Annotated in this window: 55 protein-coding genes (1 of these 55 running past the window's edge); 24 read left to right on the top strand and 31 right to left on the bottom strand. The window is 58.2% G+C overall.

Annotated features, from left to right (window positions below):
• On the top strand, positions 1-856 hold the 3' portion of the coding sequence (locus JQM68_RS05525) for an endonuclease/exonuclease/phosphatase family protein (protein WP_235221996.1). 182 nt of this gene lie to the left of the window's left edge; only the last 856 of its 1,038 coding nucleotides appear in the window; its start codon lies beyond the left edge, outside the window; its stop codon occupies positions 854-856.
• A gap of 22 nt (positions 857-878) precedes the next feature.
• The gene (locus JQM68_RS05520) at positions 879-1,652 is read left to right on the top strand and encodes an HAD family hydrolase (protein WP_235221995.1); all 774 of its coding nucleotides are present in this window, start codon (positions 879-881) and stop codon (positions 1,650-1,652) included.
• A gap of 43 nt (positions 1,653-1,695) precedes the next feature.
• On the opposite strand, the gene JQM68_RS05515 is transcribed toward JQM68_RS05520, so the two are convergent.
• Complete coding sequence (locus JQM68_RS05515; protein ID WP_235221994.1) at positions 1,696-2,448, bottom strand: glycerophosphodiester phosphodiesterase; 753 nt, start codon at positions 2,446-2,448, stop codon at positions 1,696-1,698.
• A 301-nt stretch (positions 2,449-2,749) separates the two neighbouring features.
• On the opposite strand from JQM68_RS05515, the gene JQM68_RS05510 reads away from it, so the two are divergent.
• Genes JQM68_RS05510 through JQM68_RS05490 form a run of 5 tightly spaced genes read left to right on the top strand, consistent with a single transcriptional unit; the run spans position 2,750 to position 12,060 of the window.
• Positions 2,750-3,559: an MBL fold metallo-hydrolase gene (locus JQM68_RS05510; RefSeq protein WP_235221993.1), complete on the top strand. Its 810-nt coding sequence runs from the start codon at positions 2,750-2,752 to the stop codon at positions 3,557-3,559.
• Positions 3,556-5,007, top strand: a complete 1,452-nt coding sequence (locus JQM68_RS05505) for a GAF and HD-GYP domain-containing protein (RefSeq protein WP_235221992.1) — start codon at positions 3,556-3,558, stop codon at positions 5,005-5,007. Before JQM68_RS05510 ends, JQM68_RS05505 begins: the two co-directional genes overlap by 4 nt.
• Positions 5,004-8,678 carry a FecR domain-containing protein gene (locus JQM68_RS05500; RefSeq protein WP_235221991.1) on the top strand — a complete coding sequence of 1,225 codons (3,675 nt, stop codon included), beginning with the start codon at positions 5,004-5,006 and terminating at the stop codon, positions 8,676-8,678. Before JQM68_RS05505 ends, JQM68_RS05500 begins: the two co-directional genes overlap by 4 nt.
• Positions 8,679-8,689: 11 nt before the next feature.
• Positions 8,690-10,507, top strand: coding sequence for a CHASE2 domain-containing protein (locus JQM68_RS05495; protein WP_235221990.1), 1,818 nt, complete (start codon positions 8,690-8,692; stop codon positions 10,505-10,507).
• Between the two features lie 38 nt (positions 10,508-10,545).
• Positions 10,546-12,060 (top strand): S-layer homology domain-containing protein, encoded by a 1,515-nt coding sequence (locus tag JQM68_RS05490; RefSeq protein ID WP_235221989.1) that lies wholly within the window; start codon positions 10,546-10,548, stop codon positions 12,058-12,060.
• 85 nt (positions 12,061-12,145) lie between these two features.
• Here JQM68_RS05490 and JQM68_RS05485 read toward each other — a convergent pair whose 3' ends face one another.
• Positions 12,146-13,165: a Gfo/Idh/MocA family protein gene (locus JQM68_RS05485; protein ID WP_235221988.1), complete on the bottom strand. Its 1,020-nt coding sequence runs from the start codon at positions 13,163-13,165 to the stop codon at positions 12,146-12,148.
• A 12-nt stretch (positions 13,166-13,177) separates the two neighbouring features.
• On the opposite strand from JQM68_RS05485, the gene JQM68_RS05480 reads away from it, so the two are divergent.
• Genes JQM68_RS05480 through JQM68_RS05460 form a run of 5 tightly spaced genes read left to right on the top strand, consistent with a single transcriptional unit; the run spans position 13,178 to position 17,056 of the window.
• Positions 13,178-13,423: a hypothetical protein gene (locus JQM68_RS05480; protein WP_235221987.1), complete on the top strand. Its 246-nt coding sequence runs from the start codon at positions 13,178-13,180 to the stop codon at positions 13,421-13,423.
• 27 nt (positions 13,424-13,450) lie between these two features.
• Complete coding sequence (locus JQM68_RS05475; RefSeq protein WP_235221986.1) at positions 13,451-14,140, top strand: efflux RND transporter periplasmic adaptor subunit; 690 nt, start codon at positions 13,451-13,453, stop codon at positions 14,138-14,140.
• Between the two features lie 5 nt (positions 14,141-14,145).
• Positions 14,146-15,129, top strand: coding sequence for an efflux RND transporter periplasmic adaptor subunit (locus tag JQM68_RS05470; protein ID WP_235221985.1), 984 nt, complete (start codon positions 14,146-14,148; stop codon positions 15,127-15,129).
• Positions 15,126-15,863: an ABC transporter ATP-binding protein gene (locus JQM68_RS05465; RefSeq protein ID WP_328283720.1), complete on the top strand. Its 738-nt coding sequence runs from the start codon at positions 15,126-15,128 to the stop codon at positions 15,861-15,863. Before JQM68_RS05470 ends, JQM68_RS05465 begins: the two co-directional genes overlap by 4 nt.
• Positions 15,860-17,056 (top strand): ABC transporter permease, encoded by a 1,197-nt coding sequence (locus JQM68_RS05460; RefSeq protein ID WP_235221984.1) that lies wholly within the window; start codon positions 15,860-15,862, stop codon positions 17,054-17,056. The genes JQM68_RS05465 and JQM68_RS05460 overlap by 4 nt, the downstream gene beginning before the upstream one ends.
• 84 nt (positions 17,057-17,140) lie before the next feature.
• Here JQM68_RS05460 and JQM68_RS05455 read toward each other — a convergent pair whose 3' ends face one another.
• The 5 genes from JQM68_RS05455 to JQM68_RS05435 form a co-directional block, all read right to left on the bottom strand.
• Positions 17,141-17,392 (bottom strand): glutaredoxin, encoded by a 252-nt coding sequence (locus tag JQM68_RS05455; protein ID WP_235221982.1) that lies wholly within the window; start codon positions 17,390-17,392, stop codon positions 17,141-17,143.
• A 34-nt stretch (positions 17,393-17,426) separates the two neighbouring features.
• Positions 17,427-17,795, bottom strand: a complete 369-nt coding sequence (locus JQM68_RS05450) for a RidA family protein (protein WP_235221981.1) — start codon at positions 17,793-17,795, stop codon at positions 17,427-17,429.
• Between the two features lie 32 nt (positions 17,796-17,827).
• Positions 17,828-19,075, bottom strand: a complete 1,248-nt coding sequence (locus tag JQM68_RS05445; RefSeq protein ID WP_235221979.1) for a dicarboxylate/amino acid:cation symporter — start codon at positions 19,073-19,075, stop codon at positions 17,828-17,830.
• A 60-nt stretch (positions 19,076-19,135) separates the two neighbouring features.
• Entirely contained in the window at positions 19,136-20,305 is a 1,170-nt protein-coding gene (locus tag JQM68_RS05440; RefSeq protein WP_235221978.1) for a MalY/PatB family protein, read from the bottom strand.
• A 261-nt stretch (positions 20,306-20,566) separates the two neighbouring features.
• Entirely contained in the window at positions 20,567-22,630 is a 2,064-nt protein-coding gene (locus tag JQM68_RS05435) for a sigma-54 interaction domain-containing protein (RefSeq protein ID WP_235221977.1), read from the bottom strand.
• A gap of 168 nt (positions 22,631-22,798) precedes the next feature.
• On the opposite strand from JQM68_RS05435, the gene JQM68_RS05430 reads away from it, so the two are divergent.
• Positions 22,799-24,091, top strand: coding sequence for an L-cysteine desulfidase family protein (locus JQM68_RS05430; protein WP_235221976.1), 1,293 nt, complete (start codon positions 22,799-22,801; stop codon positions 24,089-24,091).
• A gap of 3 nt (positions 24,092-24,094) precedes the next feature.
• Positions 24,095-24,541: a C-GCAxxG-C-C family protein gene (locus JQM68_RS05425; protein WP_235221975.1), complete on the top strand. Its 447-nt coding sequence runs from the start codon at positions 24,095-24,097 to the stop codon at positions 24,539-24,541.
• 325 nt (positions 24,542-24,866) lie between these two features.
• Here the strand turns inward: JQM68_RS05425 and JQM68_RS13940 are convergent, their stop codons facing one another.
• From JQM68_RS13940 to larE, 9 genes are all read right to left on the bottom strand, one after another.
• Entirely contained in the window at positions 24,867-25,040 is a 174-nt protein-coding gene (locus JQM68_RS13940; protein WP_412758456.1) for a rhodanese-like domain-containing protein, read from the bottom strand.
• A gap of 141 nt (positions 25,041-25,181) precedes the next feature.
• Positions 25,182-25,571, bottom strand: a complete 390-nt coding sequence (locus JQM68_RS05415) for a rhodanese-like domain-containing protein (protein ID WP_412758455.1) — start codon at positions 25,569-25,571, stop codon at positions 25,182-25,184.
• Positions 25,572-25,682: 111 nt separating this feature from the next.
• On the bottom strand, positions 25,683-26,468 hold the full coding sequence (locus tag JQM68_RS05410) for an ABC transporter ATP-binding protein (RefSeq protein WP_235221972.1): 786 nt from the start codon (positions 26,466-26,468) through the stop codon (positions 25,683-25,685).
• Positions 26,465-27,544, bottom strand: a complete 1,080-nt coding sequence (locus JQM68_RS05405) for a FecCD family ABC transporter permease (protein WP_412758457.1) — start codon at positions 27,542-27,544, stop codon at positions 26,465-26,467. Before JQM68_RS05405 ends, JQM68_RS05410 begins: the two co-directional genes overlap by 4 nt.
• Complete coding sequence (locus JQM68_RS05400; RefSeq protein ID WP_235221970.1) at positions 27,534-28,664, bottom strand: iron ABC transporter substrate-binding protein; 1,131 nt, start codon at positions 28,662-28,664, stop codon at positions 27,534-27,536. The genes JQM68_RS05405 and JQM68_RS05400 overlap by 11 nt, the downstream gene beginning before the upstream one ends.
• Before the next feature lie 19 nt (positions 28,665-28,683).
• Positions 28,684-29,202: an FmdE family protein gene (locus JQM68_RS05395; protein WP_235221969.1), complete on the bottom strand. Its 519-nt coding sequence runs from the start codon at positions 29,200-29,202 to the stop codon at positions 28,684-28,686.
• Positions 29,195-30,574, bottom strand: a complete 1,380-nt coding sequence (gene larC, locus JQM68_RS05390) for a nickel pincer cofactor biosynthesis protein LarC (protein ID WP_235221968.1) — start codon at positions 30,572-30,574, stop codon at positions 29,195-29,197. Before larC ends, JQM68_RS05395 begins: the two co-directional genes overlap by 8 nt.
• On the bottom strand, positions 30,571-31,332 hold the full coding sequence (larB, locus tag JQM68_RS05385; RefSeq protein WP_235221966.1) for a nickel pincer cofactor biosynthesis protein LarB: 762 nt from the start codon (positions 31,330-31,332) through the stop codon (positions 30,571-30,573). Before larB ends, larC begins: the two co-directional genes overlap by 4 nt.
• Before the next feature lie 14 nt (positions 31,333-31,346).
• On the bottom strand, positions 31,347-32,102 hold the full coding sequence (gene larE / locus JQM68_RS05380; protein ID WP_235221965.1) for an ATP-dependent sacrificial sulfur transferase LarE: 756 nt from the start codon (positions 32,100-32,102) through the stop codon (positions 31,347-31,349).
• A gap of 382 nt (positions 32,103-32,484) precedes the next feature.
• Between larE and JQM68_RS05375 the strand changes: the two genes are divergently transcribed.
• Together JQM68_RS05375 and JQM68_RS05370 are read left to right on the top strand one after the other, a co-directional pair.
• Complete coding sequence (locus tag JQM68_RS05375; RefSeq protein WP_459558687.1) at positions 32,485-32,916, top strand: DUF3842 family protein; 432 nt, start codon at positions 32,485-32,487, stop codon at positions 32,914-32,916.
• 36 nt (positions 32,917-32,952) lie between these two features.
• Positions 32,953-33,723, top strand: coding sequence for an IclR family transcriptional regulator (locus JQM68_RS05370; protein WP_235221964.1), 771 nt, complete (start codon positions 32,953-32,955; stop codon positions 33,721-33,723).
• A 326-nt stretch (positions 33,724-34,049) separates the two neighbouring features.
• Here the strand turns inward: JQM68_RS05370 and JQM68_RS05365 are convergent, their stop codons facing one another.
• The 3 genes from JQM68_RS05365 to JQM68_RS05355 all read right to left on the bottom strand — a co-directional run bounded on the left by JQM68_RS05365 (position 34,050) and on the right by JQM68_RS05355 (position 37,550).
• Complete coding sequence (locus JQM68_RS05365) at positions 34,050-35,438, bottom strand: hypothetical protein (RefSeq protein WP_235221963.1); 1,389 nt, start codon at positions 35,436-35,438, stop codon at positions 34,050-34,052.
• Between the two features lie 402 nt (positions 35,439-35,840).
• Positions 35,841-36,137 (bottom strand): hypothetical protein, encoded by a 297-nt coding sequence (locus JQM68_RS05360; RefSeq protein ID WP_235221962.1) that lies wholly within the window; start codon positions 36,135-36,137, stop codon positions 35,841-35,843.
• A 12-nt stretch (positions 36,138-36,149) separates the two neighbouring features.
• A complete protein-coding gene (locus JQM68_RS05355; protein WP_235221961.1) occupies positions 36,150-37,550 on the bottom strand; it encodes a hypothetical protein in 1,401 nt (466 codons plus the stop codon).
• A gap of 514 nt (positions 37,551-38,064) precedes the next feature.
• Here JQM68_RS05355 and JQM68_RS05350 point away from each other — a divergent pair.
• Positions 38,065-38,781 carry a hypothetical protein gene (locus JQM68_RS05350; protein ID WP_235221960.1) on the top strand — a complete coding sequence of 239 codons (717 nt, stop codon included), beginning with the start codon at positions 38,065-38,067 and terminating at the stop codon, positions 38,779-38,781.
• A 124-nt stretch (positions 38,782-38,905) separates the two neighbouring features.
• Here JQM68_RS05350 and JQM68_RS05345 read toward each other — a convergent pair whose 3' ends face one another.
• The 7 genes from JQM68_RS05345 to JQM68_RS05315 form a co-directional block, all read right to left on the bottom strand.
• The gene (locus tag JQM68_RS05345) at positions 38,906-39,100 is read right to left on the bottom strand and encodes a hypothetical protein (protein ID WP_235221959.1); all 195 of its coding nucleotides are present in this window, start codon (positions 39,098-39,100) and stop codon (positions 38,906-38,908) included.
• Positions 39,101-39,176: 76 nt separating this feature from the next.
• On the bottom strand, positions 39,177-39,419 hold the full coding sequence (locus JQM68_RS05340; RefSeq protein WP_235221958.1) for a type II toxin-antitoxin system Phd/YefM family antitoxin: 243 nt from the start codon (positions 39,417-39,419) through the stop codon (positions 39,177-39,179).
• Between the two features lie 658 nt (positions 39,420-40,077).
• Positions 40,078-41,007 (bottom strand): 3-hydroxyacyl-CoA dehydrogenase family protein, encoded by a 930-nt coding sequence (locus JQM68_RS05335; RefSeq protein ID WP_235221957.1) that lies wholly within the window; start codon positions 41,005-41,007, stop codon positions 40,078-40,080.
• Between the two features lie 8 nt (positions 41,008-41,015).
• Entirely contained in the window at positions 41,016-41,783 is a 768-nt protein-coding gene (locus JQM68_RS05330) for a 3-hydroxybutyrate dehydrogenase (RefSeq protein ID WP_235221956.1), read from the bottom strand.
• Between the two features lie 206 nt (positions 41,784-41,989).
• The gene (locus JQM68_RS05325) at positions 41,990-42,898 is read right to left on the bottom strand and encodes a LysR family transcriptional regulator (RefSeq protein WP_235221955.1); all 909 of its coding nucleotides are present in this window, start codon (positions 42,896-42,898) and stop codon (positions 41,990-41,992) included.
• A 93-nt stretch (positions 42,899-42,991) separates the two neighbouring features.
• Positions 42,992-44,143: an amidohydrolase gene (locus JQM68_RS05320; RefSeq protein ID WP_235221953.1), complete on the bottom strand. Its 1,152-nt coding sequence runs from the start codon at positions 44,141-44,143 to the stop codon at positions 42,992-42,994.
• Positions 44,144-44,161: 18 nt separating this feature from the next.
• Entirely contained in the window at positions 44,162-45,397 is a 1,236-nt protein-coding gene (locus JQM68_RS05315) for a Zn-dependent hydrolase (protein ID WP_235221952.1), read from the bottom strand.
• 461 nt (positions 45,398-45,858) lie between these two features.
• Here JQM68_RS05315 and JQM68_RS05310 point away from each other — a divergent pair, with 461 nt between their 5' ends.
• The 3 genes from JQM68_RS05310 (at position 45,859) to JQM68_RS05300 (ending at position 51,744) form a co-directional block, all read left to right on the top strand.
• Entirely contained in the window at positions 45,859-46,458 is a 600-nt protein-coding gene (locus tag JQM68_RS05310) for a TetR/AcrR family transcriptional regulator (RefSeq protein ID WP_235221951.1), read from the top strand.
• Positions 46,459-46,462: 4 nt separating this feature from the next.
• Positions 46,463-50,800 carry an InlB B-repeat-containing protein gene (locus JQM68_RS05305; RefSeq protein WP_235221950.1) on the top strand — a complete coding sequence of 1,446 codons (4,338 nt, stop codon included), beginning with the start codon at positions 46,463-46,465 and terminating at the stop codon, positions 50,798-50,800.
• Positions 50,801-51,018: 218 nt separating this feature from the next.
• Positions 51,019-51,744 carry a LytR/AlgR family response regulator transcription factor gene (locus tag JQM68_RS05300; protein WP_235221949.1) on the top strand — a complete coding sequence of 242 codons (726 nt, stop codon included), beginning with the start codon at positions 51,019-51,021 and terminating at the stop codon, positions 51,742-51,744.
• Here the strand turns inward: JQM68_RS05300 and JQM68_RS05295 are convergent.
• Positions 51,729-52,169: a GHKL domain-containing protein gene (locus tag JQM68_RS05295; RefSeq protein WP_235221948.1), complete on the bottom strand. Its 441-nt coding sequence runs from the start codon at positions 52,167-52,169 to the stop codon at positions 51,729-51,731. The two genes, JQM68_RS05300 and JQM68_RS05295, sit on opposite strands and share 16 nt — an antisense overlap.
• An 87-nt stretch (positions 52,170-52,256) precedes the next feature.
• Between JQM68_RS05295 and JQM68_RS05290 the strand changes: the two genes are divergently transcribed.
• The 4 genes from JQM68_RS05290 to JQM68_RS05275 all read left to right on the top strand — a co-directional run bounded on the left by JQM68_RS05290 (position 52,257) and on the right by JQM68_RS05275 (position 55,285).
• Positions 52,257-53,306, top strand: coding sequence for a hypothetical protein (locus tag JQM68_RS05290; RefSeq protein WP_235221947.1), 1,050 nt, complete (start codon positions 52,257-52,259; stop codon positions 53,304-53,306).
• A 2-nt stretch (positions 53,307-53,308) separates the two neighbouring features.
• Positions 53,309-53,887: a type II CRISPR-associated endonuclease Cas1 gene (cas1, locus tag JQM68_RS05285; protein WP_235221946.1), complete on the top strand. Its 579-nt coding sequence runs from the start codon at positions 53,309-53,311 to the stop codon at positions 53,885-53,887.
• Positions 53,888-54,281: 394 nt separating this feature from the next.
• Entirely contained in the window at positions 54,282-54,518 is a 237-nt protein-coding gene (locus JQM68_RS05280; RefSeq protein WP_235221945.1) for a helix-turn-helix domain-containing protein, read from the top strand.
• The gene (locus JQM68_RS05275; protein WP_235221944.1) at positions 54,518-55,285 is read left to right on the top strand and encodes an AAA family ATPase; all 768 of its coding nucleotides are present in this window, start codon (positions 54,518-54,520) and stop codon (positions 55,283-55,285) included. The genes JQM68_RS05280 and JQM68_RS05275 overlap by 1 nt, the downstream gene beginning before the upstream one ends.
• Before the next feature lie 251 nt (positions 55,286-55,536).
• On the opposite strand, the gene JQM68_RS05270 is transcribed toward JQM68_RS05275, so the two are convergent.
• The 4 genes from JQM68_RS05270 to JQM68_RS05255 all read right to left on the bottom strand — a co-directional run.
• Positions 55,537-55,827, bottom strand: coding sequence for a DUF2442 domain-containing protein (locus JQM68_RS05270; RefSeq protein WP_235221942.1), 291 nt, complete (start codon positions 55,825-55,827; stop codon positions 55,537-55,539).
• Positions 55,828-55,846: 19 nt separating this feature from the next.
• Positions 55,847-56,107 carry a DUF4160 domain-containing protein gene (locus JQM68_RS05265; RefSeq protein ID WP_235221941.1) on the bottom strand — a complete coding sequence of 87 codons (261 nt, stop codon included), beginning with the start codon at positions 56,105-56,107 and terminating at the stop codon, positions 55,847-55,849.
• A 316-nt stretch (positions 56,108-56,423) separates the two neighbouring features.
• Positions 56,424-57,047: a YczE/YyaS/YitT family protein gene (locus JQM68_RS05260; protein ID WP_235221940.1), complete on the bottom strand. Its 624-nt coding sequence runs from the start codon at positions 57,045-57,047 to the stop codon at positions 56,424-56,426.
• Between the two features lie 7 nt (positions 57,048-57,054).
• Positions 57,055-57,671, bottom strand: a 617-nt coding sequence (locus JQM68_RS05255; RefSeq protein ID WP_235221939.1) for a YgjV family protein, incomplete at its 5' end; no start/stop codon positions are given.

Here is a 57,671-nt window from a genome sequence, read left to right as displayed (position 1 = left end):
CCACCTGGCGGAGCTGGGCGACTTTCTGGAGACCTGCCCGGAGGCAATGCCTTACGATGTCATCCTGGCTAATGAGCTGGACGACGGCTGCGTCCGCTCCGGCCAGAAGGACACCACGAAGGAGCTGGCGGAGCGGCTGGGCATGAACTACGTGTTCGGCCTGGAGTTCATCGAGCTGGTGAACGGCCAGGACGCCAAGGGCTTCCACGGCAACGCCATCTTCTCCCGCTGGCCCATCAAGCGGGCGCAGGTCGTCCGCCTGCCGGAGGAGTACAACTGGTACTTTGACCGCCAGCGCCGCATCGGTGGCCGCCTGGCTATCCTGGCGGAGCTGGACGTGAACGGCAAAAGTGTGGGCGTGGGCACGATCCACCTGGAGAACCGCACCCACGGCCCCGGCCGCCAGGAGCAGCTGGAGACCATCCTGAAGGCCGCCGACGAGATGTTCCCCGGAATGCCGGTGGCGCTGGGCGGTGACCTGAACACCAACACCTTCGACGGCCGGGACAAGGACGCCATCCAGGAGATCGCGGGCAGCCCCGCGCTGCAGCGCCGCTGCCTGGAGGACGTGGCCACCTGGGAGGGCTGCCTCGGCGCCGCGGAAAAGGCCGGCTACAAGGCCATGCCGGACCAGCCGATCCTCACCCGCCGCAAGCCCCTGCCCGGCGGCGGACACCTGGACCTCCGCCTGGACTGGCTGCTGCTGCGGGATCTGGAGCCCACGGACAGCCGCACCATTTCCACCTGCCGGGAGGTCTGGCCCTTCGCCGTTCCCGGTTCCGCGCTGGAGGCATTCGGCGGCCGGGAGCTCTCCGACCACAATGCCGTGTGGGCATCCTGCACCCTCTCGAAATAACAGACAGATAGGAGATCATGCGATGCTGAATACAGTCCTGTTCGATATGGGCGGTACGCTGGAGGACATCTGGTACAACGAGGAGACCACCGCCGACGTGATGAAAAAGCTGCGGGAGACCCTGCGGGGCAACGGCCTGGAGCCCGGCTGCACGGATCAGGAATTCCGGGAGCGGGTGCTGGCCGGCCTCAAGGAATATAAGCGCTGGAGCGAGGGCAACATGCTGGAGGCCAAGCCGGAGGAGATCTGGCCGGAGTACTACCTGAAGTCCTTTGGCTTTGACCGTGAAAAGCTGCTGCCCATCACCGAGGAGCTGGCCAACCTCTGGGAGGTCACCTACTACCACCGGGAGCTGCGCCCCGGCGTCAAGGAGATGCTGGACGGCCTGAAAGCCCGGGGCTACCGCATCGGCGTCATCTCCAACAACGCCTCCCTCTACAACGTGTTCAACGTGCTGGAGCAGTACGGCATCCGGGACTACATGGAGGACGTCACCGTCTCCAGCATCACCGGCTACCGCAAGCCCCACCCGGAGCTGTTCCGCATCTCCATGCGGCAGATGCGCTGCAAGCCGGAGAACTGCGTCTACGTGGGCGACACCGTCTCCCGGGACATCATCGGCGCCAAGCGGGCCGGTTTCGGCAAGGCGGTGCAGATCTACTCCTTCCTGACCGCCCAGAAGGACGAGGGCATCCCCATCGCGGAGGCGGAAAAGCCCGACGTGGTCATTCAGAACTTCGAGGAGTTTCTGGCCTGGCTGGACCAGGAGAACCCGGAAATGGCCCTGCATGCATGATTACAAAAACTGCCGGAGAGCTTGCTCTCCGGCAGTTTGTTTTTCAGCCGCAGACCTCGTCCGCCACGCGGCACAGCAGGTCCGGGTGGTTGGAGATGATGCAGTCCACGCCCCGCCGCATCATGTCCGCCATGTTCTCCGCGTCGTTGACCGTCCAGGTGTTCACCTTCATGCCCCGGCTGTGGAACAAGTCCACCAGCTCCGGCTGGTACTGCAGGAGCATGTACCGGGGATGCATGTTGTCGGCGCTGGAACGCCGGATGTAATGCTCCATGTCGAGAAGAGGCTTGTCGTACAGGAGCCCGGTCTCAATATCGGGGCACAGCTCCTTGAAACGCTGCATGGAGATGTGGTTGAAGGAGGATACGAATACCCGGTCCTGCATGTTCCGGGCGCGGACCTCGTCAATGACCCGCTGCTCCAGCCCGCTGTAAAAGACCTCGTAGTTTTTCAGCTCCAGATTCAAAAGCAGGCGGGTCTCTTTGCAGAAATCCAGAAGCTGGCCCAGGGTCCAGATGTGCTGCCCTGCGAAAGCCGGGGACTTCCACGCGCCGATGTCCAGCGCCAGCAGCTCGTCATAGGTCATGTCCTTGATAAAGCCGGTGCCGTTGGAGGTGCGCTCCACGGAGGCATCGTGGAAAATGACCAGTTTTCCGTCTTTTGAAATGTGGACGTCGCTTTCAATGCCATCCGCACAGGTCTTTTCCACCGCCATTTGAAAAGCCAGGGGACTGTTTTCCGGGTATTCACCGGAAAAACCGCGGTGCGCAAACAACAACGGGCGTTTCATATCCATGCCGGCCGCCTTTCTTACAAACAGGAAAATACGCCGTGGATGACGCTTTCGGATCGACATGCGGCCCGCTGTGAAAGCGTTTTCCGGCACAGAGTACTATACCACACAGGCCGTGGAAAGGAAAGCACCTTTCCGGAAAAGAAATCCTTATGAGCAGAAGGCGCTTCTGTATGAAAAATTTGGCCTAAAATGGTATGGTTTGTCTAAAATAATTGCAAGTATGACTGATTTATGATATGATGTGATAAAAAATGGGGGAATCTGAGCAAATCCCTGCCCTGAACGGAAGGATGATGGGAAAATGAAGAACGGCGCGTCGGTCACGGTCCTGGGAGCCAGAGGCTCCGTTCCCGTCAGCGGCCCGGATTTTATGGGTTACGGCGGCGCCACCGTCTGCGTTTTGGCCCGGCTGGCGGGGCAGGCCGTGGTGCTGGACGCTGGCACCGGCCTGCTGGAGCTGCCGCGTCTGCTGGAGGACGAAGAGCGCCGGATCCCCCTGCTGCTGAGCCATCCCCACGCGGATCACCTGCTGGGCCTGCCCCTGTGTCCGCTTTTGCTCCAGCCGGGATTTCGGGTGGACATCTATGCCGCCCGGCGTCATGGACTGGACGCGGAAGGCCAGGTGCGGGCGCTGCTGTCTCCGCCCCTGTGGCCCGTGGGACCGCATCAACTGCCCTTTCCGCCGGCCTTTCACGACCTGCCGCCCCGGCTGGAACTGGGGCCTGTCACGGTGGAGAGCATGGAGGGCGTCCACCCCGGCGGCGTGTCGCTGCTGCGGCTGACCGGCGGAGGACGGCGGGTGGTGTTTGTCACGGACTGCACCATCACAGACAGCCTGCTGCCCGCGCTGAAGGAGTTTGCCCGGGACTGCGACCTGCTCCTGGTCGACGGGCAGTACAGTGACGATGAGTGGCCCACCCGGGCCGGTTTCGGCCACAACACATGGACCGCCGCCGCCCGGCTGGGCCGGGACTGCGGCGCGAAACGGGTCCTGGTGATCCATCACGACCCTGCCCACACGGACTGCCAACTGGACGCGGCGGCGGAGGAGCTGCGCCGCATCCACCCAGACTGCGCGTTTGCCCGCGCCGGAGAGGAGGTCCTCTTATGACCACACAGCATATGCAGACCCTTCTGGACATCTGCGCCGCCCTGTCCGCGGAGCGGGACCGGGAAGCCCTGCTCTCCCGGATTCTGGACGCGGCGATGGACCTGACCGCCTGCGACGGCGGTACACTGTACCTGCTGGAGGAGGACGGCCTCCATTTCTGCCGCATGGTGACCCGCTCCTTCGGCCTGCGGCAGGGGGGACACGACGATCCCATCACGCTGCCGCCGGTGCCGCTGAAGCCGTCCCACGTCTGCGCCAGGGCGGTGCTGGAGGACCGGCTCATCAACGTGCCGGACGTCCATCAGGACCAGGAATTTGATTTCTCCGGCGCCCGCCGGTACGACGCCATGACCGGCTACTGCACCCGCTCTATGCTGGTGGTGCCCCTGACCAATGACCGGGGCGAGCTCATCGGCGTGCTGCAGCTCATCAACGCGCTGACAGAGGATGGAAAGCCCACCGACTTTACCTCCGACATGGAGCCGCTGGTGACAGCCTTGGCTTCCCAGGCCGCCATCAGCCTGACGAATATGCAGTACGCCGAGCAGGTCACCGGGCTGCTGGACTCCCTGGTGGGTGCGCTTTCCACGGCCATTGACCAGCGCACGCCGTATAACGCCAACCACACCCGCAACATGGTGAAGTACGCCGCCCGCTTTCTGGACTGGCTGGAGCGCACCGGAAACGACTGGAGCTTTGACGCCGACCGCCGCCGTGCCTTCCTGCTGAGCGTGTGGCTGCACGACGTGGGCAAGCTGGTGGTCCCGCTGGAGGTCATGGACAAATCCACCCGTCTTGGCCCCGCGCTGGAGCGGGTGGAAAGCCGCTTTGCGGCCATGGCCCTGCTGGACCGCATCGCCATGCTGAAAGGGCGCCTGGATGAGGAGGCGTTTTCCGCCAGAACAGCAGAGCGGGAAGAGGCCCTGGAATTTATCCGCAAGGCCAATACCGCCGGCTTTATGCCAGACGAGAACCTTGCCCGGGTAGAGGAGATCGCAAAGCGGACCTACACCGACGAAAACGGCGAAGTCCGCCCCTGGCTGACGGAGACCGAGCGCGTCTGCCTGACTGTCCGCAAGGGAACGCTCACCGCCGCCGAGCGGGGCGTGATGGAGAGCCACGTCACCGCCACCGCCCGCATCCTGGAGCAGGTGGTGTTTCCCCGGCAGTACGCCCAGGTGCCGGAGTGGGCCGCCGCCCACCATGAGCTGCTCAACGGCACGGGCTACCCGGACCACCGGACGGCGGAGTCCCTGCCCCGGGAGGTGCGGCTGCTGACCATCCTGGATGTGTTTGACGCGCTGACCGCCCGGGACCGGCCCTACAAGCCGCCGATGCCGGTGGAAAAGGCCCTCGCCATCCTGCACAGCATGGTGCGGGAGGGAAGCTTGGATGAAACCATTTTGGCCCTGTTTGAAGAGAGCCAGGCATGGGAGGAGACAACATGAAAAAGACGCTATCGATCCTGATGGCCCTGCTGCTTTTGTGGAGCATGGCGCTCCCGGCGGCGGCCGCGGAGACCGCCGCAGCTGCCACGCTGCGCCTGGAGAAGGCGGAGGGCACCGTCAAGGTGAGCAACGCCTCCGGAAAGAGCGTGACGGTCACCGACGGAATGCGGCTGTACAGCGGCTATACCATCGCCACGGAGAAAAACAGCTATGCCTATGTGAGCCTGGACAGCACCAAGGCCGTGAAGCTGGACGCCTCCAGCAAGGCCGAGGTGCGGAAGTCCGGCAAAAAGCTGGAGCTGAACGCTGTCTCCGGCAGCCTGTTTTTCAATGTCACCGCTCCCGTGGATAAGGACGAGAGCCTGAACATCCGCACCTCCACCATGGTCACCGGCGTGCGGGGTACCAGCGGCTGGGTGGTTGTGATAGACCGTTTCACCTCCCGCGTCCATTTGCTGGAGGGCACGCTGACGGTCACCAGCTCGGAGCCCGCTACCGGGCAAATGCGGCAGGCGACCATCACCAGCGGCCAGACCGCCACGGCGACCCTGAAGGGGCTTGCCCAGGCCGGCAGGCAGATGTCGCTGACCGTAACGAACTTGCAGGAGAAGCAGGTTCCCGGCTTTGTGGCCGTTGAGGTGGAAAAGGACCCTGCTTTGCAGCAGAAAATTGCAGCAAAGTCTCGGCTCTCCATCCCGGCGATCATCGGGAACGCCGGGGCTCGCCTGAAAAATGAGCAGGCGTCCGCCAACGCGGCGGATCAAAAGATCCAGAAGGATCTGAACAATATCGCGGCCGATGAAGTGGATCAGGTATTCCAGAACACGGCGGAGGACGATGACGACGATGATGCGCCCTCTGTGCCGCCTCAGCCGGACCCCACTCCCACTCCTGACCCGACGCCGTCCGATATGGATCTGGACGGCCCTACGGCCGCCGCGCTGAAAGCCGCGCTGGAGACGCCCGGTGTGACCAACGTGACTGTGACGAACGCGGGGGCCAATGACCTGAGTACCGAGAGCTATACCGTGTCCAGCGGCCAGACGCTGGACATCCGGTCCGGCACCTTCACCGTGGGAAGCGGCCAGACTCTGGACGTGGCGGGCACGCTGACCAACAGCGGCACCCTCGATGTGGCGGGTACCGCGAATATCACCGGAACCGCCGAAAACAGCGGCACCATCACGATCACCAGCGCCAACAGCCTCCATGTGGCGGGCACTCTGACCAACAACGGTACGATCCAGGTTGGCGGCACAGCCGCTCTCGGCCTGCTGGACATCCAGGCGGGCGGCACGCTGAATAACAGCCAGAGCGGCAGCATTTCGGTGGCGGCGAACAGTACTGTTACCAACAACGGAAGTATTGCCAATGCCGGAAGCCTGACCAACGCCGGAAACTTCTCCGTGGACGGCGCGGGAGCGTTTACCTGCACCGGCACCTATACCGAAGGACGCACCGACCAGCTCTACGCCCTGTCAAAGAGCACTGACGGCACCGTGTATTACCTGGGGTCTGCCTCGCAGATGTCGGGCTGGTACACCGGCGCCACCGTGACCCTGTTGGGCGCGTCCAGCGGCACGCTGAGCGGCGGCACTGTCTCCGCTTCCGGCGCGGTGCTGGACCTGAACGGCCATACCGCTGACCTGAGCAGTACGCTGACCATTGCGGGCGAACTGAAGGTTCGGGGCGGTGCGGGAAGCGGGCTTACCGCCACCACGCTGACCGCCGCCGGCTTGAGCAATGACGGAACTCTCACGATGCTGGACGTGTCTGCTGCCTGCCAACTGTACAATACAGGCACGATGGATCTGACAGACTGCAGCGTGACTGTTTCGGATGGTTATGCCATTTACAGCAGTGGAAAGCTGACGCTGAACGGCGGCACCGCCGCTGGTTCCAAGGGATGCGGCCTTAAAGTGGGCGGCGGGACTGCCGAAATCTCCGGCAGCACGGTTACCAGTTCCGGCGGCAACGGCATTGAGTTGGCGGCTGGAACGCTCAACTTCTCCGACGGCGCGGTTACCAGCAATACAGCCGGTATTTTGGTGTCCGGCGGCACATTGAATATGAAAAAAGGCACGGTCACCACCTCCGGCGGCGCCGGTATTGAGATGACAGGCGGAACTGTCGAAATCTCCGGCGGCACAGTTTCCTCCGAAATTGGCCAAGGTGCGAGTATATCCGGCGGCACGTTGACCATGACCGGCGGCACGGTTTCCAGTGTCAGCGGCAGCGGCATGAATGTGTATAGCAGTGCTGCCAGTGATAGCGATACTGTTGATGGAACTGTTATCATTTCGGGCGGCACGGTCACCAGCGCCAGCGGCGATGGTATTTATATAATGAGTAGCGGCAAGGTGACGGTAAACGGCGGCGCGGTTACCAGCAATAGCACCGGTTACGATGCTATTGCAGTGACGGGTCAAGGCACGCTGGCCATAAACGGCGGCACGGTCACGCTGACGGCAGAAAAGCCTTCCGGTTATGCCGTGTCCGGCCCCTTCACCTACACCGGCGGTACGGTGCAGGCCAAAACGGCTAATAACGTTTGTTCCGCACTGCCGGAGGGCTATGTTGAGGCACAGAACGGAGACTGGTATGTGCTCTCCCGGAGGATACCCAGCACCGATGCCCTGGAGAGTGCTTTCCAAACCTCGGATTTCGTTACGCTTTATTCTCCTGAAACGAGTATTCTGATAAATCAAGCGCTTACGATCCCGAAGGGCAAGACGGTCATCATACCGGCGGGAACAACCGTAAATCTTTACAACGTTCTCTCCGGCCCGGGAACCCTGGTCAATTACGGCACGCTTGCACTCAAGAATGGCACAGTGTCTGTCGCCCCGGAGTCCCAGGCACCTCTGACCTTGATCAACCACGGAAAATTGATGAGCGATTCCGTGTCGACAGTTGCCGTGATGGATAATACCTCAAAAACCGTAACGTATATCGGCCCGGCGGGCGACAGCACTATGCCATGGAGCGACAACACCACCATACAGCTGATGGCTGATTGCACGAAACAGCTCACCTCCGGCGGTAAGAATGTAACGCTGGACCTGTCGGGGCATTATTACGATGCGCCTAAGACCCTGACAGACCCGGTGCTCACCGTAGGCGAAGGAGCCTCCTTGACCATCACGGACAGCATAAGCATTCAAACCAGGATCTCCGGCTCCGGCAGCAGTGTGGTCACCGTGGAACAGGGCGCGAAACTTACCGTAACAGGCGGCGTATCCATTAGCAATATGGGTATTGGTGCGGCTATCTCCTCCAACGGCACAGTCACGTTGGAAAACTGCTCTGTTGAGACAAAGAAACTCGGAACTGCCATTATCATAAGCGGCGGAGAACTGAATATCAACGGTGGACGAGTCGAATCCATTGGCGATGGTGTACAACTGAACGGCGGCGTGCTGAATATCTCGGATGGCGCTGTTGCCACGACCGCTGTTGAGCCTGACATGCCTGATTCCTATGTTTATGCCGTACGGTTTGCCAATGATCTGATAGGGATCGCTTCCGACATTTTCCACCTTTCCGGAAACGGCCATCTGGAGGCTTCCTCCAAAAGCCTTCTAACCAATGTTGAGACCGGCTATACAATAATCGAAGAAGTCGAGGACGCATACGGCAAGCTCATTAGCATTCTGCAGGCAGCTAACTGAGGTACCCGCCTATGAAACGCTCTATTCGTACCCTTGCGGCGTCCCTTGCCGTCGCCGCCCTGTTTACCGCCGTGGCCGGGTTCGGGCTGCTGGACAGCCCGGATGGCGCGGTGAGTGACGCGCTGTACCAGCGCCCCGCCGCGTCTGACGGTGAGATCGTGGTCATCGGCATGGACCAGCGGGCGCTGGACGCCCTGGGCCCCATGCCCTGGCCCCGCTCCTACATGGCGGACGCCATCAATTACCTGAACGCCGACCCGGAGCAGGCCCCCGCCGTCATCGGCATCGACGTGCTGTATGTGGGTGAGAGCGCCGACCCTGACGGCGACGCGGCCCTGGCCGACGCCGCCGAGGCGGGCGGCAACGTGGTCACCGCCGCCGCTGCTACCTTCGGCAGTGGTCTGGTGGAGGGCACCGACGGCTTCTACATGGACACCCGGGCGGTGCTGGCCTGGGACGAGCCCTTTGACGCCCTGGCAGCCGTCACGGACACCGGCCACATCAATGCCATGGCGGACAACGACGGCATCATCCGCCACGCCCTGCTCTACGTGGACACCCCGGCGGGGGAGCGGGTGAACTCCTTTGCCCGCACCATTTACGAGCGCTACGCCACGTACCACGAGCTGGACGTGACGTCCCTGCCGGAGACGGAGGACGGCTTCTTCTACCTGCCCTACTCCACCGCCCCCGGCGGCTACTACGACGGCGTGTCCTTCCTGGACGTGCTGGACGGCGCGGTGGACCCGTCTTACTTCGCGGGGAAGATCGTGCTCATCGGCCCCTACGCCGCCGGGCTCCAGGACGAGTACCGCACGGCCATCGACCACGCCGCCCCCATGTACGGCATTGAAATTCAGGCCAATCAGATCGACGCCTACCGCTCCGGTTTCCTGCCCCGGGAGGTCTCCCGGGCGCTCCAGCTGGCGCTGCTGTTCCTCATCAGCGCCCTGGCGCTCATCTGGTTCCACGACCGGCGGGTCGGCCCCGCCCTGCTGGGTTGGCTGGCGGTGTCCGCCGGATGGGTGGGCCTGTGCGCGGCACTGTACCGGGCGGGCTGGGTGCTCCATGTGCTGTGGGTGCCCCTGGCGGTGACGGTGCTGTTCATTGGCTCCGTGGCGGTCAACTACATTCGGGCCCAAAAGGAAAAGCGCCGTGTCACGGACACCTTCGGCCGCTATGTGGACCCGGCCATTCTGAAAGAACTGCTGGTCCAGGGCGGCTCCGCCGAGGACCTGGGTGGCAAGATGTTTGACATCGCGGTGCTGTTCGTGGACATCCGGGGCTTCACCACCATGAGCGAGGCCCTGCCTCCCACAACCATCGTGGAAATTCTGAACCGCTACCTGACCCTGACCACCGAGTGTATCATGCGCTACCACGGCACGCTGGACAAGTTCGTGGGTGACTGCACCATGGCCTTCTGGAACGCCCCCCTGCCCCAGGAGGACGCAGTCTATTTGGCCTGCTGCGCCGCCATGGACATGGTGGAGGGCTCTAAGGCCCTGGGCGAGGAGCTGGAGGCCAAGTACGGCCGCACTGTCAGCTTCGGCGTGGGCGTCCATGTGGGCCCCGCGGTCGTGGGCAACATCGGCGCCCCCCAGCGGATGGACTACACTGCCATCGGCGACACGGTGAACACCTCCGCCCGGCTGGAGGCCAACGCCCCCGGCGGCAAGGTGCTCATCTCCCGGGCCGTGGCGGACGCCCTGGGCGACCGGGCGGAGACCACCTCCCTCGGCGGCTCCATCAAGCTCAAGGGCAAGGCCGAGGGCTTTGAGACCCTGACCCTGGATTCCCTGAAGCGAAACTGCCGTCGAAGCGGCTGACCCCGGCAAACTTCAACCTGATAAAGGGGAGAGAAACTATGAAACGGAAAATCATTTCCCTGCTGCTGGCGGCGGCCATGGCGCTGACGGTTTCGGCGGCTGCCCTGACGCCCGCGGACTTTTCCGGCGGCGCCCTCTCCGGCGTTGCGGCGGACGGCGGCGCCCTGCTGGTCACGGACACCTTCAACAAGGTGGTCTGGCGGGTGGAGGACGGAGAAGTCTCCCGTTTTGCCGGGCAGATCAGCGTGTCCGGCCTGGACGGGGAGCCCATCGGAAAATACGATGACGGTACGCTGTCCACGGCCCTGTTTATGGAGCCCTGGGCCATCGCGCCCTTCCTGGATGGCTGGGCCGTGTCCGACGCGGCGGCCAATGTCATTCGCTATATCGACAGCAGCGGCGTCCGCACCGCCGCGGGCAGCGGCAAGGCCGGAGGAGCCGACGGAGTTGCGGAACGGGTCTCCTTTGACTATCCCACCGGCTTGACGGCGGGGGATAACGGAGAACTGTATATCGCCGACACCGGCAACGGCTCCATCCGCAGAATGGACGCCAAGGGCAAGGTGACGACGATCCTCACCGGCCTGTCCGACCCCACCGGCCTGTGCTGGGCCGACGGGTCTCTGTACGTGGCGGAGACGGGCCGCAGCCGCATCCTGCGCGTCACGAATGGCAGGATGGAGGTGCTGGCGGGCGAGAGCACATCACTGGGCGGCGGCGAGTACGAGGGCGGCTATACGGACGGCCCCGCGGCGAAGGCCCGGTTTGACCATCCCCAGGGCGTGGCCGTCGGGGAGGACGGCACGGTGTACATTGCCGACACCGGGAATCACGCCGTGCGCCGGCTGGCAAATGGACGGGTGACCACCATGGCCTCCGCCAAGCAGACTCCGGAGGCCCCTGTACAGCCCAGAGGGATGCTGGTGCAGGGGAATACCCTGGTGGTGACCGACCTGTTCGCCCAGAACCTGCTGACCCTCAGCACCGTGCCGGTGAGCTACCGGGATGTGCCTGCGGGCGCATGGTGCGAGGACGCGGTGCGGCAGGCGACGGAGCGGGGACTTACCTCCGGGACCGGAAACGGTTATTTCACGCCCAACGCCCCGGTGACCCGGGCCATGTTCGTGGTGATGCTGTCCCGCCTCCACCAGGGGACGGACGGCGGTACTGTGATCGACGGCGTTTCCGCCTTTGCCGATGTCCCGGCTGACGCGTGGTATGACTCCGCGGCACGGTGGGCCGCCGATCAGCAGATCGTTCTGGGGGATAACGGCAGCTTCCGGCCCTCCGCCGGCATAACGCGGGAGGCGCTGGCCGCGCTGCTGTACCGCTATGCCGGATCCGTGGGCCTCGACACCTCCGCCCGGGCTGACCTGAGCCGCTTCCCCGATGCCTCCGGTGTGTCCGCCTATGCCGCGGACGCCATGAGCTGGGCGGTGGCGGAGGGCATCCTCGGCGGCAAGACCGACGGCACGCTGGCGCCCAAAGGGACCGCCACCCGCGCCCAGACCGCTAAGATGCTGGTGAGCTTTATGGATGCCTTCGGTATCTGATGGCCTTAAACGAGACATGATATTAAGAAAAAGTTCCTGATTTCTTACGAAATCAGGAACTTTTTTCTGCTGTATTGGGCGCGGCTTAGTACTCGACCTTGACGGCCTTGCCGCTGTGGAAGGAATCGGTGATGGCGTAGGTGACGATGGTGGCCTTGGTGCCGTCGTAGACCGTCAGCTCCGGCTTGCGGTCCTTCTGGATGCAGTCGATGAAATCCACCATCTCCAGCAGGTAGGCTTCCGCGAAGCGCTGGGGGAAGTTCTCGATGATCTCCTGCCGCGCGCCGTACTGGTCATAGATCATGGTGCGGTCCTTCCAGGGCACACCGGCGATGCGGAGGTGGCCCTCGGTGCCGACAATTTCCGTCTCGGTGTGGTAGCCGTGGGGCGCGGTGCGGCCCACGTGCAGGAAGGCGACGGTGCCGTTGTCCAGCTTCAGCATGGCCATGCCGGTCTCGGTGTCGCCGTTTTCGGCAAATTCGGGATGCTTGAAGGTGGTGCCGGCCGCGTAGACCTCGGTGATCTCACCGCCCAGGAACCAACGCATCAGGTCGATGTCGTGGGATGCGGCGTCGATGAAAATGCCGCCGGAGGTCTTGGAGAACTTGATGCAGCTCTCCACCAGCGCCTCGGGGTCCAGGCCGGTGGCCTTGACCAGGTAGGGCTTGCCGATCTTGCCCGCGTCGATCTGCTCCTTGGCGTGGGCGTAGGAGGGGTCATAGCGGCGCATGAAGCCCAGGAAGAACAGCTTGTCCGGATGGCGCTCCACAGCGGCCTCCGCCCGCTTGCACTCCTCCAGGGAGCAGCCCAGGGGCTTGTCGCAGAATACGTGCTTGCCGGCGTCCAGGGCGTACTCGATCATCCAGCAGTGCTCGGGGGAGGAGGAGACGATGACGACGGCTTCAATATCTGCCTCATCGACCATCTTCTTGTAGTCGGTGGTGACGAACTCGACCTTGAGGGAGTCCTTCGCCCATTCCAGCTCCTTTTCCACCAGGGAGCAGGCGGCGACCAGCTTACAGCCGGGAATTTTGAACGCCAGATTTTCAGCATGGACGGAGCCCAGCCGACCCAGGCCGACAATGCCAACTTTTACTTCTTTCATAGAAACTCTCCTTTGCTTTTTATCGCACCCGCCGCGGTGGGGCCGCTTTTCGCGGATCGCTTGCATTTATATTATAAAAGCCCGGAGGGAAAAAAGCTATTCACGGGCTGCACGAAATCACCTGAAAAGATTGGTGCATCGGATACACAAAAGGAAAACCGACATGAAATTTTTCCTGAAAATGAAATTGTGCCGCCGCTTTTCAGAAAGATTTCAGTATTGGGCGCTATTCTGCATACAATGGCTCCCCGTGCATGAGGAGTCCGGAAAGGAACGGCAGAGCTTATGGAAGAATTGCAAAAGGAAGTACAGTCGCCGCCGAAGAAAAAGCGGCTCGGCAGAAAAGGAAAATGGCTGCTGCTTGCGCTGGTTTTGGCGGCGGGCATCGGCTTTCTGGCCCTGCGGCACCTGGGCGGGCAGCAGGCGGCGGCCGCCGTCAGCTATCAGGAGGCCGCGGTGGAGGCCCGGGACATCACACGGTCCCTGACTGCCAGCGGCACGCTGGAACCCGCGGACTCCTACACCGTCAGCACCCTGGTGGACGGGGAGATCCTCAGCGATACCTTCGAGGAGGGCGACCTGGTGGAAAAGGGCCAGCTGTTGTACACGCTGGATTCCTCCGACGCCAGCAGCGCCCTGACGCAGTCCCGGAACAGCTACACCCAGGCCCAGAACAATTACGACCAGGCGGTGAAGCATAAGTATCCCACCGCGGATATGTCCGGCACGGTCAGTGAGGTCTACGTCCGGAACGGAGACACGGTGAACGCGGGAACGGCGCTCCTGAAGATCGTGGGGGACAACAGCATCTACATCGACTTCATGTTCTCCTATGCCGACAGCGGCGATTTCTATGTGGGCCAGAGCGCCACCATCTTCATCAACGGCTTCGCCGGTACGCTCCAGGGCACGGTCCAGCAGGTCTCCCAGTCCTCCACCGCCTCCGGAAACGCCGCGGCAGCGGCCGGGAACTGACCACCGTGCGGGTGAAGGCCGCGAATCCGGGCCTGGTGACGGAGGACTACACCGCCAGCGCTGTGATCGGCAGCTACTCCAGCTATGGCAGCGCCTCCGTCAAGGTCAGCGAATCCAGCACCGTCACGGCGGAGACCTCCGGCAAGGTGTCCGGATTGAATCTGCTGGCGGGCGACACCGTTTCCAAGGGGGACCGCGTCTGCACCATCACCGGCGACAGTGTGGACAACGCCATTGAAAACGCCCGCATCAGCGTCAGCAATGCCGGCAGCTCTCTGGAAAACGCCCAGGACCGGCTCAGCGACTATGAGGTCACGGCGCCTATCTCCGGCACGGTGGTCACCAAGAGCGCCAAGGCCGGCGACAAGATCGAAGGCGGCTCCTCCGGCACCCTCTGCACCATTTACGACCTGACCTATCTGGAGATGACCATGAATATCGACGAGCTGGACATCTCCGACGTGGCGGTGGGGCAGACCGTGGAGGTCACCGCCGACGCGGTGGAAAGCAAAACGTATACCGGGGTGGTGACCAGGGTGTCCGTGGCCGGCGTTACCAGCGGCGGCATCACCGCGTATCCCGTTACCGTCCGCATCGACGAGACCGATGGGCTCCTGCCCGGCATGAATGTGGACGCCGAGATCGTCATCGAGGAGAGCCGGGACACTCTGGCCATCCCCTGCGGGGCACTGAACCGGGGGGATACCGTTCTCATCACCGCCGGTTCTCCCAGCGCGGTCAACGCGCTGGACCAGGAGGCCCCGGAGGGCTACGTCTACGTGGAGGTAGAGACCGGCGTCAGCGACGGCAGCTATATTGAGGTCACCTCCGGCTTGCAGGAGGGGGACACCGTGGCCTATATCCGGGTCAGCTCCTCGGGCGACAGCGGCATGATGATGGGCGGGATGCCCGGCGGCATGCCCGGCAGCGGGATGCCCTCCGGAGGAATGCCCAGCGGCGGACGCGGCGGCGGAGGGCCCATGGGATGAGCGCACTGATCAAATTCCGGGACGTCTGCAAGACATATTACATGGGCGATGCCGTGGTCCGGGCGGCGGATCATATCACCATGAAAATCGAAAAGGGGGAGTTCGTGGCCATCGTGGGCCAGTCCGGTTCCGGCAAGTCCACCTGCATGAATATCATCGGCTGCCTGGACGTCCCCACCTCCGGCACGTACCTGCTGAACGGGCAGGATGTGGGCGCCATGGACAAAGACGAGCTGGCGGCCATCCGCAACAAAATGCTGGGCTTCATCTTCCAGCAGTACAATTTGCTGCCCAAGCTGACGCTGCTGGAGAACGTGGAGGTCCCCCTGATGTACGCCGGCGTGCCCAAAAGCGAGCGCCATGAGCGGGCAAAGCTGGCCCTGGAGCTGGTGGGGCTGGGGGACAAGGTCAGGAACAAGCCGAATCAGCTCTCCGGCGGCCAGCAGCAGCGGGCCTCCATCGCCCGGGCCCTAGTGGGGGAGCCCGCCGTCATCCTGGCCGACGAGCCCACCGGCGCCCTGGACTCCCACACCAGCCGGGAGGTCCTCAACATGCTGCAGATGCTCCATGAGGCGGGCAACACCGTGGTGCTCATCACCCACGACAATTCCATCGCCGTCCAGGCCCAGCGGATCATCCGCCTGGAGGACGGCCGGGTGGTCTACGACGGCGACGCCCACGCGCCGGAGGCGGTGGTGCGGCCCACACTGGCCGGAAACGGAGGCGGACAATGAGCCTGCTTGAAACCTTTCAGCTGTCCCTGCGGAATATCTGGGGCAGCAAGATGCGCTCCTTCCTCACCATGCTGGGCATCATTATCGGCGTGTGCGCGGTCATCGTCATCGTGGGCCTGGGAAACGGCATGCAGGGCTACATCGAGGACAGCTTTGACGAACTGGGCACCGACTCCCTGACGGTGATGATCATGGGCCGGGGCTCATCCCGGAGCGTCTCCGAGGACGAGATGTACCAGATGGTGGAGGACAACAGCGACGTTCTGAAGCAGCTGTCCCCCAGCGTGACGGTGAGCTTTCCTCTGAAAATCGGCAGCGACACCGTTACCTCCACCAGCGTCACCGGCGTCAGCGAGGACTATTTTTCCATGAAGGGCTACGACATCACCCAGGGCCGGGGGCTTCAGTACACGGATATGCGCAACCGGGAGAAGGTCTGCGTCGTGGGCCAGTACCTGAACATGGCCTATTACGGCGGCAGCGCCGTGGGGCAGACTTTGAAGGTGGGACAGAATACCCTGACCATCGTGGGCGTCCTGGCGGCGGAAGGCAGCGATCTGGAGGAGGGCGGCGCCGACGACTGCGTGTATCTGCCCTACTCCACCGCGTCCCGCATCAGCTCCGCCGGGACCATCAGCAGCTACGTGGTCACGGTGTGGGACAAGGACCGGATCAGCGAGGCAAAGCTGCTGGTGGAGAACCAGCTGTACAGCATTTTTGAGGATGACGACGCCTATAACGTCATCAGCATGTCGGAGATGCTGGACACTATGAACGCCATGGTGAATGTCATCATTTACATTCTGGCGGCTATCGCGGCCATCTCCCTGGTGGTGGGCGGCATCGGCATTATGAACATCATGCTGGTGTCCGTCACGGAACGCACGAAGGAGATCGGCATCCGGAAGGCCCTGGGGGCGAAGGAGGGGGCCATTATGCGGCAGTTCGTGATCGAGGCGGCCACCACCTCCGCGTTGGGCGGCGTGCTGGGCATCCTGGCGGGCTTCGGCCTGTCCTCCGTCGCCACAGTGGTCATTGACAATGTGCTGGGCGAGGCCCTGACCGTCAGCCCCAGCGCGGGGGCCGTGCTGCTGGCTTTCGGCGTGTCCACCGGCATCGGCATTGCGTTCGGCTACCTCCCGGCCCAAAAAGCCGCAAACCTGAATCCCATCGACGCGCTGCGGTACGATTGAAACGACTGCCTGAAAAGCAGCGAATACGGTAAAAGGCACGGTTCAAATGAACCGTGCCTTTTACCGTAGTGGGAGAGTGCGGACTTATTTCAAAACAGCGTCCAGGTTCCGGGTGACGGTGCCGTCCTCCAGGACGAAGCAGGGGATGCCGATGCCGCCGTTTGCCCGGATGTCGGCGTAGACGGGACTGTCCTGCCGCAGGGCCAGGTAGACCTTCAGGTCGGAGAGGCTGGCGGACATATTCTTGAAATCGATCTCCGCCTTGGCCTCGCTGAGGCGGTTCAGGGCGTACAGGGTGTCGGGGCACAGGTGGCTGCCGATAACGGTGACTTTCATGGTAAAAACTCCTTTTATAATGAAATTTGGCGGTTTATTTGACGGCGATGGCTTCGATCTCGCACAGGACGCCCTTGGGCAGGTCCTTTACCGCCACGCAGGAGCGGGCGGGCTTGGAGGTGAAGTAACGGGCGTAGACCTCGTTAAAAGCAGTGAAGTTGCCCATGTCGGCCAGGAAGCAGGTGGTCTTGACGACCTTGCCAAAGCCGGTGTCGGCGGCCTCCAGGATGGCGCCCACGTTCTTGCAGCTCTGCTCCGCCTGGGCGGAAATACCCTGGGGCACAGTGCCGTCGGCGGGGTTGACGGGAATCTGGCCGGAGGTGATGACGAGGCCGTTTGCCTCATAGCCCTGGGAATAGGGGCCGATAGCGCCGGGTGCGTTTTTGGTTTCCAGTACGTTCATGATAAAAACTCCTTTTTCAGATGATGTTGGACTTATTTCAGCTCGCCGGCGGCCATCTTCCGGGACAGCCAGTCCTTGCCCTCCACCAGGCGGGAGACCATCATGGAGGCAATCGTATCGCCGGAGGCGTTCAGGCAGGTGGCCGGGGGATCGAACAGGAAGCCCAGGGTGGCGATCAGGGGAAAGGCCTCGGCTGGGAAGCCGAACATGCTGACAATGAGCATCTCACCCACCAGACCGCCGCCGGGGGCGCCGGAGAGCACAAAGGCGCTGAGAATGGCCACGGCGATAGACATGGCGTAGGTGCCCACGCCGGTGAAGTCCATGCCGAACACGCCGAACAGGAACGCGATCTTCACGATGGAGCTGAGGACGGAGCCGTCCATGTGCATAGTGCAGCCCATGGGCAGCACCAGGTCGCTGACGTCCTTGGGCACGCCGATGTTGTCACAGGCCTCCTTGTTGACAGGCAGGGTGGCGGCGGAGCTCTGGGTTGCGAAGGCGGTGACGGCGGGGGTGAGGATGTACTTCAGCATCCGCCGGAAGCCCAGCTTGCCGCCGGCGAACAGGGCGTACAGGGGGAAGAAGATGACCACATACAGCAGGCACAGGGGATAGTAGACCACCATGGCCCGGCCGTAGTCGCCCAGCAGCTGGGGGCCGTACTCGCCGATGAGGTTGGCGAAGTAAGCGCCCAGGCCCAGGGGGGCGATGGTCATGATGACGCCCACGAACTTCATAATGATGTTGTTCAGGTTGGCCAGCAGCTTGCCAACAGGACTCTCCTCACCGCCGCAGAGGGCGGTGCAGAAGCCGAAGATGATGGAGAAGATGATGAGGGGCAGCATGTGGGACTTGCTCAGCAGCTGGTTGAAGTCACTGACGGTCAGGGACTCCACGATCAGCTCCGCGGCGGTCTTGGCCTCGCCCATCTCGGCGGCGCCCAGCTGGATGTTGGTGCCGGCGGAGGGGCTGAAGATGTTGACCCAGGTCAGGACGCACACGCCGGCGATGGCGCCGGTGATGAGGAACACGGCGATGGTGCTGCCCAGGATCTTGCCCAGGCGCTTCATGTTCACCATGCTGCCCACGGCGGAGGCGATGGACACGAACACCAGGGGCACCACGATGGTGAACAGCAGGTTCAGGAAGATGTCGCCGATGGGCTTGAGCTTCTGACCGAAGGCGGGAGAGATGATACCGATGATGGAACCGATGGCGATACCGCCGAGGAGCAGGATAGGCATCTTGTACTGCTCCCAGAAGGATTTTTTCTGCATAGTGATGTCTCCTTTTCTGTTTTCTCTCTCTTCTATGGATTTATTTGAAACCGCCGGCCCTTACAGGCTGTTGACGGCGGCCTCCAGCTGGCGCATGGCCTGCTCCAGCACGCTGCGGGGGCAGGCGGCGTTGAGGCGCATGTAACCGTTCAGGCTCCGCCCGAAGGCACAGCCGTCGTTCAGGCCCAGCTTGGCCTTCTGGATCATAAAGTCGTGAAGTTCCTCATTGCTCAGGCCCAGGTCCCGGCAGTCCAGCCACATGAGGTAGGTGGCGTCGGGGGCGTAGGTCCTGATCTTCGGGATGTGCTTTTCGCAGTAGTTTACCACGAAGTCAAAGTTATCGCTGATGTAGGGCAGGAGCTGCTCCAGCCACTCCTCGCCCTGGTTGAAGGCCACCTCCATGGCGGTGACGGAGAAGGCGTTGTTCCGGTGGATGTCCATGTTGGCCCAGAACTTGTCGAACATGGCCTTCATGTGGGCGTTAGGGAAGACTACGGTGCTGGCCTGGAGGCCCGCCAGGTTGAAGGTTTTGGTAGCGGAGATGCCGGTGACCACGTTGGCGGCGATTTCGGGGGACAGGGAGGCGGTGGGGATGTGGCGCTTGCCGTGGAAGATGAGGTCGGAGTGAATCTCATCGCTGACCACCAGAACGTGGTATTTCAGGCACAGCTCCATCATCCGGCGCAGTTCCTCCTCCGTCCACACGATGCCGAGGGGGTTATGGGGATTGCACAGCAGAAAGATGTCCGCGCTGCGGAGCTTCTCCTCGAAGTCGGCCCAGTCCACGGTCCACTGTCCGCCCTGCTCCACCATCTGATTCTCAATGACGTGCCGCCCGGCGAACTCGGCCATGTCGTAGAACTCGCCGTATACCGGGGTCTGGATGAGAACGTTGCCGCCCTGGGGGGTGTAGAGCTGGATCATCACGCTGAGGGTCTGGACCACGCCGGGGCAGAAGCTCATCAGGGCGGTGTCGGTGTCCCAGCCGTTGCGACGCTTCTGCCAGTTCTTCACGGCCTCAAAGTAGCTGGCGGGCCGGGCGGTGTAGCCCCAGATGCCCTCCTCGGCACGGGCTTTCAGGGCGTCGATGATGGGCTGGGCGGTTTTGAAGTCCATGTCCGCGATCCACAGGGGGATCACATCGTCGGTGCCGAACTTCTTCATCCGCTCGTCGTACTTGGCGGAGAGGTTTTTGGACCGGTCCACCACTTGGTCGAAATCGTATCGCATGATCTCGCTTCCTTTCTTGGTATGTCAATGGGTCGTCTGCGTGTTTTCGTCAGACTATTTAAGCAAGAACCGTGCCAAAACAGGGCGAACAGGTGTTTTTCGCGGGAAATCGCCTTGAAATCGGAAAAGCGTATAAAACGCCCGGGAGGGATTTTGGCAAATCGCCAAAGTCCCTCCCGGGCGTTCGTATCCAATCATGGGGTTAAAAATGGCCTCAACTGGTCAGCTTTTGGTTAAAATTGTTTAAATGGTCATAGCTGTTTATCTTTGACCGTTTTCCCAGAGCTCCCGGCCCTTGGGGGTCAGCTGGCTACCTCCCCGGCCCCGGCTGACCCGGGCCAGGCCCCGGTCCGCCATATCGGATAGGATGGCCCGGACCTCCTGCTGGGAGAGGGGCACGTGGGACTCCCGGGCCTTTTGCAGCAGCTTGTCCCGGCCCATGGGCGTCCCCGTCTCGGAGGCCTCGTACAGCCGGGAGAGAACGAATTGGAAAGCGTCAGACATGGCGGGGGACCGCGCCTCCGGCGCAGCCGGGGCGGGAGCCGGACGGGAGACCGTCTCCCCGGAGAGGAACAGCGTGGGAGGCAGGTCCTCCATGGTGATGTCCCGGTGGCCCGTATAAATAAAGTATTCCACCACGTTCCGCAGCTCCCGGATGTTGCCGGGCCAGGTGTGGCGGCGGAAGAAGTCCCGCACCGGCTCCGTCAGCCGGAAGTCGCCGTTGAGCTCCCGGCGGAAGTGGTCCATCAGCAGGAACATGTCGTCGCCCCGCTCCGTCAGGGGCGGGATGACCGCCGGGAGGGTGTTGAGGCGGTAATAGAGGTCCCGGCGGAAGGTGCCCTCCCGCACTTTCTGTTCCAGCGCCTCGTTGGTGGCGGCCACGATGCGCACGTCCACGTGGATGATGCGGTTGCCGCCCACCCGCATGACCTCCCGCTCCTGCAACGCCCGCAGCAGCTTGATCTGCAGGGCGGGGCTCATGCCCTCTACCTCGTCCAGAAACAGCGTGCCCTTGTGGGCCAGCTCGAACAGACCGGGACGGCCGCCCTTTTTGGCGCCGGTGAACGCGCCCTCCTCGTAGCCGAACAGCTCGCTCTCCAGCAGGTTTTCCGGGAAGGCAGCCACGTTGATGGCCACAAAGGGGCCGCCGGCCCGGCGGGAGGCCCGGTGGACGGCGTGGGCGAACAGCTCCTTGCCGGTGCCGGTCTCACCTATTAAAAGAATGGGACTTTCGCTGACGGCCATCCGGGCCAGGGTCTCCTTCGTTTTGCGGATGGCCGCCGACTGGCCGATGACGTCGTCAAAGCTGTATTTGGCGTAGTAGCCCTTGTGGAGCAGCTGCCCCCGCAGTTCATTCTGCCGCACCTCCACGTCGTTGAACCGCTGGAGAAGGGCGAAGGCGCCGATGCAGGCATTCTGCCGGATGACCGGCACCACCTCCACGCTGAGGTTGACGCCGTTGACCTTGATGACCCTGGCGGGCAGGGTCTGGCGGGTGCGGAGGCACTCGGCGAAGGGAATGTAAGGGAACACCTCTTCACACCGCTTCCCCTGGATGAGGGCGGCGCTGACGCGGGTCATGTCCTCTGCCCGGCGGCTGCAGGCGAAGATCTCGCCCTTTTCGTTGATGCCGATGACGCCGTCTTCCAGGCTTTCCATTAAAATGTGAAAGCGGCTCTCCAGGCGGATAGAACGGGCAAACATCTGGTCAAAGCTGTAATTGCTGGTGGCCACGCTGCGGGCGTACTCCTGAAAGGCGGGGCCCTCCAGGAGAGACTCCAGCCCCAGCCGCAGGGCGATCTCGATCATCATGCCGGAGGTGCATACCCGCTGGCCCAGGTCGATGACCGTTTCCATTCCCGGCGGGACGTACCGCATTTCGTCCGGCGTCACGGCGATGTGTACATCCTCATCCAGCCGGGCGCCGGGATAGAAGGGGATCCAGTGGACGTGGGTGACGCCGAACTGCTCCAGCTGGGCGATGGCCTCCCGTGCCATGGTCTGGGTCATGTTGACAAACAGCACCTTGCTGCCGGCGGGCAGGGCTTTCAGCTTCCGCAGGTCGCTCCAACGAAAGGAGACCTCTACCGCCATGGTCTGGCTGTCCAGGGGGATGTGCTTCGCCAACTCCTCCGGGGAGCCGTAGGCGTCGGTGGAGGCCACAAATAAATCCGCCCGGTCCAGAACGCCTGCGGCGCTGCCGTCCAGTACGGAAAAAACGGAGACGTCCGCCACGTCCGAAAACAATCCGGCAATGTCCTCTCCGTAGGACTTGCCCGCCCGGGGGTCCAGAGCGATGACAGAGATTTTCTTTTTGGTCGCCACAAGATCACTCCTTTTGACCATTTACTTCAACCATTTAAACATGAGGACCGGCGTTTTGCAAGGGAAAATCCGGAAAATTACCGAAAAAAGAGTTGGCACGGAACTTGCTTTAAAGTTCAGGCAAACAAAAACACAGCGCCGAAAAGAACAAAAAGGAGGAGCTTTCCTATGATCACCAAAGAAGAACTGCTGACACTGCTGCGCCAGGAGGTCGTCCCCGCCCTGGGCTGCACCGAGCCGGTGTGCGTGGCTCTGGCCGCCGCCGACGCCCACCACGCCATCGGCGGCGACATCGTCTCCGTGAAGGTGGAGGTGAACCCCGGCATCTACAAAAACGGCATGAGCGTGGGCATCCCCGGCTTCCCCCGGGTGGGCCTGAAGTACGCCGCCGCCCTGGGCGCCTGCCTGAGCAATCCTGAGAAAAGCCTGCAGCTGCTGGAGGACATCGACGAGACCGTCACCGCCGATTCTATCGGCCTGGTGGAGGACCGCCACGTCATCGTCATGATCAAAAACGACGAGACCCAGCTCTATGCCCACGCGGAGGTCATCACCACCGCCGGCATCGGCATCAGCGAGATCCGGGGCACCCACTCCAACATCATCTTCACCAAGCGGAACAACCAGGTCCTGCTGGAAAAGCCGTACAGCGCCAGCACCCAGGACGACATCCACGCCCGTCTGATGCCCATGACGGTCGCGGAGATCAGGGCCGTGGTGGACCAGTGCTCCGAGGCGGACCTTACCTTCATGCTGGAGGGCATGGAGATGAACGAAAAGCTGGCGGACTTCGGCCTGGAGCACAAGATGGGCATCGGCATCGCCGCCTCATTGCAGAAGCAGGTCACGGAGGGCGCCATGGGCGACAACCTGTTCAGCCGCACCATGATGCGGGTGGCCAGCAGCGCCGAGGGCCGTATGAGCGGCTGCCCCTACGCCGTTATGAGCAGCGCCGGCAGCGGCAACCACGGCATTACCGCCGTCATCCCCGTGGTGGAGATGGCCCATCACCTGGGCGCCTCCAACGAGATGCTGGAAAAGGCCCTGGCCTTCTCCCACACCCTGAATGTGTACATCAAGTCCTTTACAGGCAAGCTCTCCGCCACCTGCGGCTGCGGCGTCTCCGCCGCCACCGCCGCCGCTGCCGCCATGGTGTGGCTCATGGGCGGCACGGATGAGCAGATCGGCAAGGCCATCATCAACATGAGCGGCAACCTCACCGGCATGATCTGCGACGGCGGCAAGATCGGCTGCGCACTGAAGCTGGCCACCGCCACCAACGCCGCCATGATGTGCGCGTACCTCGCCATGAGCGACGTGGTCCTCCAGGCCACCGACGGCATCTGCGGCGCCACGCCGGAGCAGGCCATCCGCAATATGGGCCGGGTCAGCACGCCGGGCATGGTGGAGACCGACAAGACCATCCTGAACATCATGATGGAGAAAGACCAGGAGGGCTGAACGATGGACCGCTGTGCATTGGCCCACCAGTACCACCAGCAGGGATACAGCTGCGCCCAGTCCGTAGCAGGGGCCTTCGCGGACCTGACCGGATGGGAGCCGGAACAGCTGTTTGCCGCCGTCGGGAGCTTTGGCGGTGGGGTAGGCGGCAGCCATGAGGAGCTGTGCGGCGCCGTCAGCGGCGGCCTGCTGGTGCTGGGGCTGCTGTTTCCCCATACGCAGGGAGAGGACCGGGACGGCAAGCGGCAGATTTACGGCCTTGCGAAGCAGTTCCGCCAGCGGTTCTTTGAGACCTTCGGCCATACTCGGTGTGGTGATCTGCTGCGGGCCCGGTGCGGCGTCAGCGAAAAAACGACCGCGGCGGCCCGGCTGGGTTTGACCGCCTACTGTGACATTATGGTGGTGACTGCCGTGGAACTTCTGGAGGCCCTGCTGCGGGAGGCCGCGTAAAGGAAATCCGGTTGACTGCGGCCGCAAAAGATCATACTGTGCGATAAACAACAAAGCGGGGCGGCAAAATTGCCGCCCCGCTGATCCGTTTTCTGGGAGGGGATACTCCATGGAAATCGGGGAAACGCGTCCCGGCCGCTCAGCCAAGGGCCTGTATAAGAACCGCCATCTCTCCTGTTTGCTCACCAATGAACGGCATACCGCCCAGCTCCTCCGCTCCTGATATTTGCCCGGTGAAGTGTCAAAGCCGAAATCCTTTCAGAGGGAGAAGCGGTGGCCGCTGCAGCATTTTGCCGGCGCACGGCGTGCTGGTATTGCTCCTGCGTCACGCCCTTTGCCGTGCCGCCATTATAAACGCCGTATTCCTCGTAGTATCCGCAATCATAGGCGCATCTTTTTCTTTGATGACGGCGGCCGCGTCACCGATGGACTGCAGCGGCACATTTTTGCTGCCGGGGATATGGCGGTACTCCTCCGGCGTGCGGACGTCCGGCCGCATCAGGGCACCCAGAAGTTCAGCAGGACGGGCGGCTTGGGATCTGCGGTTTTCCTTTGTGATATGGACAACAGGTATCGTTTCATCCGCTTTGCTTTCGTTTGCCTGATGATTCCATGATAACCGGCAAGTTCCGTCACATTGTCACGAAGCGCCGCTGACGGTCTCGCCCGTCCAGTCATGGATGCCGCCAAACTCGACAATGTTGGTGTAGCCAAGCTTTACCAGCTTTTCGGCCGCCTGCTTGCTGCGGTTCCCGCTGCGGCAATATACCAGGATCAGCTGTTCTTTGTCCGGCAGCTCCGGGATGTCCTGGTTACCGATGGTTTCGTTGGGGACATTGATGGCCCCGGGGATATGCTTCTCGCTGTATTCCCCGGCAGTCCGGACATCCAGAATGAGATAGCCGCTCTCCTCCTCCATCATGGCGGCGGCTTCCTCTGCTGTGATCTGGCGGTAGGTGCTTTCCTCCGGCTGTGCCCCGCATCCGGCCAAAAGCAGCAGGGCCATCAAAAGGGGCATGATTCTCTTCATGGTCATTCCTCCGTGTTTTGAAAATGGGCGGCCATGCTGTCTTTCAGCGCTTCTCGGGCTTTTCATATAGGTGCCGTATGGCCGGTTTCGGAGATCTGCTCCGCAGTAAAGTCACTCATACATTGCTGAACAAGGCTCATGCCTGTGAAAGAGTGGAATGACCACTGGGACCTCGCGGAATTGCTCCACGCTGGCCTCCATCCCGTAGACGGCCCGGATGTTCTCCGGCGTCACCGCCTCCGCCCCGCCGGAGGCGAAGATAGTGCCGCCCTGCAGGAACAGGAAGCGGTCACAGAACCGCAGGGCCAGATTCAGGTCGTGGATGACCACCAGCACGGCGATATGGTGGTCGTGGGCGCAGTGGCGGATGAGTTCCATGGACTCGTACTGGTTCCGCAGGTCCAGACTGCTTGTGGGCTCATCCAGAAGCAGCAGCTTGGGCTCCTGGGCAATGGCCCGTGCCAGCATCACCTTCTGCTGCTCGCCGCCGGAGAGCTGGTCCACATACCGCAGGCGGCAGTCCTCCATGCCCACGGCCCGCAGGGCGTGCTCCGCCACGTCGTAGTCAACGGCGGAGGGGCCCCACTTCATGTGGGGCTTGCGGCCCAGCAGCACGGCGTCGAACACGGTGGCGTGAGCCAGTTCATTTTTTTGGGACACGTAGGCGATCTGCCGGGCCAGCTGGTTCCGGGAAAGCTGAGAGATGGGGCTGCCGTCAATCAGGACATTTCCCGATGACGGCTTGCGCAGGCGGCTGATGCAGGAGATCAGGGTGGATTTTCCCGCGCCGTTGTTGCCCAGTATCGCCACACATTCGCCCTGCTCCAGAGTGAAGCTCACATTCTGCAAAATGGGGTGGGAGCCATAGGAAAAAGACAGGTTTTCGACTTGGATCATTTCAGCGCCTCCCCCCGGAAGATCAACAGCAGGAACAGCGGTGCCCCCAGAAAGGACGTAATGGCGCCGATGGGCAGAATGGCCGGGGGCAGGATGGCTTTGGCCGCCAGGTCGCCCAGCAGAAGGAGGAGACTGCCCGCCAGGGCGGAGCAGGGCAGCAGAAAACGGTAGTCGCTGCCCACGAACCGGCGGACGATGTGGGGGGCGATGAGGCCCACAAAGCTGACGATGCCCACAAAGGCCACCGCCGTAGCGGAAATCAGGGTGCAGAGTCCCATGCTGACAAAGCTCAGCAGGTCCACGTTCACCCCCAGGCTTTTGGCGGTCTGGACGCCGCTGCTCAATGCATTATAGTTCCAGCAGTTCCAGAGAAAGTAGACCAGCGCCGCCAGGGTGACGGCGTACATCAGCCGGATCTCCGACCAGCCGGGGCGACCCAGGTCGCCGAAGGTCCAGTAGACCACGGCGGACAGCTGTACATCGTCGGCAAAGTACTGCAGCAGGGTAGTGGCCCCGGAAAAGAGGGAACTGAGGGCCACGCCCGCAAGGATCATGGAGGAGGGCGACGCGGACCGCAGGCGGCACAGGCCCAGGATGACCGCCGTGGTCGCCAGTCCCCCCAGAAAGGCGCAGAGGGTCACGGTGCCGGGGGAGCTGATGGTAACGGCAGTGCCTGCGTTGGCGGCGTTCTGAGCGCCGGCGTCCAGGGCAATGATGGCCAATGCCGCGCCGAAGGCGGCGCCCTGGGACACGCCCAGCGTGGAGGCCGAGGCCAGAGGATTCCGCAGGATGTTCTGCATGACACAGCCCGCCAGAGCAAGAGCGGCCCCCACGACCACTGCCACGGCGACGCGGGGCAGACGGACATGGAACACGATGGCCCGGCTCTGGGCCGTGCCGCCGCCTGTCAGGGTGTCCGCCAGCTCCGCAAGGGACAGCCCGGCGGAGCCCGAGGTCAGGGACAGCAGAGCTGCCGTCAATACTGCCGTCAGCAGGACAAGGGTCACCAGCCGCTTCCGCCGGAGAAACAGGCGGTAGCTGTCAGGTGTCGCCGTATGAAGCTGTTCACTGTGCAGATCCAAGTTCGATCACTCCAAAGATGAGGCCGTCGGCCTTCATGTCGTTGTAATAGCGAGTTCCCAGCAAGAACTCCAGAATATCGTCGGCTTTCTCTGCAATATCCACGTCGGTAAAACGCTCTGGATAGATGACGCTGCCGGCGTAGTAGGCGTCCGCCAGGGCGTAGCCTACGTTAGTGGAATAGTTGTTGAAGGAGACACAGGCGTAGAGCTTGCCCTCCCGGACCGCGGTCAGGGAGTCAAAGAAACCGGGGTTGGTCTGATACTCGTCCCGCACCAGGCTCATGTTGCCGGGGTCCAGGAAAATCAGCTCCGGGTCCCAGGCCACCACCCGTTCCGGGTCGGCGTCGAAATAGCCGGTCTCTCCCATCTCGTCGGCCACGTTGTTGGCGTGGATGGCCATGAAGGGGCCGAAGTTGGAGTAGGTCCCGGTAAAGCCGTGGGCGCCGGAGAAGGTCACGGCGCCGGCGTAGACGGCGGGCTTGTCTTCGTCGGGGATGTCCGATGTCCGGGCATCCAGATCGGCCTTGCAGCCGTCGATGTACTGAAGGACTTCCTCGCACCGTTCCTGAACGCCCAGCACCTCGGCGGCCACCCGCATGGCGGTGTAGAAGCTGTCGTCAATGAAGTTAATGCTCTTGGCGCGGATGGACACGCAGGGAATGCCGGTGGACTGCGCCAGGTCCTCCAGCGCCTCCTGGGTATAGCCGGACAGAATCACGTCCGGCTGCAGGCGGATCAGCTCCTCTACATAGGCGGTGTTGGCGGTGCCGCCGCCCTTGCCGATGGAGGGCAGGGCGTCAAAGGTATCGTGATAAGCGTAGGCGTAATCCCGGAGGGTGGAGGTCGCATATTCCTTGTCGCAGTCCTCCACGCCCACCAGACGGTCGGTGCATTGCAGGTAGGTCACCATGCGCAGGGCGCCGGAGCCGGTGCAGACGATGGTTTTCACCTCCGCGGGGATGGTGACCTCTCGCCCAAAGCTGTCGGTGACAGTGCGGGTAACAGGTGCTTCGGATTCAGCAGGTTCCTCCGGGGCGGGCGCTTCCTTTTGACCGCAGGCGGCCAGCGACAGCAGCAGGATACAGACTAACAGGATGGAAAACAGTTTTTTCATAGAGCTAATTCTTTTCTTATCAGCGGTCATAGGGACGGAAGCAATGGAGGCAGACCACCTTGCCGCCCTGCAGACGGGCCATGTGCTCCGCCACGCCCTCGCCGCAGCAGGCGCAGGTGAGGGTGGTGAAGATGCGGGCCTTTTCCGGCAGGGGCTCCTTGGGCTCCGTCACGGTGAACAGCTCCTCCAGCGGCGCAGTGAGAATTTGCTGCTTGCGCTCCTCTCGGCTGAGGGACGTTTGGTTCCGCCTGGCGACCACCCGGAAGCCTTCGCCGGAGGCACGGTCATAAAAGGTGTAGGCGGTCTTGCCGGTGCAGTGGTAGATGAAATTCCCCTTGCCCAGGGTGCAGCCCAGCAGGGACTGAATGGCGTCGCCGGGGCAGGCGTCGGTCTCGGCAATGCAGACCAGCTCCTCGTCAGGGGTGGAGGCATGGCCCAGCCGCGCCTGTACGAATTCGCACAACCGCACGCCCAGGGCCAGACCCGGGCACTCGTGGCCGTGGAAGGCCACTGCTTTTTCCCACATGGCCTTATCCATTCTGGGACACCTCCCCGTGAATAACGGACAGCACGTCCTCCCAGACCTTCTGGAAGGGCAGCCCAGCAGCTCTGGCGGCAGAGGCCACATCCTCGTATTCCGGCTTTTCCCGGTGGATGCCCTCACCGTCGGCACACTTGACGCGGATGGGACCGTAGGCGGTCTCCACGGTTCTGACGGAGGGCGTCAGAATGTACTTCCCGCAGCGGCGGGAGCGGACGCCGTTGGTGTTGGTCTCCCGCAGGATGGCGTGGGCGATGCGCTCCTCGTCCTTGGGCTTGCAGAGCACGGTAAAGCTGACACCGGCCCGGCCCTTCTTCATGGTCAGGGGGGCGCAGGAGATGTCCAGGGCCCCCTGGGCCAGCAACTGCTCCCCGGCAAAAGCCAGGGCCTCCGCCGTCATGTCGTCGATGTGGCAGCACAGCTCCACGATCTCCGCCTGCTGGGGGTCACCGCTCTCGCCCCAGAAGGCCCGGACGCAGTTGGCGGCGGGGAATTCCTTTTTGCCCACGCCGTAGCCGGTCTTCTCCAGGGACATGACGGGCATGGGGCCGAAAGCTTCGGCGAAGTGGGTCAGCAGGGCCGCGCCGGTGGGGGTGCACAGCTCGCCACGGATGTCCCCGGTGTAGCAGGGAACGCCCTCCAGCAGGTGGGCGGTGGCGGGAGCGGGCACCGGTACGATGCCGTGGGCGCAGCGGACCTGTCCGCTGCCCAGATGAACGGGGGACGCCACGATGCGGTCGGGGTGCAGCATGTGGACCGCCAGACAGACGCCGGTGACGTCCGCCACCGCGTCCAGGGCGCCTACCTCATGGAAATGGATCTGCTCCACCGGCATCCCGTGGGCCTTGGCCTCCGCGCCTGCGATGCGGGCATAGATGGCCTTGGCATCGTCCTTTACCTTTGCCGGGGCGTCCAGAGCATCCAGCAGGGCGTAAATGTCCGCCGGGGCGGTGTGGTGGTGGGTGTGGCCGTGGTCATGGTCATGGTGATGGTCATGATCGTGGTCATGGACGTGGCCGTGATCGTGCGCGTGGTCATGCTCATGCTCATGTTCATGCTCATGCTCGTGGTCGTGGTGATGGTCGTGGTCATGGTCATGCACGTGCTCATGGACATGAATATGCTCCTGCCCACAGCCCAGGGCCACATCGTGGCTGTGCTCCTCCTCACCGCGGACGGTGACGTCCATATGGGTGCCGGTGATGCCGCAGGTGACGGCTTGCCGGGAGTGAATTTCCACGCCGGGAAACAGGCGGTTCATGGTCTCCAGAAAATCATGCTTTTCGGATTCGGTCATCAGCTCGTACAGCGCTGCCATCAGCATATCGCCGGCGGCGCCCATGTTGCATTCCAGATATAATGTTTTCATTCTTTCGCACTCTCCATCTGATTGATCCGGCTGGCCAGGAAGCCCGCGCCGAAGCCGTTGTCGATATTCACCACGCTGGTCCCGCTGGCGCAGGAGTTCAGCATGGACAACAGGGCGGAGATCCCGCCTAGGGACGCGCCGTAGCCCACACTGGTAGGGACCGCGATGACGGGGCAGTCCACAAGGCCGCCTACCACACTGGCGAGAGCCCCCTCCATGCCCGCCACGGCGATGACCACCCGGGCGCTCATCAGCGGCTCCAGATTGCCAAGCAGCCTGTGCAGTCCCGCCACGCCCACGTCGTAGAGCCGGGTGACCCGGTTGCCCAGGGTCTCGGCGGTGATGGCGGCCTCCTCTGCCACGCCCATGTCGCTGGTGCCGCCGGTGGCCACCACGATAGAACCATGCCCTTCCACCGGCTCCGGCAGGGCCACTGCCAATTTTGCGAGAGGCTCATATCGCAGCGGGAACTGCTCCGCCAGGTAGTCCGCTACCTCCTGCCCAATGCGGGTCACCAGAATATTGCGGCTTCCCCGCTTCTCCATGGCACCCAGGATGCCGCTGATCTGCTCCTTGGTCTTGGACTGGCCGTAGATCACCTCCGGCACGCCCTGGCGGACGGCCCGGTGGTAATCCACCTTGGCGTAGCCCAGGTCCTCGAAAGGGGCCAGCTTCAGGTGCAGAAGGGCCTCCTCCGGCGTCAGCGCGCCGGACTGCACGTCCTGCAGGACAGAGAGAATATCGTGCTTGCTTGCCACGTCTGTTACTCCTTTCAGTCGCTGTTTTTCCGGGCCGTCAGGTCCAGAGACACCAACGGGAAGATGGGGGCCAGCGCAGAGCGGATCTCATGGCGCATTGCCCAGGCATCGTCCTGCTGGGCGTCCGTTACCTGGATGACTGCCGCGTCTCCTCGGAGCCTGATGCGGAAATCCCGGAGGCCCAGGGAGGCGAGAAGGCCCTCTCCCTGCTCCACCTTCCGCAGGGCTTCCTCCGTGATGGGAGTCCCGGCGGGGATGCGGGTGGCGAGGCAGGCATAGGAGGGCTTGTTCCAGACGAACAGGCCGGCCTCCCGGCACAGCGCACGAACGTCGGACTTGGTCAGACCGCACTCCCGCAGGGGCGAGCGGACCTCCAGTTCCCGCAGGGCCTTCATGCCGGGACGGTCCCCTGCGTCATCGGAGGCGTTGGTCCCGTCGATGACCAGCCGGTATCCATCTTCTGCGGCTCTCTGGAGGATACCGGAGAAGATGCGGCGCTTGCAGTAATAGCAGCGGTCAGGGGGATTGGCGGTCACCTCCGGATACTGAAGAATGTCTCCTTCAATAACGGTAAGGGGCATGCCGCACTGGGCAGCGATCCGTTTGGCGTCCTCCAGCTCAAAAGCGGGCTGGAAGGCGGAATGGACATAGTAGGCGCGCCAATCTTTTCCGTATTGCGCGGACGCCCAGACCAGCAGGGACGAGTCCACTCCGCCGGAAAAGGCCAATGCACCGCTTGGGTTTTGTTCAAAAAAATCTTTCAGTTCCATGTTTGCTCCTCTCAACAAAAAAAGACATACCCAATAGGTATGTCTTCAGACATCTGCGACGACTTCTGTCATAATGGTCCGCGATCTAATACGTGTGCGGAAGGGGGCGCTGGAATGTTCATTGGGAGCCTTCTGGCTTCGCAACAGTCTTCTGACTGTGTACGTTTATTATAGTGAAAAGGGTCTATAAAAGTCAATCGTTGCAATATATAAAAAGGGAATCACAAGGTTGTTTGATATTAACAAACTTTATTTGACATTTACGAAAACTGTTGACAGAAAACTGTTGAATCATTATGATAATGATGTTGGAAATAATATGCAGGATCCTTTATGATATGTAATATAAAGGTGAAGTTTGCCGGGAAAGGCGCGGAGAAAGATGAGGCATCCCATGAAGGTCGCGGTGATCGATGGTCAGGGCGGCGGAGTTGGCAGAGCCCTGGTGGAGCGGGTCAGGGCGGAGTTTCCGGATATTCACATTCGTGCGCTGGGAACCAATGCGCAGGCTACGGCCGCTATGATGAAAGCGGGCGCGAATGACGGAGCCACCGGCGAAAACGCCATCGTTTATAATGCGGGACGGGTGGAGATCATTATGGGGCCCGTGGCAGTGCTGTCGGCAAACGCATTGCTGGGTGAAGTGACGCCTGCCATGGCGGCTGCTGTGGGAGAGAGTGATGCTCTGAAAATACTGCTTCCCTCGCAGCGGTGCAGGATCCGCCTTGCGATCGGGCCTTTGCAGCCGATGCAGAGGTATCTGGATGAAGCTGTTCGTATGCTGCGGGAAGAACTTGACCATCCCGAGGCATGAAGATTTAGAAGAGCATATACAAAAGGGGTCGTGAGAATGGAGAAGAAAAAGACCGGTGTGCAAGTGCAGTCTGTTGCCCGTGCTGCGGAGATATTAAAGTGCTTTTTGTACACACCTGAAATGGGAATTTCCGAAATTGCGGCAGAAATGGATCTGAACAAGAGCACGGTATTTGGCCTGGTGAACACATTGACTCGATACGGCTATCTGGAGCAGGTGGAGAGCAATAAGAAGTATCGCCTGGGGATCACCTTGTTTGAGATGGGGAATTTGGTCCTGTCCCGCATTGATGTGCGGAATGAGGCAAAGGAGCTCTGCATGCCGCTTGCGGAAAAGTATCCGGCCACGGTGCATATTGCGACCCACAGTGAAGGCGAAGTCATTTATATTGACAAGCTGGATGCGGGAACCTCTTTGATCAGTGCCTCCAATGTTGGAAAAAGAGCCCCCATGCACTGCACAGGCGTGGGAAAAGCCATGCTGGCATATCTGCCGGAGTCCTACGTGGACCAGTACCTGACTTTCCCGCTAAAGAAACTGACCCCAAACACCATCACTACCAAACAGGAACTTATCCGGGAACTGTCTGAGATCCGCAGTACCGGCATCGCAATGGACAAAGAGGAGATCGAGGATGGCTTGTGCTGCATCGCGGCGCCGGTCCTGCAGAAGGACGGTGAGCCGGAATTGGCCATCAGCCTTTCTTTTCCCTATGGCCGCATCAAGGATGTTGACGTGGCGGAAGTGAAAAGGGAGCTGCTGCTCCGTACAAAAGAGCTGTCTGCCAGACTGGGCTACCGGGGCTGAAAAGCCCCCGGTAGTATGGCTCTATAATGGTAAGTTTTAAGAACTCCGTTCATCAATAATGAAAGAAACGGGAAACCATCTTTTTCCAAATTAAAGAACGTCGTCCGATAATAACGAACAAAAGGAGGGGCGTATGGAAGATATTCGGGATATTTTGTTTGAAAACATTGCGTCGAAGCGGTTTCGCGCTGTTTTGACGGCAGAACGATCCGGCGTGCTGTCCGGTGTGGATGAAGCTTAGTGCGGTGTTTCTTACTACACTATTTTTTTGAAAAATGCGGAAATGATTATCAAACCCACGCCGGATTTCATATCTGCGGCGCTTTTCAGACGCCGAATACCGCTTTCCGCAGCGGACGGTTGAACAGCAAAGCGAGGTACTGCCGCAGGCGGGAAGACTCGGTCTCTTCCTTCGCGGCCATCTCCTCAAAAAGCTTCCACATGGCTTGGTATGCGGGCTGATCCCAGTTGACCAGGAATTCATAGAACATGTCCCGGAAGGCCCAGACCTTGGCATTTCGAGATTGCACGCCGGACAGCGTTTCCAGCATGGAACGCTGGAAGGAGGTCCCGTCAGACCAGGGCTTCGGCGCATGGAGAGCCTCGTTAAAACGGACCTTCAGATCTTCCAGCCACGCCCTGGTTTCCGGGGACAGCGTTTCCATTTCTTCGGGAGGCAAACAGAATAATTTTCTGTCGGGAGTGAGATCAAGGTAGACGTCCGTTGGGAACGGCACGATGGGCTTTCGACATAGTTTTGCTATTTCCTGATAAGAATGATAGACATCGCCTTCCTTCGCCTGCTCCCACAATTCCCAGAAATCCCGGTCGTAGAGCTCCGCCAACGCTTTCACAATGATTTGTCGCGGCAGAAAAAGAGACTTAAACGGAAGCTGTCTGAGATCCTTTGGCTCGCTCTCGTCTTCTTTCATTGCAGTGAGCGTGTCGCTGTCAGGCTCCGCCAGATATTTCATGGTCTTCTGGAGCTGCTCCTCTTTTGAACCTGGGAGCTGTTTCGAAATGTTTTTAACGCACGCCAGAAGCGCGGCATAGGACGCACCCAGTGTGGGTAAATCGTCAGCCCCTTCAGACGATTTTTTTTCAGAATCATCGTTTTCGATTTCCCGCAGGACTTCCTCTGTGCCGTGCTCCACGGTTTTGATCGCCAGTATGTCCATCTGATCCACAAAAGATCCGGCGTTCCGCGCCAGAATATCGTCCCAGCTGCCGCTGTATCGGTCATACTTGCCGCCAGCCTTCAAAAGCACATAAGTATCCCAGAGAGAGGGATTTTCCAGCGGCAGCTCTTCACCGAAGAGGTATTTCAGCCAGCCCAGCGGATAGCGGTGGGGAATATCAGGGTCCCGGAGATCCGCAAAGCAGGGCGTATCCGAGCTGCGCTCCTCCAGAACACGAGCTGCGGCCATGACCATGCAGAAATGGCTCCGACCGACCTTATTGCTGAAAATATGGTCCGTGTCGATTCCGGCGTCCTCCCAGCAGTCATTCTCAAAATAGTTATAGTTAAACCAGAGGCGGCCATCCTCGCGCAGCTCCGGGGCATACAGAAGGGTAATTTTTTTGCCGAACATTTCCGCACTTTCATCGCACATCATGCCGCCCTCCCGGAACAGGCGGAGCATGCGCTGCTGGAATTCTTCCTGCCGGTCTTCCGGGATATGCGGCTTACCGACGCAGCCCAAAAACGTTCCCATATTCGTTCTCCTTTCCCATCCATTCGTTCACAGCTCGATACGCCTCCGGCTGGACCATGAAGCGCGCCCATGCGCTGAAACAGTCCGCCGGCGTGAGCTCAAGCCTTTGACAGAGATCCTGAAATGCCTCCCGTACACGGGGCCTCCAGAGTCCGTTCGACAGCGGACGAAGGCACATTCCTGCTCCCGCCGCTCATCCGGCAATACGCGAAACGGATCTGCCGGCTCCCTGCGGACCGGTCATCTCATGCCGCCCCCCACAACACTTGCTTCATTATTTTCGCGCTCTTTCAAACTTGACAGCACAAAAACCTCTTGATGCGTTATCCGCTCACAATTTCCATCACAAAGGCATCATTTGATAAATTGCGGGCTTCGGGAACAAGAGGGATATGCCGGCCATCACCGGTGCTGTTCCCCGGCGGATTCCTTCGGAACTTGAGCCTCATCCTGCCGCTCCCTGAGGAACGGGGAGACTTCCTCATAAGTCAGATCGGTGATCTGCTTCCGCACGGATTTCGCATAGTCCCAAAGTCCGCGGTGGTCAAGGACCAGTGACGGCGGGTCGCTGCACGGGTCCACCGGGTCGAAATAGCCGGGAGGAGGATCGTGCTCCTCCCAGCATTTCGGGATGCGGAAGACAGGCTGCTCCGGGTTGGCCGAAGGTTCATTGCATTCATCTGTTTTCCTGGGGCTCATCTGCGGCTCCTTTCAGACGCCGAATACCGCTTTCCGCAGCGGACGATTGAACAGCAAAGCGAGGTACTGCCGCAGGCGGGAAGACTCGGTCTCTTCCTTCGCGGCTATCTCCTCAAAAAGCTTCCACATGGCTTGATATGCGGGCTGATCCCAGTTGGCCAGAAATTCATAAAACATGTCCCGGAAGGCCCGGACCCTGGTGTCGCGGGCCCGTACCGCGGACAGTGTTTCTATCATAGAGCGCTGGAAGGAGAGACCGTCAGACCAGGGCTTCGGCGCATGGAGGGCCTTGTTAAAACGAATCTGCAGCACTTCCAGCCATATTCTGGTTCCCTGGGACAGCGTTTCCATTTCTTCAGGGGACAAACAGAACAGTTTTTCTTCGGGAGTGAGATGGAGGTAGACGTCCGTTGGGATCGGCTGGACAGGCTTTTGTTCCTCCTTCACCATTTTTTGATAAAAATGACAGGCGTAGCCTTCCTTTGCCTGCTCCCACAAGTCCCAGAAATCCCGGTGATAGATTTCCGCCAGCGTTTTCACAACGATCTGCCGGGGAAAATAGGCTTGCATGAGCGGAAGATCTCTGAGGTTCTCCGGCTCATGCTCATCTTTTGCCCTTGCGATGAGCGTGTCTTTGTCGGGCTCTGCCAGATATTTCATAATCAGCTGGAGCTGCTCATCTTCCGTTCCCGTGAGCTGTTCCGGGACTTTTTTAACGTACGCCAGAAACCCGGCGTAGCATACACTCAGCGGGAGGGAACCATCTTCCTCTCTTTCTTCCTCTCTTTCCGAGCCGTTTTCCGCTTCCTCTGCTTCAAGTTCCCGCAGGACTTCCTCCGTGCCATGCTCCACGGTTTTGACTGCCAAAAAGTCCAGCTCGTCCCAATTGGACCTGATGTTCCGCTCCAGAATGTCGTCCCAGCTGCCGCCATACTGCTCATACTCGCCGGCGTTTTTCAGAAACACATACGTATCCCAGATAGAAGGACTTTCCAGCGGCAGTTCTTCACCGAAGAGATATTTCAGCCAGCCTAACGTAAACCAGTGGGGAATATCAGGGTCCCGGAGATCCGCGAAGCAGGGGGTATCGGAGCTGCGCTCCTCCAGGACATAAGCGGCGGACATGACCCTGCAGAAATGCTGCCAGCCGACCTTATTACTGAAAATGCTGCCATCGTGCATTCCGGCGTCCTCCCAGCAGTCATCCTCAAAATAGTTATAGTTAAACCAGAGGTGGCCATTCTCGTCTGGCTCCGGAAAATACAGAAGGGAGTTCTTTTTTCCAAACATCTCCACCTTTTCCCAGCACATCATTCCGCCCTCCCGGAACAGACGGAGCATGCGCTGCTGGAATTCTTCCCGCCGGTCTTCCGGGATATGCGGCTTACCGACGCAGTCCAAAAATGTTCCCATATTCGTTCTCCTTTCCCATCCATTCTTTCACGGCTTGATACGCCTCCGGCTGGACCATGAAGCGCGCCCATGCGCTGAAGCAGTCCGCCGGCGTGAGCCCAAGCCTCTGACAGAGGTCCTGAAATGCCTCCCATACACCGGCCTCCAGAGTCAGACCGACAGCGGACGGAGGCAAATTCCTGCGCCCCCGCTCATCCGGCAATACGCGAAACGGACCTGCCGGCTCACTGCGGGCCAGGCATCTCATGCCGGGACGCCCATAGGACTTGCTTCGGGTTTTCACCTTTCTGAACCATTATACCCCTTTACAACGCACAAGTCAAACATTTGTTCTATAAACAAATCGGACAACCTCACGATTTGCCGGAGACCCCCCAAAAAACAGTCCGTGCCAAGACAAGCTCTGCAGAGCAAAAGCAACGGGCTATCAGGTATTATTACACGGCAATGCAGCCCGGACAGCATCCACAAGGTTGCACATGGGGAGTTCAGATCCTATGATGAGTACCTTGATGTGCAGATGCGCTCCTGCAGCAAAAGCCGCAATTATTTTGAGATGTGCTTCTACTGCGGCGATGCCTGTACGGACTTCAAGGGAAAGATCGACAGGTTTGACCCCGTCAAAGGCAAAGTGATTTTCAAACGCATCATGGTTGACGGCATATACAGTGACGGTACCGGCTTTTACGGCAAGGAAGATCATGTCTGGATGGACCAGGACGGATTTGCCGGATTCCAGCCCGGTGACTGCCTGTGGTTTTCCGCGGAGATTTACCGTTATATGCGCAGGGGCAATGGGAAGCTGATCGACTACGGCCTTCGAGCGCCTGCCATGGTCAGGAAAATCGATGCTTATATGGTCCCCACAGACGAGGAACTGATCGACCAGCAAATCAACCAACTTGTTTGCGAGACCTGCAGATATGACAGTCATTGCTCAATGTGGAACTGTGTTGCCGATGAGCGGGAGCGCAGGGAACGGTTCGAGACACTTAAAAACTTTGAACCGGGCAAATTTACGCCATTTACCGTTGTGCTTGCCTACGAGCTGGAATACCGCATTATGATGCGGACGGGCGGTTTCAGACTGGACATGAAATCTCCAAACTATCATAAAATGAAGAAAATAATGAAAATTTGTAAGGCGTCTCCGATATATTATCTCGGAGATGTTAAGGATGCTCTCGCACGCATGATCTGGCCGGACAAGCCCAGACTGTACTTGGAATAATCACGATCGATCCGAATTCAAGAAAGCCTGCGCTGCCGTTTTTTCGGCAGCGCAGGCTTTTTTGAGGAAAGATGCATTTCTGTTGGCCGGCGTTCTCCGGGCAGCCTTCAGGCAGATCCTGGTATTACGTATCCTGGTTTGCTATATCCATATTTTCACCAGAAGTTTTCCGCGCAGGCGGAAGCACTTCGCAACTGGTCGCTCCATTACCGGCCATTTTTCCATAGCCCATCACTTGAGAGGCCGAGCGCATCGCTCCGAACAATTCCATATCCGCCGACATCAACAGAAACACATCTGAATTCAGCTGGCGAAACATATGGAATTGCTCTTTTGCCCTCAACTGCCCTACCTCATTGCAGCACCAACTTGCGATTGGCGGGCAGTCAGCATCTTCATTTCGCCAGTTCCTTATATGCTTCACGGTTTTTTGCGATCAGCTTCTGTGATATTTGCAAGGTGTTTTCGCCTGAAGCATCTTGCATAGCCTCTGCCTGATCAAATTTGATAATCAGGTACTTGGGGACATTGTTTTTCAAAATAACCACAGAGCCACGCTTATCTACCATTCTGGCAACTTGTGAAAAGTTCCGGTTCGCTTCTGTGATAGAAACTAAATTGTCGGTATTGATCGTCATGCCATCTGCTCCTTTTTTTCATCATACGCTATTAGTAGGATAAATACAACCTATTTTGGGCTTTAACAGGCATCACACTTTTCATGGAATAGTGATTTTCTCGCGGAAACTCGCGTCGATTCAGGCGTCATATACACCGTGCTTCCGGCATGGTAAACCGGCGCTGTATTTATTCGATGAACTCCCCCGGAATGGGCCTTGTTAAGTAGTAAGCTGCGGAGCATCTTGGCAAGTTAAATGAAGCGTTTTTCGCCGGGAGAACAGACAAATCCTTGGAAACACGTGGTTTCCAAGGATTTGTCGGAGACTGCCGGACGCAAACCAGTGCTCTCCTGCGTGTGAAGATGCGTCGGACCGTCAAAGCCCCGGCCCCGCCTGATGTGGAGACCACCGCAAGCGATCGCGGCAACACAGTGGAAGACCTCCGGAGAGATTCCAGACGCTGCAGACATAAAGAAAAATCCTGCCAGCGGGCATACCGCGATGCTGCGTTTCAGAATAGGTGGGCAGTAGATCGACTCTGCCAGTGAAAGCAACCAGAATGGCACAAATCGGTGTGGCCCACAAAGGGGTTTTTCCACGGAAGGCGAATGCGATTAAAGAGCAAGGGATACGACGCTTCCGAAAATACGCATGTGCTATGGACCTTCGCTTCCGATCATGGCATTGTCCATTCTTTGACGCCAGCAAAATAAGGGCTCTGCTTGCGGAGGCGGAAATCATCGCTGTCCTTTTGACTCCAGTCGTATAGACCTTTGCCGGCAGCTTGCCCGGTTTGACCAGAGGCAAGGCCATCCAAAACGGTTTTTTGCAGTTCCTTGGTGTCACACAGGTCGGGATAGACATTCCCGGCGATGGTACTTTCCAATCCAAAACCCACAGCATCAAAATATTCCAGCAGGCCAATGGAGGCATACCGCATACCTACTGCATATTTTACTGCCCGGTCTATGTCGGCGGCGCTGGTGATACCCTGCTCGATGAGATAAATGGACTCCCGGAACAGCGCCTGCGCGAAGCGGTTTACCAAAAGACCGGGTACACTGCGGTTCAGAACGACCACTTGACGATGGAGCGTTTTCAACAAAGAGAGAGAACGATCAATTGCAGACTGAGCGGTCTTTTCGTGGCGGACGACCTCCACCAACGGAAGCATGTGTACGGGCTGGAAAGGATGGGCGATCAAAAGATTACCCGGTTTAGGAGATAGCCCGGCCAGGATCTCTGCATCCATAGATGAGGAACAGGAAGCAACTACGGCATCCTCCGCTGCGTATTGGGCAATGGCTTCGTAAACCTCCTGTTTCTCTGCGGCTCCTTCTGCTACTGCTTCAAAGACGAAAGTATGTCCTTCCAAAGCGGCAGGGTCATTTGTGACCTTCAGCATTGCCATGGCATTTGTTTTGTTGGATTCCGCAGCAAGCCCATGGGCGATCAGGTCATCCCAGTTCTGAGCGATCGCTTTTTTGCAGCGCTCCAACCCTGCCTCAGAATGACCGATAACCGTACAGGGCAAGCTGTTTCCAATAATGAGGGTGGCCTCACAGGAACCGATCGTCCCGGCCCCATAAACGGCGATTTTTTCCATATCAGTCCTCACATCATTGCCCAGCCGTGGGTTAGGCGCAGAGACTGACCTGTGAGAGCGCCCTGGTCATTGGCGAGGAATGCCAGCGTATTTGCAACGTCCTCCACAGTAGTAAACTGGCCATCCACGGTGTCTCGCAGCATAATATTCTTTACGACTTCTTCCTCGGTGATACCCAGATCACGGGCCTGTTCGGGAATTTGTTTCTCCACCAGCGGCGTCTTGATGAAGCTGGGGCAAATCGTATACGTATAGATGCCATACTCAGCTCCCTCGCGGGCGATGGCTTTGGCGATGCCGGCCACACCGTGCTTGGCAAAGTTGTAGGGCTCCTTCAGTTTGGACCCCACGAAAGACTGGACGGAGCCAGTGAACACGATACGGCCGCCCTTGCCGCTGGCTTTCATGCGGCGGAAGGCGGCGCGGGCCACCAGAAAAGCACCGTCAGCGTGAATGGCCATCATCTTTTTCCAGTCAGAGAACGGATACTCATCAAAAGGATGGACGATCTGGATACCAGCATTGGACATGACCAGATCACAAGAACCATAGGTCTCCATCATTTTGTCGAAGCCGGACTCGACCTCCTCCTCACTGGAGACATCCATGTGGACAGCGATAGCGGCCAGGCCTTTGGCCGTCAGTTCCTCTGCCAGCGCTTCGGCAGCGGGCATGTTTACGTCTGCCACGACCACGCCGTAGCCTTCCTGCGCCATCCGGATAACACAGGCTTTGCCAATGCCGGATGCACCGCCGGTGATCAAAGCAGTTTTCATAGTCATCGCGCTCCTTTTTCGCGTTTTTCACGTTGGATTGTGGCTATATTATACAAGCGAACACGATAACTGTAAATCATGCGAATACATGAATCGGATTTTGCTTCATTATCAATAATATACAAATCAATTATTATTTATAATGAAAACAATAAATATAATTTATATTATATCGAAAAGAGAGAGCCGATCACGGCTCTCTCAAACTACATGTCTTCCGGCCAGAGGTCATCCGGCGGCAGATTGCTTTTGACATATTCCAGGAACAGCCTGCACGCTTTTGGCATATATTTCTGCTTGTTCCATGCAAGTACAATGTCCCAGTACTTCATGCTGTCGGTCAGAGGAACACAACATACATTCGGCGTAGGATGCTTGTCCAGAACAGGCTTCGGCAAAATAGAGACTGCCCGGTTCCGGGATACGAGCTCTGCCATGAAATCCCACTGTGAACTCAGCAGCGCAATTTTGGGTTGAAATCCAGCGACGCGACAAGCGGACATGATTTGGCGATTCAGAATAAAATCCTGATTAAAAATCGCAAATGCATCATTTTTTAGCTCCGCAACGGTAATTGTCTGGGCATTCGCTAACGGGTGGCTTTTGTGCAGCAGTGCGACATTCCGCTGCGTTGTAAAATGACAACTATCAAAGGAGGGAGTACGGTCTGTGATCAGTGTAACCGCTAAATCCACATCCCCATTAGCAACAGCGTCATCGATTCGATTTGCGCCGTCCTCAATGATATGAATTTGAATATTAGGAAAGTCTCTCGAAAAATTGGGGATCAGGTCTCCGAAGAAGCAGAAACCAAACAGTGGAGAAAGACCCAACACAAAAGAACCCTTTTCAGCCCGGCTAATGGCAGTAACATTTTCAATAGTCTCTTGATAAACATCCAGAAGCCGCTTGGCACCGGTCAACAGGCAAGAGCCTTCATCTGTCAATTTCTGACGCCTGTCAAATGTATAAAAAAGCTGTACGCCAAGTTCTTCTTCCAACTTTTTCATAGCAACTGACAGGGCAGGTTGGGATACTGACAGCTTTTCCGCTGCACGGGAGAAACTCCCTGCCTGTGCAATTTCCAAAAAGTATTTGAGCTGTTTGATTTCCATTGTATCGTTTCCTTTTTTAAGGATTATTTTGCAGCTTTCATGAAAACTATATCAAAAATCCCTCACTTTTCATACTGGTATTTCGTCAACGGACTATTGCCGTGGCAGACGTTGCGCCACAAGCTCAGCCCAGATTTTTGCCCCTGTTTCCAGGACTGAATCGTTATAGTCGAAGGTATTATTGTGAAGCGGCACATTAGCGGCGTCATTTTTACCGCTGCCCAACAGCAGGAAGCAGGCAGGCACATGTCGGGCGAAGGCTGCAAAATCCTCTGAAGCCATCCAGGGCTCGCAGGCTCCGTTCACCCGTTCTGCCCCGACCACCGTGGCCGCCGCCTTAACAGCTGCCGTTACACATGTGTCAGCGTTTACAGCGGGATAGAACTCGTGGGTATAGCGGAATTCGTACTGTGCGCCGTTCATGCCGCAGACGCCTTCCACAATTGCCCGCATTCTTTCCTCTACCAACAGCTGATCTTCCGGCGTTGTTGTTCTTGCATCTCCCCGTATTTCAACATGGGTGGGGATCGCATTGTGCGCACCATCTGTGATGATCTCCGTACAGGAAATGACAACTGGATGGGTGGATCTCGCGTTGCGGGAGACGATCGTTTGCAACGCCAAATAGATTTCAGCGAAACAGGCCAGCGGATCTACCCCCTCGTGAGGGCTGGATGCGTGCCCTCCCTTTCCGGTAATACAAATCGTAAAATCATCTTCGCTGCTGGCAACCCCGCCAACTTTTGTATGGACGACACCCGCGGGAAGGAACGGCGCATTGTGGAGTCCATAGATCTCGTCCATCGGGAAGCGCTCAAACAGGCCATCGTCGATCATCGCCTGCGCCCCTTTACCGGGCTCCTCGGCTGGCTGGAAAATGAATCGGACTGTACCGTCAAAATTCCTGCGTTCAGACAGCAGCTTCGCTGCGCCGAGAAGCGATACCGTATGTCCATCATGTCCGCAGCCGTGCATCTTCCCCTTATTTTGCGAAACATGGTCGTGCACACCGCATTCCGTCACATGCAAGGCGTCCATGTCGGCTCGAATACCGATGGCCTTCTTTCCGTCGCCGCACTTCAAGGTTCCCACTACGCCGGTACCGCCAACGCCTTCCACCACATCGACGCCAAATTCACGCAGTTTCTTCGCAACAAAGCTTGCGGTTTCTTTTTCTTCAAAAGCCGTTTCGGGATGCTGATGCAGATAATGCCGCCATTCCTGCAGCTGCTTACCAAATTCCATGTGTTACACCATCCGTTCTCAGGTATTCGCACCTGCCAGATCACTCATAACATCCATAAAGACCCGTGCGCAGCGGATCAAATCCTCGTCTTTTGCGTATTCTTTGGGATTATGACTGATACCTTTGACACTGGGAGAAAAAATCATTGCCGTGGGGCAAAGCAATGCCATATTTTGAGCGTCCTGCCCTGCGCCGGATGTCATTCTGCGGCACCTGAGGTTTCGCTCTCCCGCATACTTTTCCACCAGTTTTACAATGCCTTCGTCGAACAGGACCGGCTTGAATCTGGACAGGCGTTCTGTGGTAATCTTCACGCCGTCTGTTTTTTCAAGCTCCACAAGATAGTCCGCCAGGGCTTTTTCCTCCGCCTGCAGAGCAGCTTCATCAGGATTCCGAACATCCACGGTGAAGACAGCTTTGGATGGAATCACATTGACGGCATTGGGTTCAAATGCAATACATCCCGTCGTAGAGACAGTTTTTCCATTGGACTTCAGGCACCGTTCACGCATAAAAGTGATGACCTTTGCCGCCGCAACGCCGGCATCGTGCCGGTAGGAGATGGGCGTAGTACCGGCGTGGTTTTGAGCGCCCTCAATGGTGATCTGCTGCCAGGAGATACCTTGCAGATTCTCCACAGCACCGATGTCGTAACCTTCTGCGTCCAGAATCGGTCCCTGTTCAATGTGGAGTTCTACAAAGGCGTGGGGCTTTAAGAAGCCCGGCTCGACAGTTCCGGCATAGCCGATCCGCTTTAACTCCTCGCCCAGCACGGTTCCGTCGATACCCACGGAAGCACAGGCATCAGCGGCGGACATTCCACCCGCGTAAACCAGAGAACCCATCATGTCCGGCGAATAGCGGACACCTTCCTCATTGGTGAAAGCGGCCACCGCCATTGGCCGTGCGGTCTTAACACCCGCTTCTTTGAGGGACTGGATCACCTCGATACCCGCCAGCACGCCATAGCAGCCGTCATACTGTCCTGCGTTGATCACGGTGTCGATATGGGACCCCGTCATAACGGGCTCCTGGCCTTTGTTCTCCTCTGTTTCCCAAATGCCGAAGATGTTGCCGATGTAATCAGTCTCAACACGGAGGCCTGCCTCACGCATCCAGGCGACAACGGCATCTCTCCCAAGTTTTTCCGCATCATCCGCTGCAAGGCGGGTTCTTTTGCCATCCAAGTCTTTTCCAATCTGTCCCAATTTGCCGATTCTATCCAGCAACCTGCGCTCGTTGATCGTTACCATGACGACCCCTCCTCTGATTTATGATCGGTTTCCTTGAATTTGTAGTCCCTTTCATCAAAGAAGCATATCTTTATTCTCTGCCACCCCAATCAAATAGTTTCATAGTTTACCACTCCAAATTTCGATTTCTTGAGTTCATCATATCATGCTATGAACTAATCCGCAACAGACACGGTTGGCAAAATCTACGATGCTGAAAACCGGCAGCACTTAGGGCAAAAGAGAGAAGAATGATTTCAAAACGAGTAAAAGAGCAGTGCTGGGCGGGAAAATCTTGCCCGGTGCTGCCCTATTCTGTTCCACCCGGAACAGGAATGAGGCCACCCAATTACAGACAAAGCAGAAACCGCTGACGGACTGTTGCTAAGATTCCGGCGGATACCGTGAGACCCGTTGATTTTTCCGCATGGATGTGCTATATTTGATTTGACACGAACGATTTAAATGAAAGGGGCGATCGGATGGCGAATTACACAGAAGCACAATGGAATGCGAAAAAGGCTGAGTTGATGGAAACGTGCTTTAACGGCTTTGCCGAGTTGGGCTTGCACGGCACCGGTATTCGCACCCTGGCGAAGCACTGCGGATATAACACATCGATGATTTATACATATTTCAAGGATCTGGACGACCTCATCATTCAATCCACCGAATACTGTATGAGCAAGGTGGAGCAGGAGTTCATGGCGAAAGCCCCGACCGATGTTGAGAACTTATGGCGATTCATTGACGAGATCCCATACTGGACGGCGGAAAAACACGGCAAGAAGTACAGACTGATGTATCAGGTCTATACCCACCCGAAATACAGGGAATACGGTCAGAAGTTCTTTAAAGGCGTCGATCAGCGTTATACCGAGTACGCAAAAAGCCTGGAGGACAAGCTGGGGATCCCCTATCAAAAGCTGACGCCGCTGATTTTCATTCTGATCCGGGCGTGCGTACATTACGCGTTGTTTGAGGACGAGTTTTATCTGAGATCCCAGATAGAAGTGCTGAAAGAAAGCCTGGAACTCTTTGTTGCGAAATACAACCCGAAAGCGATCCAAAAGGAGGGATGAAAACATGAAAAAACGGTTATTGAGCATCCTGCTGACCGCCTGCCTGTTGGCAGGGCTGCTGCCCACGGCGGCGCTGGCGGCAGACAGCGTGTCCTATCTGGACGTGGAAGGCAAAACACAGACCCGCAGCGCCACGGAAGTGACCAGCGGCAGCACCACATGGTCAAATGACTGGTATGTGGTACAGGGCAGCGTCACCATCTCCGGCGACATCGCCATCTCCGGCAGCGTCTACCTGATCCTGGCGGACGGCTGCACCCTGACCGTCAACGGCAGCATCCAGGGCGTGGGAAACCTGACCATCTACGGCCAGAGCGGGGGCACCGGCCAGCTGATCGTCAACGGCGGCTGCTTCGGCATCAAAGTCAGTAGCCTGACCATCAACGGCGGCACCGTCACCGTCGGTAGCCAGGAGATGAGTGGTGATGGCGCAAGCTACGGCATCTATGCCGACAGCATCGCTATCTCTGGAGGTCATGTGACTGCCCAGGTTCCTGGAGGGAGTGCGCTGAGCACCGCGCCGACCCTGCCCACCACCTATTGGTGGCGCACCGCGGATTCTGCCTCGTTCACAGCTTCCACCACCGGGCCTTATACCTACAATGTCGCAGACACGTATGTGGAGATCCGGGACACAGCGCCCACCTACACCATTACCCTGAACGCCAACGGCGGCACGGTGGAGGCTTCCACTTTGACCACCGATGCGAATGGCAAGCTGGCCTCGCTGCCCACAGCGAGCCGTGAAAACTACACCTTTGACGGCTGGTATACGGCAGATGGGGGCGGCACACAGGTCACCACCGACACCGTGTTCAACGCAAACACCACGATTTACGCCCACTGGACTTCCAACGGCGGCGATGTGGCTCTGACCTACAGCATCGGCCTGGATGTGAGCGGTACCCATACCTTTGACCCCGCTGATGTGGGCTACGGCGCTCAGACGTCCAGGACCGTCACAGTGAGCAATACCGGCACTGGCGCCACCGGCGCTTTGAGCGTGGCACTTTCCGGCGCCAACCCGGACGCATTTACCGTAAGTAAGACCAGCATCAATAGCATTGCCCCCGGCGGCACCGACAGCTTCACCGTGGTTCCCAACAGCGGCCTGCCTGCCGGTACCTACACGGCAACCGTGACCGTTGGCGGAGCCTCTGTGGATGCTAAGACCTTCGTCGTGAGCTTCACCGTAAACGCGCCCGTAGTAGTCGTCCCCGATAACTATGTCTTTGACATTGCGGAGGGCACCATCCGGATCCTGGACGGCGACGCGGCAGGCACGGTCAAGGTCGCATACGGCGACGGAAAGACCACGCCGGACTTTGACCCCTCCCAGGAGATCACCGTCACCGGCTCGTTCGTTATTTCCAGTGCCACAAATTATATTGGCAAAAGCCTGAAGGTCGAAACAGGCCTGCCCGTGAAGATCCGGATCAAAAATTTGACCATTAACAATCATGAGCCTAGGGGACTTTCTGATACGGACGGCTATCAGGCCATGGTTCTCCTGGGAAGTGAAACTACCGGCAAAGCAAACGTGACTCTGACCCTTGAGGGCACCAACTACCTCGGGGGCGGCATAGCCTGCGGCGGCATTGAGGTTGGAGAGGGCCACACCCTGACCATCCGGGGCAACGGCAGCCTGACTGCGCAGGGCTATAGCGAACCCAATATTAGATCCGGCGCCGGCATCGGCGGTCATATGAAGAGCAACTGCGGCACTGTCAACATTGAGAGCGGCACGATCACCGCCATCGGCGGCTTCGGCTCGCCCGGCATCGGCGGCGGCTACGCCAAGGAGTCCGTTGGCGGAAATGGCGGCACCGTCAACATTTCTGGCGGCAAGGTCACCGCTACCGGCGGCGAGGGTGGGGCCGGCATCGGCGGCGGCTCAAATCAATACGGCATCGTGGGCCACGGCCTTGGCGGCAACGTCACCATTACCGGCGGCACCGTCACCGCTACCGCTGGCAGCGATAAAGCGGATGCTATCGGCGGCGGAAGGGATCTCACCGGGGAGGCCAAGGGGACCGGCACACTCACGGTCAACGGCAACGCATGGGTGGGCTGGACGGGAACAACCAGCACGTCCAAGACCCTGACCCAGGGCGTTGTTTTAGGCGTGGTTTACGGCAACGTCACCCTGACCGAGGACCGCACCCTCACCAGCGGCTTCGGCGTTCTCTCAATCCATGAAAACGCCAGCCTGACCATTCCCAAGGGCAAAACCCTGACCGTTCAAGACGATGTTAACGATATTTATGTGCATGGTACGCTAACCAATTACGGCACCCTTGCCTTGAACGCCACAAACTGCGAAATGAATCTGGAGGATGGTACTCTAATCAATTATGGCACCCTGACCGGCTCCGGCTCCATTACGCCGGAGGAGAAGAAGCTGACCTACGCGGGGCCCCCCAGCGCGCCGGAGATCGCCTCCGTAAGTTCAAACAGCATTACGCTCAAATCCATCCCCGGCGCGGAATACAGCAAGGACGGCGGCACCACATGGCAGACCAGCCTCACCTTCAGCGGCTTGGAGACGCAGACCGCGTACACCTTCTACGCCCGGTACGCGGGCAACGGTTTCTATCAACCGTCTGCCCCCAACGAAGAAGGCGTCACCCAAAAAACCTCCGAAAACGCGCCCGAACCCGGCGAGGGCTTCAGCATTGACTATGCCCGTCAGAGGATCACGCTGGAAGACGGCTATGAAGCGAGCTGGACAAACTTCGGCGTTCTTGTCGCAAACGACGCCCTTCTTTTCCTCGGCAAGAATATCTATATCCGCAAGGCCGCCAACGGCGATACTCCCGCCAGCCCGGCAATGGCGAACAAAATTCCTGACCGGCCCGCCGCGCCCGCCGGTGTTGCTTACACCATCGACTATGTCAACGAGAAGCTTTCGTACGATGACGCCACCTATCGAGTGTACCGCAAAATTTTTGGGGAAGAACAAACCGTTATCAGCGGCAAGGCGTTCTACCCCGGTGAAACCTACTATGTTTGCACAAGAGCAGTCGAAGGACAGTCTTTCGAGAGTAAGCCAGCGGAGCTTCCGCTCCCCGACCGGCCCGCCGCGCCTGACAGTTCTGCGTTTGTCATCAACTTCAGCAGCGAGAAGATCACTTTCGACGACAGCATCTATGAAGTGGTGGAATATAACAGAACTGGTATCACGACGCACCCAAAAACCATTTTAAACGGCGACACTGTAACTCTCGGCAAAACCCTTCGGATCTACAAAAAGGCAGTCGCCGGAGAGTCTTTCAAGAGTTACCCTCTGATCGTTGATCTTCCCGACCAATTCGACACGTCTTCCGGTGATGAAAGCAGTTCCACCACGACCACAGTGAAAAACAACGACGGCTCCACCACCACGACCGTGATCGATCGGATCACCGGCACTGTGACGGAGACCACCAAGAACACCGACGGCAGCGTCACTACCGTGGAGACCAAGAAGAACGGCACCGTCACCGAAACTACCAAAACCGCTGACGGAACCACCGGCACCGTGGTCACCGCCAGGAACGGCAACATCACCGAGGTCAAGTCCAGCGTGTCCTCCGCCGCCGCCAAGGAAGCCTTCGAGGCCGGCAAGGCCGTGACTTTGCCTGTGGAAGTCCCCGCTGCCGGCAGCACCAAGAATGCTCCCGCTGTGGATATCACCGTACCCAAGGGCACTGGCCTTGTCAGAGTAGAGATCCCCGTGGAGGACGTCACTCCCGGCACCGTGGCCGTCATCGTGAAGGCTGACGGCACTGAGGAGATCGTCTCCACCTCCATGGTGACGGAGAACGGCATCGCCCTGACGATAACCGGCTCCACCACTGTCAAGATCATCGACAACGCCAAGAGCTTCACTGACGTACCCGCCTCCAATGTGTTCTATAGCGAGGTCTGCTCCCTGAGCGCCCGTGAGATCATGGTGGGCAAGAGCGAGGAGAAGTTCGACCTGTATAGCAGCGTGACGCTGAACCAGCTCTCCAACTTGGCGGGCCGTATCACCGGCGCCGTGGACGTCAAGGACTACAGCGGCGGTATCGCCTGGGGACAGGCCAATGGCCTGAAAACTGGAAATGAGTCCGCCACCCGCGGCGATATGCTGAGCACGCTGTATAATGCGGCAGGCTCGCCTGCTGTGGAGGATACCAGCAGCCTGTCCAAGCTCAAGGATGCCTCCGCCATCCCTGACGACATGAAGACGGCCGCGGCCTGGGCGCTCCAGAACGGCGTCCTGAAGGGCACCGCTGACGGCAAGGCCAACCTGAGTGCCAACGTCACCCGCGGTCAGGCCTGCGCACTGGCCGGGCGGACATTGAAAACCTTGGGGTAAAAGAGAATGAGGGGCATTACGAAATAACGTAAACTAAAAAAGACGAGTAGCGATCCGCAAAGGGGTTGTCTACTCGTCTTTTTGCTGTAAGATGAATTTGTGAAGAAACATCTAAAACAAGACCAGTGTACCGTAAAGGAGCGAAATGGTCACCTGTTGCGGTATGAGGAATTTATGCTATAATGTGAAATAGAAATTGATCCTCTGGAGGTTCCGTGATGCAGGAAACAGCTCGCCCACAACTGCATATCGCAGTCTGCGATGACGAAGCGCTGGAGCGTCAGCGGATCGCGGACCTGGTCAATCAGATCATGCCGGAGGAAGGACTGTCCTGTCGGGTCACCTCCTACGAAAGCGGAGCAGACCTGCTGTCCGCCATCCAACATGGCGGGCGGTTTCAGATCCTCCTGCTGGACGTGATGATGGAGGGGCTGGACGGCATGGCCCTGGCCGCCGCCCTGCGGGAAAAGGGAGACCACACGGCGATCATCTTCATTTCCTCCAACCTGGAAATGGCCCTGCGGGGCTATGAGGTGGAGGCGGCGCGCTATCTCGCCAAGCCTGTTGACCGGGAGCGGCTGCGGGAAGCCCTGATGTTCTGCTACCGGACGCGGCTCGCGCAAAAAGAGATCCTGCTGCCAACCGCAAGCGGTCAGCGCAGGATCCTTCCGTCCGATTTGATTTACGCGGAAACGTGGGAGCGGGGCGTCCGGCTGGTCCTCAAAGACGGCCGGGAAGAAACCGGCCTGAAAATATCGGAGCTGGCCGCCATGCTCCCGGAGCGGCAATTTGTATTCTGCCACCGGACCATCCTCGTCAATCTGGCCTTTATCCAGTCCATCCGGTACTGTGAGCTGGAATTGAGATCCGGAGCCACGCTCCCCATCAGCAAATACCGCCAGACTGAGATCCGAAAACAGCTCATGCGCTATTTGGAGGGCTGATCCAGGGGAATGGCCAGCATGACCTTGTAATCATCCGTGCCGCGCTCCGTTTCCATCAGGTCGCCGTAGCGCTCCGAGATCTGCCGGATGATTTTCAGGCCCAAGCCGTGCGTCGGCCCGGTTTCCTGTTCTTTCTTTCCCTGCATCCATTCCCGCGCCGCGGAGTTTTTGCAGGAAAACACGAAGAAGCCGCTTTTCAAATGCGCGTCCAGCCGGATATAAGGCTGCTCCACCCCGGCTGCGGAGGCTGCCGCCACCGCGTTATCCATGATATTCACCAGCAGGGAACACAGCTCCGCGTCAGACAAGGGCAGCTTTTCCGGCGCCTGCATCCGGACGATCTCAACGTTGATCCCGGCGTCCGCGGCGGCAGACAGCTTACCATTCAAAATAATATCCAGCATCTCATTTCCGCTCTGTATCACAGGGCGGATCTTTTCGTTTTGCCCGAGCAGCTCATCGAGATACGCAGCGACCTCCGGCTCCCCGGTCATCTGCCGGAGGAGCGAGAGATGATGCAGCAAATCAGCAAATATACGATGTGGCGGGAATGCCGCTACACACCATTGGAAGAAGCCAGTATCGCCGTGGATGAGGCCACTGGAGAGGTCATCTCTAAATTTCCCTATCCGTGGCCGGACTTCCGCAAGGAATTGGAGGCTCGCCTGAGCAGTGATCCTCGTGCCACTACCCGACAGCTTTCCTTCTATGTCAATAATCCAGAGGCAGTAGTGCGTCCCCTGTTCGTGTCCAGAGCGCCGAAGCGTAAGATAAGCGGAGCTGCGCACAAGGAAACGATCAAGAGCCCTGTGGCGATCGGAGCGGGTCTGGTGGTGGCAAAACATTCCTTGACCGATTTGAAACTGAACAAAGACGGTGAAATCGCCAACTACTATATGCCACACAGCGATCGGTTGCTGTATGAGGCGCTGAAAGTTCAGCTGAAACGGTTTGGTGGTGACGGAAAGAAAGCGTTTACGGAACCTTTCCATAAGCCTAAGAGTGACGGAACGCCGGGGCCGGTCGTCAACAAGGTAAAGCTCTGCGAACCGAGTACGCTGAATGTTTCTGTTCATAACGGCATGGGCGTTGCAGATAATGACAGCATGATCCGCATCGATGTGTTCCATGTTGAGAATGACGGATACTACTTTGTACCGATTTATGTGGCAGACACGCTGAAGCCGGAGTTGCCGTGCAAGGCGTGCGTGGCACATAAGCCGTATTCGGGATGGAAGGCCATGCGGAATGAAGATTTTATCTTCTCGCTCTATCCAAACGATTTGATAAAGATCGTTCACAAGAGCGGCATCAATATGGCGCTGAAAAACAAAGACAGTACCTTGCTTTCACAAGTGACTGTAAAGGAGCAGATGTTCTATTACACCGCCGCAAATATTTCAAGCGGTGCAATTGCCCTCAAAACACACGACGGTGCTTACGAGGCTCACTTGGGCATTAAAACTCTGGAAAAAGTTGAAAAATTCACCGTTGATGTTCTCGGCGAATACCACAAGATCGATAAGGAAACCAGACAGCCGTTCAAAAGAAAGAGAGGTTGAACATGGCATTCCGCAATATCGTGGTTGAAAATCCTGCCCGCATCACCGCAAGAAACAAGCAGCTTATCATTACAACAGATGCGGAACACTCTGTAGCCATTGAAGATATCTCTGCACTTTTGTTGGAAAACCGTCAAATTACTATCAGCACAGCCGCATTGTCCCGTTTGGGGCAGTGCGGCTGCGCTGTTTTTACTTGTGACGAAAGACACATGCCCTGCGGAATCCTGCTGCCGTATATGCGGCATAGCAGAGAGCTTTCTGTAATCAAAAATCAGCTATCCGCCAGAGAACCACTGAAAAAGCGGCTCTGGCAAGCCATCGTCAAAGGAAAAATTCGAAACCAGGCAGTTTGCCTGCGGCTGTGTGGACGGCAGGATGAGAGCAATGCGCTGTTTGCTATGGAAAAATCCGTGCGTTCCGGTGACCCGGAAAATATAGAAGCGACGGCAGCGCAGTTTTATTTCCCTGCCTTATTTGGAGCAGGGTTTACCCGTAGACCTAATGCAAATACAGCAATTGTTGTGTTTACAAAAGTCTACGTTGAATGTATTTTTTCTGCTTCCATGGGTGGTCAATAGGGGCCTGTTTTCTACATTTATTACGTGAGGATCACCGGTCATCGCTCAAAGTAAATTTTTTTTGCCGAAGGGGGTTTCATTTTACCCCTCTATTTCTCCGTTTATATGAGGGCATATGAAGGCTATGCCTGTAAATCTCTCTTGCCAACCAACGGAGAAGGAGGGAAATCACTCGAAGAAGAAAATATTTTGTCTGAGACGGGTATAATCGGCCCCGCTTTTTCTCCATTTATTATGAAGGGATATGCAGGGCACTTCTGAAGACCCCACCGCAAATTGTGAACAAAATGTGAACTCTTTGCATAGGAGACCTTAAAAAATAGCCCGTTTTCTCTATTTATTACGAAAGACTCTTTTTTCGAACACAGTTTTGAATCAGAAAGTGAGGAAATCTATGTTGCACACAAGAACAATTCGGGAAGCGGCGGCCTGGTTCAAAAGCCAGGACCCGCAGACCTGCCTGACAGAGACCGCCATCCGCACGCTGCTGCGAAGCGGTCGTGTCCCCTGTGTCCGGGTAGGGAAGAAGTACCTGGTCACCATCGAAGCGCTGGAAGCATATCTCTCCGGCGGTGAAACCGCGCCTGCGCCTTCAGAGAGTGTCGGCCGAAAAGTTTGGAGGATCGAGTAATGACAGACAATCAAAATGACCTGATCACCATCACGGCGGGAGAGCTGATGGACAGGCAGTTTCTCCCCAGACACAGCGTTGTGGAAAATTTTCTGCCGGCTGGGACATTCATCCTGTCCGGGCAACCGAAAATCGGCAAATCCTTTCTGATGCTCATGCTCTGCTGGTGTGTGTCGGAGGGAAAGCCCTTCCTGGGTTTTGAAACGCGGCAGTCCGAGGTGCTGTATCTGACCCTGGAGGACACGGACGCTCGTATTCAGGAGCGGCTGGCCCGGATGTTCGGCACAGACTGGGATGGAACGAAGCTGCATCTGACATTTCGTACCACGCTGAGCGGAAATGACCTGATCCAGCAGCTTGAAAACTTTGTCTTTGACCACCCGGAGACACGGCTGATTGTCATCGATACGCTTTACCTTGCCAGAGAGGGCGGCGATGGCACCGCGTACAGCTACAGCTCAGACTATAAGGACATTCGCCCTTTCAAGCTGTTCACTGGGCGTCTATACTCATGTGGTGCCGGAGGTGTTTTCGGGCGTGACAACAGCTGTGAACGACGCATCGGAGAAGCTGCTGGCAGGAACCTATACACCAAAGATGAACGAGGCCCAGGTCCGCAATCAGCTGCGGCAGTTGGACCCGCTGCTTTCCGAGGATGTGGAGATCAAGGTGCGCTACGCCTGAAAAGCCGTACAGCTTCATACAGCTACAGACCTAAAATCACCCAACATTTCGTAACACAAGCCGGGAAATTGTCCGTGTACTGAGGACAGATAAAACGGACATAAAAAGTCGGAATCCCTTGCAGTGCAACGACTACAAGGGATTCCGATTGGTGGAGACTACTGGACTCGAACCAGTGACCTCCTGCGTGTGAAGATACGTCGGGGGCGGAAAGAACGGGTTATCCCGTCCTTTCCGCCCCTTTTGGCTCAAAATGATTTGCTGTCCGCTCCGTTGTTTCCGTTGTCTACTACCTGCCCCAATTCCAGTCTGGGTCACGGTTTGGGTCAAGCGCTCAAATAGTCTCTCGCAGAGGATCTTCGACAGCCGGACAATGATCGTACAATTCACAGGGATCAAGGTCGATGCAGGTGCAGGGGTCTCTGGTACCATCCAGGTCCCAGGCAACAGCATCGTTCAATACAGTCAGACAATTCCGAAAGGTTTCCTCATCCTGGAGCGGAGCAAACACGCCGCCTTTCTCCAATAACGGCTTTGCATCCAACAAACGAATGGAACCATCCAGGAAATAGGCATAAACGGTAAAATCGCTTCCCGCAACAACCTGAACGACTTTGGGGATCATCAAAACACGCTCCCTTCTCTCAAGCAAGCGGGGCAATGCGGTTGAGGGGCTTGGCATCCTTGGAAAGCTCCCAGTTCTGCATGAGTTCATCACGATGCAGCTCGCACCATGCCAGAATCAATTTCAACTGACGGGAAGGTAAGGCACCCCGAATCACATAACCACCCTGAATGTCTACCAATGCTTTGTTCCCGGCGTACTCTGCATGGAAGTGCGGCGGATTGTGGTCGCTATAAAACATTGTGATACGAATTCCATAAAACAAACTGACTTCGGGCATATCGTAAGCACCTCCCAATTCGAATTTAATATACCATAAGGATAAGAGAAATAAAAGGTTTTTCTCTGCTTTGATTAGAAACGTTATAACTTTATTGCGGTTATTTAGGAAAAAGACTACAGACTATATTTTTACAGATGGGCAAATGATCCCGCCCCTTTTCGCAATTCTGCTGATTTCAGCTTGTTTTACCGTAATTCTGACATATAATTTGTGATCTTCTCAAAATAGCCAGTCATTCAGTATGCCCTATATAGAATACAGATGCAATTCGAAAACAGTTCAAGTTTAGTACAACTTTAGTTCAAAAACAGTCTTAATGGGTTGCCTTTCCCAAAACAATTGTGTCTATAGCAGGCTTTAGGATTTTTACAAACTTCTGTAACAACGCACCTGACAGCATAATTGTTGCAACCGTGCAAATTCCAACAGCACCTCCTAAAATCCACCCAAACAAAACACATATCACATCTAATATGATTCTTACATTTTGAATGGGCCATTGATTTTTATGTACAAAAGCAAACGTTAAAGCTTCATAGGGTCCTTTTCCAAAGTCCGCAAGGGAATAAAGCGCTGAACCAAAACTGAATATAACAAGTCCGCATATCATTATAAAGAAATTCGCCAGTTTTGAGCTGCTATAATGCAAAAACGGGGCAAATAAATCGATGCAAAAGCTATAGATTACTTGATACAGTATCGTCCCTATATGGATTTGCCTTCTGTCATAAAACCAGCAAAAGACCACCATTGCCGCGGCAATGATCAACGATGCCTGCCCAATGGTTATACGGATTGTCTTTGCCATCCCCTGCCATAATACCGCAAGTGTTGCGGAACCAAAACCGGCATAAATTGCTATATCCAATCCGAATGCAGCAATTACTGTTCCTACAATGACAGTCAAAAGTTTTAATATCATCTTTTTGCGAGACATATTATTTTTACCTCCCCATTATCCGGGCGTCTTCCTGCTCCGCGCCGCCTTTCGGCTCTTTTTTCATCAGGGATGCCGCTGTGATCACCGTCAGCACGGACTCCGTCACCATGCCGGAATAGGAGCGCACCGCAATGACATACACCAGCCACGAAAGGCCGCTGACAATGCCCGCGCCCTGTATCACCCGCTTGTTGGACTGGAAGAAGGGCAGCAGAGCCACCAACGATGCCAAAATAGGCAACAGCGTCACTGGCGTTTCGTAGGTTAACACAGCAATCAGCAGGAACACCGCTGCGATGGGCATCGCCGTGGCGACCTTGTTCCAACGAAACCGCTCCTGTAATAGGAAAAGCATCAACACGATAATTTGAAAAAAGCTACATACTGCACCGGACAGGGCGTGAAGTAGTGCATAATGGATGGCAAAAATCAAATTGGCAACTACCTGCCACAGCAAGATCATGCGCTTGTCCTTCTGCCAGTAGCTGAGTCCCATAGTAATTAATGCACCAAAGCCGATCATCTGATAAAGCACATTCATTCGTATAATCCGCCTTTCTGCGAAAGGCACCGACGGGGTTATGAAACCCGTGTGCTTTCGCCGGTAAAACTTGTTTGCTA

The sequence above is a fragment of the Oscillibacter valericigenes genome (assembly GCF_021531435.1).
Lineage (GTDB): Bacteria > Bacillota > Clostridia > Oscillospirales > Oscillospiraceae > Oscillibacter > Oscillibacter valericigenes_B.
This window is presented reverse-complemented; position numbering and strand designations above follow the sequence as displayed.

Coding starts and splice junctions, on each gene's coding strand:
- JQM68_RS05490 (WP_235221989.1), top strand. CDS start 10,546: ATGAAACGGAAAATCATTTCCCTGCTGCTGGCGGCGGCCATGGCGCTG.
- JQM68_RS05355 (WP_235221961.1), bottom strand. CDS start 37,550: ATGGGAACATTTTTGGACTGCGTCGGTAAGCCGCATATCCCGGAAGAC.
- JQM68_RS05330 (WP_235221956.1), bottom strand. CDS start 41,783: ATGAAAACTGCTTTGATCACCGGCGGTGCATCCGGCATTGGCAAAGCC.
- JQM68_RS05395 (WP_235221969.1), bottom strand. CDS start 29,202: ATGGATAAGGCCATGTGGGAAAAAGCAGTGGCCTTCCACGGCCACGAG.
- JQM68_RS05450 (WP_235221981.1), bottom strand. CDS start 17,795: ATGAACGTACTGGAAACCAAAAACGCACCCGGCGCTATCGGCCCCTAT.
- JQM68_RS05475 (WP_235221986.1), top strand. CDS start 13,451: ATGGAAGAATTGCAAAAGGAAGTACAGTCGCCGCCGAAGAAAAAGCGG.
- JQM68_RS05445 (WP_235221979.1), bottom strand. CDS start 19,075: ATGCAGAAAAAATCCTTCTGGGAGCAGTACAAGATGCCTATCCTGCTC.
- JQM68_RS05485 (WP_235221988.1), bottom strand. CDS start 13,165: ATGAAAGAAGTAAAAGTTGGCATTGTCGGCCTGGGTCGGCTGGGCTCC.
- JQM68_RS05265 (WP_235221941.1), bottom strand. CDS start 56,107: ATGCCCGAAGTCAGTTTGTTTTATGGAATTCGTATCACAATGTTTTAT.
- JQM68_RS05495 (WP_235221990.1), top strand. CDS start 8,690: ATGAAACGCTCTATTCGTACCCTTGCGGCGTCCCTTGCCGTCGCCGCC.
- JQM68_RS05415 (WP_412758455.1), bottom strand. CDS start 25,571: ATGAAGAGAATCATGCCCCTTTTGATGGCCCTGCTGCTTTTGGCCGGA.
- JQM68_RS05370 (WP_235221964.1), top strand. CDS start 32,953: ATGGAGAAGAAAAAGACCGGTGTGCAAGTGCAGTCTGTTGCCCGTGCT.
- JQM68_RS05345 (WP_235221959.1), bottom strand. CDS start 39,100: ATGTTTCGCCAGCTGAATTCAGATGTGTTTCTGTTGATGTCGGCGGAT.
- JQM68_RS05280 (WP_235221945.1), top strand. CDS start 54,282: ATGTTGCACACAAGAACAATTCGGGAAGCGGCGGCCTGGTTCAAAAGC.
- JQM68_RS05425 (WP_235221975.1), top strand. CDS start 24,095: ATGGACCGCTGTGCATTGGCCCACCAGTACCACCAGCAGGGATACAGC.
- JQM68_RS05465 (WP_328283720.1), top strand. CDS start 15,126: ATGAGCGCACTGATCAAATTCCGGGACGTCTGCAAGACATATTACATG.
- JQM68_RS05270 (WP_235221942.1), bottom strand. CDS start 55,827: ATGATCCCCAAAGTCGTTCAGGTTGTTGCGGGAAGCGATTTTACCGTT.
- JQM68_RS05310 (WP_235221951.1), top strand. CDS start 45,859: ATGGCGAATTACACAGAAGCACAATGGAATGCGAAAAAGGCTGAGTTG.
- JQM68_RS05290 (WP_235221947.1), top strand. CDS start 52,257: ATGATGCAGCAAATCAGCAAATATACGATGTGGCGGGAATGCCGCTAC.
- JQM68_RS13940 (WP_412758456.1), bottom strand. CDS start 25,040: ATGCGGCCGGACGTCCGCACGCCGGAGGAGTACCGCCATATCCCCGGC.
- JQM68_RS05510 (WP_235221993.1), top strand. CDS start 2,750: ATGAAGAACGGCGCGTCGGTCACGGTCCTGGGAGCCAGAGGCTCCGTT.
- JQM68_RS05440 (WP_235221978.1), bottom strand. CDS start 20,305: ATGCGATACGATTTCGACCAAGTGGTGGACCGGTCCAAAAACCTCTCC.
- JQM68_RS05325 (WP_235221955.1), bottom strand. CDS start 42,898: ATGGAAATCAAACAGCTCAAATACTTTTTGGAAATTGCACAGGCAGGG.
- JQM68_RS05340 (WP_235221958.1), bottom strand. CDS start 39,419: ATGACGATCAATACCGACAATTTAGTTTCTATCACAGAAGCGAACCGG.
- JQM68_RS05300 (WP_235221949.1), top strand. CDS start 51,019: ATGCAGGAAACAGCTCGCCCACAACTGCATATCGCAGTCTGCGATGAC.
- JQM68_RS05275 (WP_235221944.1), top strand. CDS start 54,518: ATGACAGACAATCAAAATGACCTGATCACCATCACGGCGGGAGAGCTG.
- JQM68_RS05505 (WP_235221992.1), top strand. CDS start 3,556: ATGACCACACAGCATATGCAGACCCTTCTGGACATCTGCGCCGCCCTG.
- JQM68_RS05455 (WP_235221982.1), bottom strand. CDS start 17,392: ATGAAAGTCACCGTTATCGGCAGCCACCTGTGCCCCGACACCCTGTAC.
- JQM68_RS05410 (WP_235221972.1), bottom strand. CDS start 26,468: ATGATCCAAGTCGAAAACCTGTCTTTTTCCTATGGCTCCCACCCCATT.
- JQM68_RS05500 (WP_235221991.1), top strand. CDS start 5,004: ATGAAAAAGACGCTATCGATCCTGATGGCCCTGCTGCTTTTGTGGAGC.
- JQM68_RS05260 (WP_235221940.1), bottom strand. CDS start 57,047: ATGTCTCGCAAAAAGATGATATTAAAACTTTTGACTGTCATTGTAGGA.
- JQM68_RS05520 (WP_235221995.1), top strand. CDS start 879: ATGCTGAATACAGTCCTGTTCGATATGGGCGGTACGCTGGAGGACATC.
- cas1 (WP_235221946.1), top strand. CDS start 53,309: ATGGCATTCCGCAATATCGTGGTTGAAAATCCTGCCCGCATCACCGCA.
- JQM68_RS05430 (WP_235221976.1), top strand. CDS start 22,799: ATGATCACCAAAGAAGAACTGCTGACACTGCTGCGCCAGGAGGTCGTC.
- JQM68_RS05375 (WP_459558687.1), top strand. CDS start 32,485: ATGAGGCATCCCATGAAGGTCGCGGTGATCGATGGTCAGGGCGGCGGA.
- larE (WP_235221965.1), bottom strand. CDS start 32,102: ATGGAACTGAAAGATTTTTTTGAACAAAACCCAAGCGGTGCATTGGCC.
- JQM68_RS05460 (WP_235221984.1), top strand. CDS start 15,860: ATGAGCCTGCTTGAAACCTTTCAGCTGTCCCTGCGGAATATCTGGGGC.
- JQM68_RS05315 (WP_235221952.1), bottom strand. CDS start 45,397: ATGGTAACGATCAACGAGCGCAGGTTGCTGGATAGAATCGGCAAATTG.
- JQM68_RS05335 (WP_235221957.1), bottom strand. CDS start 41,007: ATGGAAAAAATCGCCGTTTATGGGGCCGGGACGATCGGTTCCTGTGAG.
- JQM68_RS05320 (WP_235221953.1), bottom strand. CDS start 44,143: ATGGAATTTGGTAAGCAGCTGCAGGAATGGCGGCATTATCTGCATCAG.
- JQM68_RS05360 (WP_235221962.1), bottom strand. CDS start 36,137: ATGAGCCCCAGGAAAACAGATGAATGCAATGAACCTTCGGCCAACCCG.
- JQM68_RS05305 (WP_235221950.1), top strand. CDS start 46,463: ATGAAAAAACGGTTATTGAGCATCCTGCTGACCGCCTGCCTGTTGGCA.
- JQM68_RS05365 (WP_235221963.1), bottom strand. CDS start 35,438: ATGGGAACGTTTTTGGGCTGCGTCGGTAAGCCGCATATCCCGGAAGAC.
- JQM68_RS05400 (WP_235221970.1), bottom strand. CDS start 28,664: ATGAAAAAACTGTTTTCCATCCTGTTAGTCTGTATCCTGCTGCTGTCG.
- larC (WP_235221968.1), bottom strand. CDS start 30,574: ATGAAAACATTATATCTGGAATGCAACATGGGCGCCGCCGGCGATATG.
- JQM68_RS05515 (WP_235221994.1), bottom strand. CDS start 2,448: ATGGATATGAAACGCCCGTTGTTGTTTGCGCACCGCGGTTTTTCCGGT.